Here is a 56162-nt window from a genome sequence, read left to right as displayed (position 1 = left end):
GGAGTCGGCCTCGGCGGAGTAGCCGAGCCAGTCGGTGGTGGAGATCTGGAACGCCTGCAGGTACGGCGAGACGACGAAGACGACGTAGAGCAGCACCGGCGGCACCAGGAAGGTGACGATCAGCGGGTACTTGCCATGTCTCACGGTGGATCCACCTCCCGGCGGCGGCCGGTGGGGACGGTCGGCCCGCCCCCACCGGCCGGTGCTCACGCGGTCCGCTTGTACTTCTTGACCGAACTGTCCTGGGCGATCGAGTCGGCGCCCTTCTGGCACTGGTCGAGGAACTCGGCGGGGCCGATCCGGCCGCTGAAGAACTCGCCGCAGGCCGCGTCGACGAGGTTGCGCTCCAGCTTGCGGTAGTAGTTGTTGTAGACCCAGTTGAAGCCGTTGGACCCGGACGCCTCCAGGGCCTTGACCACGGTGTTCAGCCCGTACGGCAGCTCGACGCCCTCGGTGGAGCCGGCGACCACGGTGAGGCTGGAGACCTTGCGGGTGAAGTCCTGCGCGCCCTTCTTCGACAGCATGACCCGGAAGTACTCCAGGCCACCGGCGAGGTTCTTCGCCTTGGCCGGCACCATGAACGGCTCGCCTGCGGTGCCCCGGATCGCCTCGAACGGCAGCTTGTCGCCGCTGCCGAGACTCGGGGTGGGCTGGACGGTCATGTCGAAGCCGGCCGGGGTCACGTCCTTCTGCTCGCTCTCCAGCCAGGAGCCGCAGGAGATGAAGGCGGCCTTGCCCTGGCACCAGGCGGTCTGCGACTGCTTGTGGTCCAGGCCGGGCGAGCCCTCCAGGATGTACTTGTCCTTGACGATCTGGTGCCAGGCGTCGGCGGCGGCCTTCATCGCGTCGGACTTCCAGGCGTTCGGCTCCAGGTTGTCGATCGCGGTGGCGACGGACGGCCCGCCGAACTTGATCGCGGTGGCGATCAGCGGCCAGCTCATGTAGCGCGGGTGCAGGCCCGCGTACGTCCAGGGGGCGATGCCGGCGGCCTTGATCTGCCTGCAGAGCGCGATGTGCTCGTCCCAGGTCTTCGCGTACTGCCAGCCGCGTTCGGCGAAGAGCTTGGTGGAGTGCCAGATGCCGTAGACGGTGTAGGTGTAGTTGAGCACCAGGAACCGACCGTCGTACGAGCCGACCTCGACCGCGCCGGGCAGCAGGGTGTCCTTGACGGTCTTGCCGGGGACGTCGAGGCTGGGGGCGGCGAGCAGGTCGGCGAGGTCGGCGACGGCGTTCTGGGAGACCAGGCCGTTGAAGTCGATCTGGCCGGCGCCGGAGTTGTTGACCACGTCCGGTGGGGTGCCGTCGACGAAGCGTGGCTGGAGGGTCTTGCTGATCTCCTGGGTGGCGGAGTGCTTGACCTCGGCCTTGGGGTACTTCTCCCGGTACATCGCCTCGTGGGCCTTGGCGTACTCCTCGCCGAAGCCGCCGTTGAAGATCACCACGTCGAGCGGGGCGTCCTCCTTGACGCCCAGCGGGTTCTGGTCGCTCTTGGTGCCCTGGTAGGTGCCGCCGGTGTTCTTGTCGCCGCCACCGCCGGTGGCGCAGCCGGCGAGCAGGCCGGCGGCGGGGGTGGCCAGCAGGCCCGCGGCGGCGGTACGACGCAGGATGTCACGCCTGTTCATCAGCTCTCCTCGGTAGGGGGAAGGGCGGAGCACCGGTGCAGGGGGTGGTGTCCGCCGCGCGAGGCACGGTGATTCTCTTCAGTTCATCTGATGTTGCTGAAGAATTTCTACGGCAGGAGCGCGTGGACTTCAAGACCTCGTGGCCGATCCGTTGTCACCACCGGCCACCCCGCTCTGGCATAGCCTGGGCCCATGCGCCGCCTGGGCCAGCTCGCCGAGCGCACCCCGGCCGGGCGGGAACGCTACGTCGACCTGCTCCGGGCGGTCGCCATCGCCATGGTCGTTCTCGGACACTGGATGGTCACCGTCATCGGCGAGGACGCCACCGGCCGGCCCACCGGGCGCTCCGCCCTGCCCGACCTGCCCTGGGCGTACCCGCTGACCTGGCCGGCCCAGGTCATGCCGGTCTTCTTCCTGGTGGGCGGGTTCGCCAACGCCGCCTCGCTGGCCGCCCGCCGGGCCCGTGGCGGGGACGCGGCCGGCTGGCTGCTGGACCGGGCCGCCCGACTGCTGCGCCCCACCACCGCGCTGCTGCTGGTGCTCGCCGGCGCCGCCGCGGTGGCCTCGCTGGCCGGGGTCGAGGCCACCCTGGTGCGTACCGTCGTCTGGTTCGCCACCATCCCGCTCTGGTTCCTCGCCGCCTACCTGCTGGTGGTGCCCCTGACCCCGGCCATGTACGCGCTGCACCGGCGCTTCGGCCTGCTGGTGCCCGTCGCGCTGGCGGTCCTCGTCGCGGCCGGGGACGTCGGGCGGGCGAACGGCGCGGCGGAGCTGGCCCTGCCGAACTACCTCTTCGGCTGGCTCGCCGTCCACCAGCTCGGCTTCGCCTGGCACGACGCCCGCACCCCGCGCCCGGACCCCACGCACGACCACTCCCCGGGACCGCGACCCGAGAGACCGCGACCCGACGGACCCGGACCCGACGGACCCGGACACGACGGACCCGGGCACGACGGGCGGCGCGGCCTGCGGTCGCGGCGGCTGCCGCTGTCCCGGCGGGCCGGCGGGGTGGCGCTGCTCGGCGGGCTGGCCGCGACGGTGCTGCTGACCACCGCCGGCCCGTACCCGGTGGCCATGCTCAACGTGCCCGGTGAGCGGCTGGACAACGCCGCCCCGCCCAGCCTGGCCCTGCTCACCCTGACCGTCGCCCAGCTCGGGCTGATCCTGCTGCTGCGCGGCGCGGCCGAGCGGTGGCTGCATCGGTCGCGCCCGTGGCAGGCGGTGATCGCGGTGAACGCGGTCGTGCTCACCGTCTTCCTCTGGCACCTGACCGCCGCGATCCTGCTGGTCGGCGCGCTCGACGCGGCGGGACTGCTGCCCACCCCGGCAGCCGGGTCGGCGGCCTGGCTGGCATGGCGGCTGCCCTGGGTGCTCCTGCTGACGGTGGTGCTGGCCGTCCTGGTCGCCGTCTTCGGACCCGTCGAGGCCCGTACCCGCCCCACCCGTCCCGGCCGTGACGGTGCGCGCGGCGCGCCGACCGACCGCCCCGGGGGCGCCGGGTGGTCGACCGCCGTGCGGGGCGCGCTGGCCGCCGTCGGTTTCGCCGCCGTGGTGTACGCCCTGGTACGCAACGCGCAGACGCCGAGGGCGGCCCCGGAACCCCTCGGGGTGCCGGTGGCCGCCCTGGTGGCGTACCTGGGTGGGGCGGGTCTGCTGCGGCTGCTCAGGTCTGGATGGGGAAGCCGAGGTTGACCCCGCCGTGGCGCGGGTCCAGCCAGCGGCTGGTGACCACCTTGCCCCGGGTGAAGAAGCGCACCCCGTCCTCGCCGTGCGCGTGCAGGTCACCGAAGAGGGAGGACTTCCACCCGCCGAACGAGTAGTACGCCATCGGCACGGGGATCGGCACGTTGATCCCGACCATGCCGACCTCCACCTCGTGCTGGTAGCGCCGGGCCGCGCCGCCGTCGTTGGTGAAGATCGCCGTGCCGTTGCCGTACGGGTTCGCGTTGACCAGCTCGACCGCCTCGTCGTACGAGCCGACCCGCACGACGCTGAGCACCGGACCGAAGATCTCGTCGGTGTAGATCGACATGTCGGGGGTGACGTGGTCGAAGAGGGTCGGGCCGAGCCAGTAGCCGCCCGGCTCGCCGTCCGGGGTGACGTCCCGGCCGTCGACCACGGCGACCGCGCCCGCGGCCACGCCCGACTCCACGTACCCGCGCACCCGCTCGGCGTGCGCGGCGGTGACCAGTGGACCCATGTCGCAGCCGCGCCGGCCGTCGCCGGTGCGCAGCCCGGCCATCCGCCGGGCGATCCTCGCGACCAGTGCGTCGGCGACCGGCTCGACCGCGACCAGCGCGGAGATCGCCATGCACCGCTCCCCCGCCGAGCCGAAGCCGGCGTTGACCGCCGCGTCGGCGGCCAGGTCCAGGTCGGCGTCCGGGAGCACCACCATGTGGTTCTTCGCCCCGCCGAGGGCCTGCACCCGCTTGCCGGCCAGCGCGGCGCGCTGGTGCACGTGCCGGGCGACCGGGGTGGAGCCGACGAACGACACCGCCTTGACGCCCGGGTGGTCGAGCAGCGCGTCGACGGCCTCGGCGTCACCGTTGACGACGTTGAGCACCCCGTCGGGCAGGCCCGCCTCGGCGAACCACTCGGCGAGCAGCAGCGCCGCGCTCGGGTCCTTCTCGCTGGGCTTGAGCACCACCGCGTTGCCGCAGGCCACCGCGACCGGCACGAACCACAGCGGCACCATCACCGGGAAGTTGAACGGCGAGATCACCGCGACCACGCCGAGCGGCTGCCGGATGCTGTACGAGTCGACCTCGGTCGAGACGTTCTCGCTGAACCCGCCGCGCAGCGCCGACGCGATGCCACAGGCGTACTCGACGACCTCCAGGCCGCGCTGCACCTCGCCGGCGGCGTCGGCGAGCACCTTGCCGTGCTCGGCGGTGATCACCTCGGCGAGCCGGTCGCGCCGGGCGGCGACCAGTTCGCGGAAGGCGAAGAGCACACCCGTCCGCCGGGCCAGGGAGGCGTCCCGCCAGCCGCGCGCCGCCCGCTCGGCGGCCTGCACCGCCGCCGCGACGTCCGCGGGGCAGGCCAGCTCCACCTGAGCGGTACGCCGCCCGGTGGCCGGGTCGAAGACGTCGCCGCGCCGCGGCGACGATCCGGAGATCCGCTTGCCGTCGACGAAGTGCCCGATGAGGGTCATGCCGCCACCTCCTCGGCGGCGCAGGAGCGGATCGCGTCGACGAGGACGGCCAGCCCTTCGCGGGCCTCGTCGACGGTCAGGGTCAGCGGCGGGCCCATCCGCAGCACGTTGCCGTGCAGGCCGCCCTTGCCGACCAGCAGGCCACCGGCCCGGCACGCCTCCAGGACCCGGCTGGTCAGCGCCGGGTCGGGCTCCGCCGTGCCGGGGCGGACGAACTCGACGCCGAGCATGAGGCCCTTGCCGCGTACCTCGGCGACGCGGTCGAGGTCGGCCGTGGCGGCGCGCAGTCCGTCGGCGAGGATCGCGCCGACCCGGGCCGCGTTGGCCTGGAGATCGTGGTCGCTCAGGTAGTCCAGCACGGCGTTGCCGGCGGCGGTGGAGACCGGGTTGCCGCCGAAGGTGCAGAAGCTGATCGCCGGCACCGACTCCAGCACGTCGGCCCGGCCGACGACCCCGGCCAGGGCGAACCCGTTGCCGATGCCCTTGGCGAAGGTGAGCAGGTCGGGCGTGACCCCGTGCGCCTGGTAGCCCCAGAAGTGCTCGCCGGTGCGGCCCCAGCCGGTCTGCACCTCGTCGGAGATCAGCAGGATGCCGTGGGCGTCGAGGACCTTCTTCCAGGCCGCGAAGAGCCCGTCCGGCGGGGCGACGAACCCGCCGACGCCCTGGATCGGCTCGGCGATCAGGCAGGCCACGTCGCCGGCGGTCTGGGTGGCGAGCACCTCGCGCAGGTCCTCCACCGCGGCGTCGATCCGGTCGGTCTCGGGGAGCCGGGCGAGCAGTCCGCGCAGCCGGTCCCCGGAGTGCAGCCAGGCGACCTGGAGCGGGTTGAGCGCGCTGGCCGACCAGCTCCGGTTGCCGGTGACGCCCATCGTCGCGTACGACCGGCCGTGGTAGCTGTTGCGCACCGCGAGGATCTGCGACGAGCGGCGGTGGTTGGTGGCGAACAACAGCGCCGCCTCGTTCGCCTCGGTGCCCGAGTTCGTGAAGAACACCCGGGCGTCCGGGATGCCGGAGAGCCCGGCGATCCGCTCGGCCAGTTCGACCTGCTGGCGGATCAGGTACAGCGTGGAACTGTGCACGATGCCGGTGCGGATCTGCCGCTCGACCGCGTCGCGGATCTCCGCGATGTCGTACCCGATCATCGAGGTCAGCACGCCGCCGAAGAAGTCCAGGTAGGTGCGGCCCTGCACGTCGGTCACCCGGCGACCCGAACCGGAGACCAGTTCGATCGGCTCGGCGTAGTAGAGCGGCATCCAGGACGGGAGCACGGCCCGGTGCCGGGCAAGCAGGTCGTCGGAGGTCATCGTCGCACCCTTCAGCGGTTTCGCGTTCCCCGCACGCTTCCACCGCCGGGTGGCAGGGACAACTGTCACTGTGTAGCCGACCGGAGGTGCCGGCCTGACAGCGCGTCAACCCCGTCGCCACGATTTCCATGCCGTCGGGCGTGGCCGATCGATCTTCTCGGCACCGATCCGGCGTCAACGCCACGTGATCCGTACTGGCCCGGCACCGCGCGCCGACCCGTCGGGGCGTCCCCGCTCGTCGGCGCCGAACCCGTCCCGGCGGCGCAGCGGCAGGTGCAGGGCGAGCGACAGCAGCGCGAAGACGACCCAACCGGCGACCAGCGCGGCGGCCGGTGAGACGTCCTGGAAATAGTGGTACCCGGTGAGGAAACCCACCAGCGCCAGGCTGTTGCGGGCGAAGTGCCGGCTGAAGGCGACCAGGTGGCCACGGGCCTCGACGGCCACCAGCACGCCGGCGTACGGGAAGGTCACCACCATCCCCCGCAACAGCTCACCGAGCAGCCCGGTGAGCACCGCCCCGGCGAAGATCACCACCAGCTTGACCGGGGCGGGCAGGCTGTCGCGGCGGGCCGCCTCCGGCTCCCCCACGGCGGGGGCGGCGGCGCGGGCCCGGCGGCGCAGCACCAGCATCGCCGCCGTCCAGAGCGCCACCACGGTCGCCAGGGCCGGCGCGAAGGGGATCGGGACGGCAACCAGGCCGACACTCAGCGCCACGTACACGCCGATCCCGGCCAGGTCGGCGAGGACGATCGGCCAGCGCAGCCGCCGGTGGGTCAGCGCCACGGTGACGAAGAAGAGGTTCAGGCCGAGCACCCCCAGCACCTGGGCGCCGTCCACCCGGTGGCCCGTGGTGACCAGGGCGAGGGTCATCGGCAGCGGCAGGCTGTAGACGAAGGCCCGCAGCCGCACCGAGCGGATCACGCTGACCGCCCAGACCACGGCGGTCACCAGGATCACCGCACTCCACGTCATGGCCGGTCCGTCTCCGCCGCGCCGCGCCCCGGCGCGGTCAGTCCTGGAAGGTCGCGGCGGCCGCACACTGGTCGAAGACGCGGGTGAGGCGGTCCACGTCGGCCCGGTCGACCGAGAACCGGTTCTCGGTGATCTCCCCGTGCGCGCTCATCTCGGCCTCCCAGCAGCTCGCGCCGTCCCAGAGGGTCAGGTTGACGTGCAGGTGCGGGCCGACCACACCCAGCGGCAGCAACCCGACCCGTACCCCGGCGCGGCGCTGGGTGGCCACCAGCTCGGACAGCTCCTCGGAGAGCGTGGCGTGGACGAAGACCCGGGTGATCCGGACACCCCGCCGCAGCGCGGCGAGGTTGGCGGCCCAGTAGCGCCGCCCGATGTCGCTGTGCCACCAGCTCAACTCCCCGCTGGCCCGGGGCGTCACGTTGGTCAGCCCGGACATCCGTCGGACGCAGTCCCGGGTGGCGCTGATCAGGTCCTCGTCGTCGTCCCCGGGCCGGATGATCCGCCCTGCGGCGAGCTGCTCGACCTCGATGCGGAACTGTTCGTAGCGGCGCTGCGCCTGCGCGGCGACCCGGGTGTCCGCGTGCCGCTCGACCGCCTCCCGGACGGCTGCGACGATCTGCGGCGTGCCCTGGACCAGCCAGGGCGGACCGTCCAGCAGGGTACGCAGGTGGAAGCGGCGCTCCGCCCGGGCCAGCGAGTCCACCAGCAACGAGATGGTGATCCCCATCAGCCCGGCCAGCAGCGACTCCACCCCGGTGGCCGCGTTGGTGAGGTCGAGCGTGACCGACAGCGCGATCGACAGCGAGATGCCGATCAGCGCCACCGGATCGGTGTGCGCCATCAGCCTGACCAGCCCGCCGGCGGACCGGACCCGCCGCTCGGCCCCGCGACGCAGCACCTCACCCGCCATCGTCACCCTCCGATCCGACGTGTGTCCACAGCGTAGTGGCGAGCCACAATGGCCGGCCCGTCGCTGCCGGTCGCCGGGCTCGGCTGCCGGTACGATCCGGCGGGTGCGGATCGCGGGGGTGGCGCTGCCGACCGGGCGGGCGCGGGCGACCGGTGACGAGATCGCGATCGGCGTACGGGCCTGGGTGGACTCCCCGCCGCTGCGTGCCCTGGTCGACCGGTTCGGGGGCGACCGGCCGGCCGGTGACCTGGCGGCGGTGCTGGCCGCGCTGGACGACTTCTCCGCCCGGCACTGGGACTTCCGGGGCGGGCGGGAGCGCCCCGAGGCCCGGGAGCCGTTCCTCGACCCGACGACCGCCGCCCTGGTCATGGCCGCGGCCGACGCGCTCGGCCTGGTCCGCCCCGCCCCGCCCGCCGCCCCCCGGTACGCCCACCTGGTGGTGCTCGGCGGGCTGGCCCATGCCTGCCTGCGGCGCGTCCGGTACGCCGCGCACCTGCTGCGGCACGGCCCGACGGTGACCGGTGAGGTCGCCGTGCTGGGCAGCTTCCGGCCGCTGTCCGAGGTGGAGCGGGGCGTGCTGGCCGCGGCGGGGCTGACCGGCGGCACCGAGGTGGACGTGCTCGACGCGGCGGTGCGTCGGGCGTTCGGGGTGGCCGTGCCGGTCGAGGAGGACGGGCACGACGGGGGGCATCCGCACCACTGGTGGTCCTCGCGGACCTACCGGCCGCCGGGGCTGCCGCCGGTGCGGGTGCTCGCCGCGCCGTCGAGCGAGCCCGCGCTGCGCCGGGCGCACACCGCGGACACCCAACGGTTCTGGGCCGGGCACGTCGTCCTGCGTCCCGGCGACCCGGTGCTGATGGTGACCGCGCCGATCTACGTGCCGTTCCAGCACTGCGACGCGCTGCGCACCCTCGCGGTGCCGTACGGCTGCGGCATCGACACGGTCGGCGTCGACCCGGCCCTGCCCGACCTGGCGGCGCTGCCCGAGCCGACCCTGACCCCGGGGCGGTACCTGCAGGAAATCCGCTCGGCGATCCGGTCGATGCGGGCCCTGCACGCCGTGCTGGGCTGAGCCGCGCTCGGGCCGGCGCCGGTGCTGCGCCCGGCACCGGCCCTCGCGGGGAGGGTTCAGTTGACGTAGACGACCGGGCCGCCCGCCTGGCTCACGTCCCGCACCGGCGCGTACGTGGCCGAGAAGTACGCCGAGCCGAAGCAGGTGGACGGTCCGGCGACCTTGGTGAACGGCTGGTTGGTGAAGCTGATCGAGGTGGTGGCGTTGGCGGCGACGCCGCTGATGGTGTTGGTGGTGGTGCGGTAGACGCAGGTGACCGTGCCGAGCAGGGTGGCGAGCACCACGGTGCTCTGGATCGGGGCGGCGACGGTGCCGCTGATGGTCACCGTGCCGGCGCTGTCGACGGAGGTGGCGTACGGCAGGTTGTCCACGCTGACCCGGTTGACCCGCAGGGTGCCGAAGACGTTGGTGGTGCAGCTGCCGAAGCTCTGCGAGGTGAGGCTCTCGGTGGCGGTGCCGGGGGCGGCCGGGTTGGTCAGCACCGTGGCGTCGAAGGTGGAGGCGGCGCACCGCACGCCGGTGGTGCCGGTGGCGGTGGAGTAGAAGTTGGCGGTCGTACCGGTGGCGAGGCCGGCCTGCGCGACGTCCCCGACGGCGACGGCGGCGCCGCCGGCGCTGCCGTGGGTGAGCACGGTGTCGTCGAGGGACGCGGCGGCGGGGGACGCGCCGACGAGGCTGACCAGCAGGACCGTGGCGACGAGGGCCACGCTGCGGCGGTACCTGGACATGGTGGATCCTTCCCGGTGCGGTGGTGGGGACGGATCGCCCGGGCCGGCACGGTGCACGCCGGCGGTGGTTCCGGGCGGGGCACGGCGGGTGGACCGGCCGTGCGGAGGGCGGACGGAGCCGCCGGGTGGCCGACCGGCCGACGGGTCGACCGGCGCGGACGGGTCAGCGACCGGGTGTGACTCTGCGGCGAGGCCGCGTCACCTGCGACTTTCCGGCCCGGGAAGCGCGACGACGGTCGGCCATAATGACAACCATCGAGCCCCCTTTCGACGACGCCCGACCAGGCCGTCCGAGACGGGACGGCACCTGGCGGTGGAAAAGTTATAAACCCCGGAGAGTCTTGAAGTCAACGCATTCAGAAAGGCCAATATATTGACACTGCCGCACACACCCCTGCCGGCGTCGACCCCACTGCCCGGCGCACGCCTCGGCCGCGACCCGGAACGCGCCATCAAACGCGGTCCGCGCCGGGTCCCCGCCGAGGCGGTGGCCGCCACCCAGCGCGACCGCCTCTTCGACGGCCTGGTCCACGAGGTGGCGGCCAAGGGGTACGACAACGCCCGGGTCACCGACATCTGCCGGGCGGCCGGGGTCACCCGACCGGCCTTCTACGACCTCTTCGCCGGCAAGGAGGACGCCTTCCTCGCCACCTACCGGCACGGCATCGCCGTCGTGCTGCGCCTGATGGAGCAGGCCTACACCGACGGCGGTCCCCACTGGCCCGACGCCGCCCGGGCGGCGCTGCGTACGCTGCTGGACGTACTGGCCGGCGTACCCGCGTTCGCCCGGATGGCGCTCGTGGAGATCGACGCCGCCGGCCCGGCCGCCCGCCGCGAGCGCGACCGACTGCCGGAGAGCTTCCGCCGGTTCTTCTCCGCCGCCGGCCCCGGACCGGCGCTGACCGAGGCGGAGCACGACCTGCTGGTGACCACCGTGGTCGGTGGCGTGCAGGCCACGATCCGCGGCGCGGTCGCGCAGGAGCGGACCGCCCGGCTGCCGGAGCTGCTGCCGGTGCTGACCTACGCGGTCACCGCGCCGTTCATCGGGCCGGAGGCCGCGACCCGCGCGGCCCGGGCCACCGACGCCGGCACGAGCGTGACCGCGCCGTGCGCTCCCCCGCCGGCATCCTGAGCACCGGTGGAAAACCGCTGCGGTTTCTAACCTTTGCGGAATTTCGCAGATCGCGCTCAACAACGGGGCGCAACAGAACGTTGACCGTCGATGTACCCAGCGGTAACTTCGGCGTGCGTCGACGGCTCCCGAGGCGGTGAGCCACCGTTTCCGATCAATTCACCGACGCCGGTGCACATCGTCGCTGCGGAATCGATCCCGAGAAGGAGCAGCCATGTCGGAGGACACCGTGACCACCCGAGTAGTCCCGCCCCGCAGCGGGGTGCGCTGGCGGCGCTTCGCCGCCACCCTCGGCATCACCGGGATCGGCGCCGCCGGCATGGTGCTGCTGACCGCCCAGGGGGTGCTCGGCGCCCAGTTCGCGATCTCCGGGATGCCGTTCACGGTGACCGCCGACAAGCTCACCGGCACCGGGTTCGAGCAGTTCGCCACGATCGACCAGATGATCCCGGACAGCCCCAACCAGGGCGACACCGGCGGGCAGATCGTGGTCATGGTGTCGGCCGTCGACCGGGCCGAGCTGACCAACCTCTGCCAGAGCATCAGCCTCGGCGGCACGTACCTGAAGATCACCGCGGGCGGTGAGGGCAGGCCGGTGACCGCCCGGACCCTCGTCGTGGACGGCGACGAGGTCGCCGGCAACGCCTCGTTCGGCAACATCAACGTCGGCCAGGACGCCAGCACCCTGGACAAGGTGCCGGGGGTGACCGGCAACCCGGGCGTCTTCTCCCAGCAGGCCGACACGGTGACCATCACCAACCTGCGGCAGAACAACTACGCCACCACCGCCGCCGTCTTCACGCTGCCGAACCTCCGGATGCGCTTCTCCGCCGACGGCTGCTGACATGGCGTACGACGGAACCGCCCCGGCGGTGGCGCGGACCCACCGCCGGCGCGGACGCTGGCGCGACTGGCGGCGCGGCCGTCCCTTCGCCGCCGGCCTGCTGATCGTCCTCGGCGGGGCGGAGATGCTGCTGACCCTGCGGGCCCCGCTCGGCGTCGTGCTGCACGTCGGCCCGCAGGGGCTGGCCGCCTACCTGGTGCCGACCATCCTGGTGCTCTGCGGGGTGCTGCTGCTCACCCACCCGCAGCAGCGGGTCTTCTACGCCCTGGTCACCCTGGTGCTCGCCCTGGCCTCCTGGTTGACCTCCAACCTCGGCGGCTTCGTCGTCGGGATGCTGCTGGCGCTGGTCGGCGGGAGCCTCGCCTTCGCCTGGACCCCGGCGAAGGGGCCGCGCGCCGCCGCACCGCCGCCCCCGGCGCCGAGGCCCGCCGCCGACGACGGGCTCGCCGTCGTCGGGCGCGACGACGACCGGACGGTGGAGCAGGAGCGGACGCCGGGCGGACCGGCGTGACGGCCGGTCAGCCGGCGGCGGTGTCCCGGACGGCCTGGGCGAAGACCTCCGAGCGGTGCTCGAAGTTGCGGAACCGGCCGTAGCTGGGCGCGGCCGGCGAGAGCAGCACCACCCCGCCGGCCGGGGTCACCTGCCGGGCGAGCCGGACGGCGTCGGCCAGGTCGTCCACCGTCTCGGTACGGACCTTCGGCAGCCCGGCGAGCGCCTCGACGATGCGGGGACCGCTGTCCGGGATGCCGATCACGGTGATCTCCCGCTCGGCCAGGTGCTCGGCCAGGGGCGTGTAGTCCAGCCCCCGGTCGGTGCCGCCGACGATCACCGTCAACGGCCGCCCCTCGTACGCGTCGATCGCGTGCATGGCCGCGTACGGGCTGGTGGCGAGGGTGTCGTCGACGAAGGTCAGGCCGGACGGGTCGACGATCTCGGTGAGCCGGTGGGCCAGCCCCTGGAACCCGGCGACCGCCAACGCCAGGGCGTCCCTGCGGGCGACCACGTCGACGCCGACCGCGTCGAGCACGGCGAGCGCCACGCACAGGTTGCCCTCGTTGTGCCGGCCGACCAGCGGCAGCACCGCGCGCGGGAAGAGCGGCCGGTCGCCGAGGTGGAACCAGTCGGCGCCGTCGGGGCCGGCCGCCACGTGCGCGGTGTCCGGCCGGCCGGCGCGGACCGCCGCCCGGTCGCCCAGTTCCAGGGCGAGCCGCGGGTCGGCGCCGTTGACCACCACGGTGCGCGGGCCGTACGCGAGCAGGTTCAGCTTGTCCCGGTAGTACTCGGCCTCGCCGCCGTGCGCGTCCAGGTGCTCGGGGAAGAGCGCGGTGACCACCGCGACCCGGGGCGAGTCGGTCAGGTCGCTGCACTGGTAGCTGGAGAGCTCCAGCACGTACAGCTCCGCCTCGGGCAGGTCGAGCGTGGGCACGCCGATGTTGCCGCCGAGGACGTTGGGCCGGTCGACCGCGGCCAGCAGGTGGCTGATCAGGCTGGACGTGGTGCTCTTGCCCTTGCTGCCGGTGACCCCGATGGTCCGGTCGGCGTGGTCGGCCATCCAGAGCGCGGTGCCCTGGGTGACGGGCACCCCGCGCCGGCGCAGCTCGACCATCCAGGGGTGGGTGCTCGGCACGCCCGGGGAGCGGATCACGACGTCGGCGGCGGCCAGCCGGGCGAAGGCGTCCTCCCCGGTGACCAGCGGCGCGGCCTCGGCGAGCGACCCCTCCCAGGGCAGGGTGAGGAAGTTGGCGCTGTCGTCGACGGCGACCAGGTCGGCCGGGCCGTGCGCGGCGACGGCGGTCACGGCGGCACGGCCCTCGCGGCCGGCCCCCCAGACGGCGACTCGGCGTCCGCGCAGGTCAGACAGGCGCACAGGCTCTCCTCAGGGTGTCGACGGCGGTCGGCCAGGTGGCGGTCCGGCGCAGCCGGACACGGCCGGACAGACCAGGGCCTAGTATGGCGTGTGCCCAACGAGCAGCTCCGGCGGATGGACGCCTTCACCTTCCCGTCCTACTCGATCGATCTCGCCACCGGCGAGGCGTTGTTCGACTACGCCCTGACCGGTCCCGACGGCGAGCAGCGGTTCACCGAGGTGATCACGCTGCCGTTGCCGGCCGAGCCGCCCTCGGACGAGACGGTGGCCACCCTGGGCCGGGTCCTCGAGCTGCTGCACGTCATCGCCGGGGTCAGCTACTACAAGGCCGCCGCGCCGCGCCGGCTGGTGCTCCCGGCACCGCTGGGCGCGGCCGCCGCCGAGCTGGTCACCGCCGTCTACACCAAGGGCCTCGGCGAGTACGCCTACCGCAACCAGCTGCCCCACGTGCTCCAGCTGCGTCCCGAGGTGCCGGCCGGCGAGGTGTCGCCACCCCGGGTGTACGACGACTCGGACCGGCGCCCGCTGTCGGCCGTCGGCGGCGGCAAGGACTCGATCGTCACGCTGGAGGCGCTGCGCCGGGCCGGCTTCGACCCGGTGCCCTTCTCGGTCAACCCGAACCACGTGATCGTGTCGGTGAACGAGGCGTCCGGGCTGCCCGCGCTGGCCGCCCGGCGGCGGATCGACCCGGTGCTGTTCGACCTGAACGCGGCCGGCGCGCTCAACGGCCACATCCCGGTCACCGCGATCAACTCGCTGATCGCGGTCGCCACCGCCGTGCTGCACGGGCTCGGCCCGGTGGTGATGTCCAACGAGCGGTCCGCCTCCGACCCCAACCTGGTCTGGAACGGCCACGAGATCAACCACCAGTGGTCCAAGGGCGTCGAGGCCGAGGGGCTGCTGCGGGCGGCGCTGTCCGAGCACGCCGGGCTCACCGAGCCGTACTTCTCGTTGCTGCGGTCGCTGTCGGAGCTGCACATCGCCCGGCTCTTCGCCGAGATCGACCGGTACGACGCGGTGGTCACCAGCTGCAACGCCGCGTTCAAGCTGCGCGACGCCAGCGAGCGGTGGTGCCGGAACTGCCCGAAGTGCCGGTTCGTCTTCCTGGCCATGGCGCCGTTCATGCCGCGCGAGCGCATCGTGCGGATCTTCGGCGGCGACCTGCTGGCCGACCCCGCGCAGATCCCCGGCTACCGGGAGTTGCTCGGCGTGGACGGGCACAAGCCGTTCGAGTGCGTCGGCGAAGTGGAGGAGTCGGTGGTCGCGCTGAGCCTGCTCGCCGAGCAGGACCAGTGGCGCGACGCTCCGGTCGTCCGCGCCCTGGTCGACGCGGTCCCCGAGACCGCCTGGTCGGCAGCGGCCACCTCGGACGTCTTCACCCCCGGCGGCCCCAACTTCGTCCCCGCCCCCTACCTCAAGGCGCTGGAGGCACTCGGCTGAGCAGTCGGGATCAGGTCGGCTCGGACTCGTCCTCCCGCTGGTCACGCAGCCACTGCTGGTACTGCTCGTAGCGCTCGGTGTCCCGGGCGGTCCTGCGCACCCACGCCCAGCGGGCCAGGGCGAACAGTGCCAGGTCGGCCAGGACCCAGACCGCCCCGCCGACCCGCTCGATCGTGGTCCGCGCCGTGACAAGGGTGCCGACCGCCGGTAGCAGGCTCGCCATCCCGAGCAGCAGGCAGACGTACCACAGCGTCCACTGCGGCTCGTCCAGGCCGTGGCGCTGCTTCCAGCTGAGAAAGCGCTCGGGGACGACGTTGTCGTCGTCGTCCCGGACCGTCATGTCGGGCAGGGTAGCCCGACGGTGCCCGCACTGCTCAGCCGTGACGGATGGCGTCCAGGGCGAGCAGGGCGACGTGGAGGGAGAGGCAGGCCTCGACGGAGTCGAGGTCGACGTCGAGGATGCGGCCGATGCGGGCCAGCCGCTCGTAGAAGGCCGGCCGGGACAGGTGCGCCGCGGCGGCCGCCGCCGACTTGTTGCGCCCCTGGTCCAGGTACGCCCGCAGCGTGCCGAGCAGCTGCTCCCGGGGATGCCGGGCGTCGTGGGACAGCAGCGCGCCGAGTTCCCGCTCGACGAAGGTCTGCACCCTCGGCTCGTCGCGCAGCAGGTGCAGCAGCCCGGCCAGGCCGACGTGCGGCAGCCGGAAGATCGGCAGGTCGCGCCGGTCCCGGCGGGCGGCGTCGGCGATCTGCCGCGCCTCGATCAGTGACCGGCGCGCCTCCCGCAGGCTGCCCACCCCGGAACCGGCGGCCACGACGACGGCGTCCGGGCGACCCGTACCCGGATCGGGGGTGACACCGGCGGACCGGGGCCCGTCGGCCCGCCCGGCCGGTCCCCGACCCTCGCCGGCCTCGCCGCGCACCCCCGCCACCCGGGCCGTGGCAGCGTCGGGCCGGACGGTGACCGGGCGGGACGGTGCGGCGGGCGCGTCGGCCCGAACGGCGACCGGACGGGACGGTGCGGTGTCGAGCCGGATGCGGCGCAGCGCGGTGGCGAAGGCGGTCAGCGCACGCTCCTCGGCCGCGACGTCCGGCAGGGCGAGCAGAGCGCCGACCGCCTGGTCGTCGACGGCGCTGGTCAGCGCGGTCAGCTTCGCTTCCCGCAACGCCTGGCCGACCGCCTCGGCGAGGTCACGCAGCCGGGCCGGGGCGGCGTCGGCCCACAGGCCGCTCTCCCCCGCCGGGGCGCCGTCGGCCACCGGCTCGTCGAGGCGGTGCCGGACCACCACCCCGACCAGATGCCGCCGGTCGAGGGTGACGCCGAGCGCCTTGGCCCGCAGCGCGACCTCGTCCACCGGCCGGGAGTGGTCCAGCAGGGCGGTGAGCAGCGTACGGTGCAGCTGCCGCTCCAGCCCTTCGGCGTCGCGCCGGATGAGCCGGCCCAGCGCCAGGGTCGAGGCCGCCCGCTCCACCAGGATGGTGAGCCGGGTGGGCGGGGTGCCCGCCGGGCGGGAGCCACCGTCGCCCAGGTCACCGCCGCCCGGCCAGCGCAGCAGCAGCCGCCCCCAGTCCTGGCCCCGGGCGCCGACGGTGGTGACCAGCCATCCGCTGTCCGCGTCGTACGCGGTGCGGCCGGCCGGCCGGATCCGCCGGGAGTGCTCCTCCCAGCCGTCCAACAGCAGCTCGGCGCTCTCCCCCGCCGGGTCGTACGCGAGCACCTGCCGGGACAGGTTCTCCAGCACCACCGGGCAGCCGGCCAGCTCGGCGGCCTGGCGCACCACCTCGGCCGGGCCGGCGCCCTCCACGGACAGCTCGGTGAACCGCTGGTGGATCTCCTCGGTGGCGCGCAGCTCGTGCAGCTGGGCGTCGACGATCAGCGCGTGCACCGCCTCGGTGATCCGGACGAACGGGGTGGCCCGCCGCAGCTCGACCAGGGGCAGTCCGCGCCGTTGGGCGGCCGCCACCATCACCCGGGGCACCCCGCTGACGTACCGGCGGCCCAACTCGACCACCAGTCCGGAGACGCCGACGTCGGCCAGGTCGTCGATGAAGGCGCGCAGCCCCGCGTCGTCGGCGGGCAGCCCGATGCCGGTGGTGAGGACGAGTTCGCCGCCGCCGAGCAGGGTGGCGATGTCCGGCACCTCGGCCACGTGCACCCAGCGGACCGGCCGGTCCAGGCCGGCGTCTCCGGCGACCAGGCGCGGCGCGCCGTGGCGGACCGGGTCCAGCGCGAGCACCTCACGGACGGTAGGGAACACGGCCGACACGCTACCCTCCGTGACCCTTCTCCTGAACGCGCGGCCCCGGACGGTGATCCGGCGGTTCGGCGTACCCACGTCGTCGCGACAGAGCCACCACGCCGAGGAGCACCCGAACCGCCGACGGCCCCGACAGCCACCGGCTGCGGGGCCGTCTGCTCGTTCGGAGACGTCGTTCAGTCGACGCCGAACTCCATCGCGGCGCGGTCGAGTGCCTCGTCCTCGGCGGAGGGGACGCCCCGGGAGGCGATGGCCTCCGCGCCGCCCTGCGGCATCGCACCGATCAGGCCGGTCGAGGCTGCCTGCGCGGCGCCGACCATCCGCTGGGGGGTCGCGCCGCCCACCATGCCGAGGGTGGCGTACTGCTCCAACTTCGCCCGTGAGTCGGCGATGTCCAGGTTACGCATGGTGAGCTGGCCGATCCGGTCCGACGGGCCGAACGCCGAGTCCTCGGTACGCTCCATCGACAGCTTGTCGGGGTGGTAGCTGAACGCCGGGCCGCTGGTGTCCAGGATCGAGTAGTCCTCGCCCCGGCGCAGCCGCAACGTCACCTCGCCGGTGACCGCCGTGCCGACCCAGCGCTGCAACGACTCGCGCAGCATCAGCGCCTGCGGGTCCAGCCAGCGCCCCTCGTACATCAGCCGACCGAGGCGGCGGCCCTCGTTGTGGTAGTTCGCCAGGGTGTCCTCGTTGTGGATGGCGTTGACCAGCCGTTCGTACGCGGCGTGCAGCAGCGCCATGCCGGGCGCCTCGTAGATGCCCCGGCTCTTGGCCTCGATGATCCGGTTCTCGATCTGGTCCGACATACCCAGACCGTGTCGGCCGCCGATGGCGTTGGCCTCCAGCACCAGGTCGACGGGGCTGCCGAACTCCTTACCGTTGATCGTCACCGGGCGACCCTGGTCGAAGCCGATCGTGACGTCCTCGGTCGGGATCTCCACGGACGGGTCCCAGAACCGGACTCCCATGATCGGGTCGACCGTCTCGATGCCGGTGTCGAGGTGCTCGAGGGTCTTCGCCTCGTGCGTGGCGCCCCAGATGTTGGCGTCGGTGGAGTACGCCTTCTCGGTGCTGTCCCGGTACGGCAGGCCGCGTTCGAGCAGCCACTCCGACATCTCCTTGCGCCCACCCAGTTCGGTGACGAAGTCCGCGTCGAGCCACGGCTTGTAGATGCGCAGCTGCGGGTTGGCCAGCAGGCCGTACCGGTAGAACCGCTCGATGTCGTTGCCCTTGAAGGTCGAGCCGTCGCCCCAGATCTGGACGTCGTCGGAGATCATCGCCCGCACCAGGAGGGTCCCGGTCACGGCCCGACCCAGCGGGGTGGTGTTGAAGTACGCCCGCCCGCCCGAGCGGATGTGGAAGGCCCCGCAGGTCAGCGCTGCCAGGCCCTCCTCGACCAGGGCGGCGCGGCAGTCGACCAGTCGGGCGACCTCGGCGCCGTAGCTGAGCGCACGACCGGGCACCGAGCCGATGTCGGGCTCGTCGTACTGGCCGATGTCGGCGGTGTAGGCGCAGGGAACGGCGCCCTTGTCGCGCATCCACGCGACCGCGACCGAGGTGTCGAGGCCGCCGGAGAAGGCGATGCCGACACGTTCGCCGATGGGCAGGGAGGTGAGAACCTTGGACACAAGGCAAGATTATTCATCAGATCGCATGGTCATGCAAGCCGGCGTGTGATTCGGCAGCGGCTACCCGCCGCCGAGCGGCGGATCGTCGCGACCCAGCTCCCAGAAGGCCACTGCCGCAGCGGCGGCGACGTTCAGCGAGTCCACCCCGCGCCGCATGGGGATGACCACCCGTACGTCGCTGGCGGACTGGGCCGCCGCGGTGAGGCCGGGGCCCTCGGCCCCCAGCAGCAGCGCGGCCCGCGCACGCTGCGCCGGAGTCAACCGCTGCATCGGCACGGCGTCCGGGGCCGGCGTCATGGCGAGCACGGTGAAGCCCGCGTCCCGCACCTGGTCCAAGCCTGCGGGCCAGCGCTCGAACTTGGCGTACGGCACGGCGAAGACCTCGCCCATGCTGACCCGCACGCTGCGCCGGTACAGCGGATCGGCGCAGGACGGCGACAGCAGCACCGCGTCGATCCCGAGCGCGGCGGCCCCCCGGAACACCGCGCCCAGGTTGGTGTGGTTGTTGACGTCCTCCAGGATCACCACCCGACGGGCGGCGGCCAGCACCTCGGTCGCGCTGGGCAGCGGCTTGCGCCGGAACGAGGCGAGCACCCCCCGGTGCACGTGGAACCCGGTCGCCTTCTCCAGCACGTCGGGGGTCGCCGCGTAGACGGGCGCGTCGCCGGTGTCGAGGTCGGCGAGCTGGTCGGCGCGCTTGGCGTCGACCAGGTACGACCGGGCCGGGTAGCCGGCCCGCAACGCCCGCCGCAGCACCAGCTCCCCCTCGGCGATGAAGAGGCCGTGCGGGGGCTCCCAGCGGGTACGCAGCTCGACGTCGGTCAACGCACGGTAGTCGGCGATCCGCTCGTCGTCCGGGTCGGTGATCTCAAGGACGGGCACCCGACGATTCTGCCGGGTGCCCGTCACCGGCCGGTCGGGGCGGTCCGGATCGGCGATCCGGGCCACCGTCTCACCCGGCCGCCCGCTCGTAGCGCAGCAGCACGGACGCGCCGTCGAAGACCTGGGACCCGACCAGGCGCAGGTCGGCGCGGTCCTTGCCGGGGAAGGTCGGCGTGCCACCGCCGAGCACCACCGGGTGGACCACCACCTGCCACTCGTCGACCAGGCCGAGGTCGGTCAGCGCCGCGCCTGCCCCCGCGCCGCCGGTGAGCAGCAGGTCGCCGCCGGGCTCGGCCTTCAACGCGGTGACCTCGGCGGCCAGGTCGCGGCCGACGACCCGGGCACCGTGGTCGGCGACGTCGAGGGTACGGGAGACGACGACCTTCGGCGTACGCCGCCAGATCGGCGCGAAGGCCAGGTCGTGGGGGTGCTGGGAGATCGACTCCACCCGGGGCCAGTACCCGGACATCAGCTCCCAGACCCGCCGCCCGTAGAGGAACGCGCCGGCCCGGTCGGTCAGCCCGAGCGAGTACGCGGAGAGCTCCGGCCCCATCGCCGGCCAGTCGAACTCCCCGTCCGGACCCTCGATGAAGCCGTCGACGGACTGGTGCACCCAGTGGACGAGCCTGCGCATGTCGGTCTCCCCTTCCGGCGGGCGCCCCGGTCGGGCGCTCTCACCGGTAGGTCGGAGCGGACCGGCGTGACCCGACAACCGCCGGAAGATCTTCTTGCCCGATGCGGCTACCGTGCCGGGACGTGGCCCGTTCCGTGATCGTCGCGCTGCTCGGGGTGGACGGCTCCGGCAAGTCGACCCGGGCGAAGGCGCTGGCGGGGCGGTTGACCGCGGCCGGCGTCCCCGCCAAATACCTGGAGAACGCCGGCGGTCGCCCGGTGTGGAACGCGCTGGCCCGACGGCTGGGCCGCCGCGCGGCGAGGGGGACCGGGCGGCGGTGGCCGCCGCCCTGGACGAGGCGGTCGACACGGTGATCGGCGGCGCGGCGGGGCACCAGCGGCTACCGTCCTGATCATGGAGTACCGCCTGGTCGACCGCCTGCCTACCGTCGAGGAGTTCGTCGAGGTCACCCGCGCGGTCGGCTGGACCGACGCGTACGACCCGGCGGCGATCCCCGCCTCGCTGGCCGCGTCCCTGCACGCCGTGGTGGCCGTCGAGGGCGACCGGGTGATCGGGCTCGGCCGGCTGATCGGCGACGGGGCGATCTACTACTACCTCCAGGACCTGGCGGTGCGGCCCGAACGGCAGCGTCGGGGCGTCGGCGCGGCCATCCTGCGCCGGCTGGAGGAGTGGGTCGCGGGCCGCGCCTCGTCGCGTACCTTCGTCGGGCTGTTCGCCGCCGGCGGGTCGGCCGGCCTGTACCGCCGCTTCGGCTACGCGGTGCACGACGACATGACCGGCATGTTCCGCGTCGGCCCGTACCGGGGATGAGGGCCCCGCCGTCACGGGACGGCGGGGACCCGGTCCGCGGCGATGGTCAGCCGCGGCGGTTCTGCAGCCAGCGCAGCAGGTCCGGCGGGATGCTCGGCTCCGGCGAGGGCTCGGTGGGCGCGGGCGACGGCCGGGGCGGCTCGGGTCGGCGCATGTCCCCGACCAGGGCCCGGCTCGGTGCGGTGAAGTCGCGCACCGGCTCGCCGTCGACCGCCGTCCGGATGATCCGGGCGACCGCCGCGATCACCTGCGACTGCACCGGCCCACCGACCGCGTCGCTGGGGTCGTCCGGGTTGGCGGCGATGCCGGCGACGGCGACCTGCGGGGTGAACCCGACGAACGTCTCGGTGGCGTTCTTCTCCGAGCTACCGGTCTTGCCGGCCACCGGACGGCCGACGATGCGGTCGACGCCGCCGGCCGTACCGCCGTTGCACTGCCCGAACGCGGACTGCTGGCCGACCGGGCAACGCGCCGCGTCGGTGGCGGCCCGGGCCACGTCCTGGCTCAGCACGCGCTCGCAGTCCGGGTCGCCGACCGGCACCCGCGTCCCGTCCGGCGCGGTCACCGACTCCACCGGCGTCGGGGTGCAGTACGTCCCCTCGGCGGCCACGGTGGCGTACGCGTTGGCCAGGTCAAGCGGGGTGGTGGCGGCCACGCCGAGGGTGAACGCGCCCCAGTCGGCCGCGTCGTTCGCGGCGAAGCTGGCGTCGGACTCGGCGCGGAAGGTGATGCCGAGGCGCTGCGCCATCTCGACCACCTTGTCCTGGCCGACCTGCTCGGCCAGCCAGACGAAGTAGGTGTTCACCGAGCGACCGAAGGCGTCCCACATCATCCGGTAGCCGTCCATCCGCTCCGGGTTGGCGTTGGCCGGGCACCACTTGCCGTCGCAGCTGCCCTCGCCCTCGGCGGCGTACCGGGTCGGCAGCCGGCTGGGCGCGTCGAAACCGGTCGAGAGGGTACGCCCCGACTCCAGCGCGGCGAGCATGGTGAACAGCTTGAACGTGGATCCGGCCTGGTAGCCCTCGATGCTGCCGCCGCCGGAGACCAGCGGGTTGACGGTCTGGCCGTCGGCCACGCCGTACTGCCGGTTGACCGCCATGGCGAGGATCCGGCCGGTGCCCGGCTCGACCGCCGCGATGGGCAGGGCGCGGGCCTCGTCGTCGGCGTAGACCCTGCGGGCCTCGGAGACGGCGGTGGCCTGCACGTCCGGGTCGAGGGAGGTGACCACGGTGTAGCCGCCCCGGCGCAGGGCCTGCTCCCGCTCCTGCGGGGTCGCGCCGAACGCGGGCTGTTCCAGCCACCAGCGGCGCAGGTAGTCGCAGAAGAAGCCGGTGTCGGCGGTACGGGTGGCCACGCAACCGTTGGGCTGGGCGGTGGGGCGCAGGGTCAGCTTCTCGGCCCGGGCCCGGTCGGCCTGCTCCTGCGTGATCACGCCGGTGTCGCGCATCGCGTCGAGCACGTACCCGCGCCGGACCAGGGCCGCCTCGGCGTCGCCGTCGATCGGGCTGTACTCGTCGGGCGACTGGACCAGACCGGCGAGCAGGGCGGCCTCGCCGAGGGTCAGGTCGGCCGGCGCCTTGCCGAAGTAGCGCTGACCGGCGGCCGCCACGCCGTACGCGCCGGAACCGAAGTACGCGATGTTGAGGTACCGGTTGAGGATCTCGTCCTTGCTGAGCACGTCCTCCAGCTCGGTGGCGTACCGGATCTCCTGGAGCTTGCGCCCGACGGTCTGCTCGGTGGCCGCCTGCCGCTCCTCGGCGGTGCGGTTGGGGTCGCTCTTGAGCACGTTGCGCACGTACTGCATGGTCAGCGTCGAGCCGCCCTGCGTGTCGCCGCCGGTGACGTTGGATACCAGCGCGCGGGCGATGCCGCGCAGGTCCGCCCCGCCGTGCGAGTAGAACCGCCGGTCCTCCGCGGCGACGATCGCCTGCCGCATCACCGGGGCGATCTCGGCCAGCGGCACGTCGCTGCGGTTGACGTCGTAGAACGTGGTGAGCAGCGTCCTGCCGTCGTTGGCGTAGAGGTAGGAGCGCTGCGGGGTGGCCGGGGTGCGCAGCGCCGCCGGCAGGTCGTCGTACGCCCCGAGCGCCGCCTTGGTGGCGAACCCGGCGAGCAGGTTGCCCGGCAGCGCGGCGACCGCGAGGACGAGGCCGGCCAGCAGGCCGGCGATCAGCACGGTGAAGAGCCGCGACAGCGGCGTCCGGGGTCGGGGCATGCGCTCCAGGATTGCCACGCCGACCAGCAGCAGGCCACCGGCGAACCGCGATTGTCAGCTAACTCACGGTGACCTGCCAGCGACTTCTCCACCCCACCCCCTCCCCGTCCCACCCCTCCCCCACCGTCCCCCGCGTCTCCCCTCACCCCTTTCGGCGGTGATCAAGAGGTTTGCGCACGTTTTCGGGCCGGATCGATGCGCAAACTTCTTGATCACGCCGGTGGGGTGGGGTGGGTCAGGCGGCGGGGAGGGGGCCCTGGGGGCCGCCGGGGGTGGAGGGGGTGGCGACGCTGGCGGTGGCGGCGTCGCGGGCGATCGTGGCGGGGACCAGGCGGCCGGAGCGGTAGCCGATGCCGATGCCCGCGATCAGCACGAAGATCGCCCCGAAGGTCTGCAACGAGCCGATCAGCGCCCCACCGAGGCCCAGCAGCGGGGCGGCGATCATCAGCATCGTCCCGTCGCCGATGGCGAACATGCCGGAGCGGGCGACCGACCAGCCGGTGAGCAGCCAGCCGGCGCTGTAGCAGGTCGCGCCCACCAGCACCAGCATCCGGGCCGTGGTGCCGAAGACGGGAGTCTGCTCGGCCAGCCCTGCGAAGGGCAGCATCAGCACGGTGCCGGCGATACCGACCAGCAGGCCGGCCACGGCGACCCGGCGGACCCGGGTCGCGGCCAGCAGTCCGGTCAGCGCGAGCAGGGCGAGCAGGCCCAGCCAGACCGCCGCCACCCAGCCGACCAGGTAGATCGGCTGTCCGTCGGCCGGGTACGGGTCGTTGCCCACCCCGCCGTCACTGGCCATCGCCACCACCCCGTAGAGGACCGCGTACGCGGGCAGCAGCCAGACCGCGGCGCGGGCGAAACGGCGCAGCGACCAGGCCCAACTGGCGTCGGTGGCCGGCGCCGCCGGGGCCGGGTCGCCGACGAAGGGCAGCACCCCGAACCCCCCGCCGGTCCGCCGGGTGCCCAGCGGGCCGGTCGGGTCGTGCGCACCGGTCACCGGGGTACGGGTGAACAACCGCTTCGCCGGATCCATGCCTCACCTCGCGCGATCCCGGACGGGCGGCGCGGGACGCACCGGCGCCCCGACTCCTGGCCACCACCCGTCCTCTCGGACCGATCGTGGCAGGCGCCGGGGCGCAGGATGAGCGATTCTCGCATTTGCCGTCCCGGGTCGGGGACGACGCCGGGGTCAGCCCCTTTCGCGCTGGTCGGCCGGGTCGGTCAGCAGGCTCGCCGGGGAGACCGGCTCCGGGGCCGGCAGCCCCTGCGGGGTCTTCCCGCCGGTGGCCTGCGCCTCGGCGACGCGTACCTCGTCGTGGATCTGCTGGGCGGCGGTGGCCGCCGCCCGCGCCGCCTCCGCGGCCTCGCGCTCGACCTCGCTCGCGGTGTCGGACGCCTCCGGCGTCGGCTCGTCGCCGACCATCCGGCTCAGCCCGCCCAGCGCGCCACCCATCCCCTCCAGGGCCTTGGTCAGCTCGGCCGGGACGATCCAGACCTTGTTGGCCGAGCCGTTGGCGATCTGCGGCAACGCCTGGAGGTACTGGTAGGCGAGCACCTTCTGGCTCGGGTTGGCCTGGTGGATGGCGTCGAACACGGTACGGATGGCCTTGGCCTGACCCTCGGCCTGCAGGATCCGGGCCTGCCGGTCACCGTCGGCGCGCAGCACCGCCGCCTGCTTCTCACCCTCGGCGCTGAGGATCTGCGACTGCTTGTGCCCCTCGGCGGTCAGGATGGCGGCGCGACGGTCCCGCTCGGCGCGCATCTGCTTCTCCATCGAGTCGCGGATGCTCGGCGGCGGCTCGATCGCCTTGATCTCCACCCGGGTGACCTTGATGCCCCACCGGCCCGTGGTCTCGTCCAGGACCCCGGACAGGTGCCGGTTGATCTCCTCGCGGCTGGTCAGCGCCCGCTCCAGGTCCAGCGAGCCGATCACGTTGCGCAGGGTGGTGACGGTGAGCTGCTCGATCGCCTGGATGAAGTTGGCGATCTCGTAGGTCGCCCGCACCGCGTCGACCACCTTGTAGTAGAGGACCGTGTCGATGGAGACGACCAGGTTGTCCGAGGTGATCACCGGCTGCGGCGGGAAGCTGACCACCTGCTCGCGCATGTCGACCTTCGTCCGCACCGCGTCGATGAACGGGACCAGCAGGTTCAGGCCCGGGTTCAACGTCCGCTTGTACTTGCCGAGGCGCTCGACCACATCCTGCCGCTGCTGCGGCACGATCCGCACCGCCTTGATCAGGGTCACCACGACGATCACCGCCACGGCGATCAACAGGACCGCTGCAAATTCCATACCGCTCACCTTTTCGCTTCCGGCAGCTCACCGGGGGAGGAAATGTCGTCCTGCCACACCAGGGCGGTGGCACCCCGAACCTTGATCACCTGCACCCGCTCACCGGGCTCGAAGGACTGCGTCGCGTCGTACGCCCGCGCGGTCCACAACTCACCGTCGATCTTCACCATGCCGTGGTCGGTGTCCACCCGCTCCAGCACCAGGGCGGTGGCACCCTCCAGCGCCTCCACCCCGAACGGCTGCTCGCCGGTCTCCAGGGTGCTGCGCGCGTGTCGCTTGATCACCGGCCGGGCCAGCGCCACCGACAGCGCCGACACCACGGCGAAGACCACCGCCTGCACCGGGACCGGAGCACCCAGTGCGGCGGCGCCGGCCGCCGCGAACGCGCCGGCCGCGAACATGATCAGGAAGAGCGTCGTCGTGAAGATCTCGGCGACACCCAGCAGCACTCCCAGCACGATCCACACCACGGCGTCCACCCCCCGATCGTGACACGCCCGCGCACCCTCTGCCGACCCGCCATGATCAGTAGGCTCGACGGCAGCCGCGCCGACCCGGGAGACCGCCGTGACCCTGCTGCCCGAGACCGTCCGCCAGCTCGACATGCTCGTCGCCCGCGCCCAGTCGACCGGCCGGGTCCCGTCGCTGGCGCTCGGGGTGGTGCGCGACGGGACATTCGCCCACCTCGCGGCCGCCGGCGAGCACCCCCGCCCTCACGCCGACCTGCAGTACCGCCTCGGGTCGATCAGCAAGACCATGACCGCGACACTGGTCATGCAGCAGCGCGACGCCGGCCGGCTGCGCCTCGACGACCCGGTGGAGCAGCACCTGCCCGGCACGCCCGTCGGCGCGCTCACCCTGCGCCACCTGCTCGGGCACGTCGGCGGCCTGCAACGGGAGCCGGACGGGCAGTGGTGGGAGCGGACCGAGGGCGTCGACCTGGCGACCCTGCTCGGCGGGCTGACCCCGGACAAGATCGCCTACCCGCCGCTGCGCGGATACCACTACTCCAACCTGGCGTACGGGCTGCTCGGCGGAGTGCTGGAGCGGCTCACCGGCACGCCCTGGGCGGAGTTGCTGCGCGAGCGGATCCTGACGCCGCTGGCCATGGACCGCACCGGCTACGACGCCACCGAGCCGTACGCCCGGGGCTACGTGGTGCACCCGTGGCACGACACGCTGCGGGAGGAACCGCGTACCGACACCGGGGCGATGGCGCCGGCCGGGCAGCTCTGGTCCACCGTCACCGACCTCGGGCGCTGGGCGGCGTTCCTGGCCGACCCCGACCCGCGGGTGCTCGCGCCGCAGACGCTGACCGAGATGTGCGCGCCGGTGGTGATCAACGACCTCGACTCGTGGACCGGCGGGCACGGCCTCGGAATCGAGCTCTACCGGGAGGGCGAGCGGGTGTACGTCGGCCACGGCGGCTCGATGCCCGGCTACGTCGCCGCCCTGGCGGTGCACCGCCCCACCAGGACCGCGGTGGTGGGCTTCGCCAACGCGTACGGGATGCGCTCCGGGCACATCGGCGGGCTCGCCCGGCAACTGCTCACCCTGGTGCTGGACGCCGAGCCGGCCCCGGTGACGCCGTGGCGGCCGGCGCTCGCCCCGCCCCCCGCCGAGCTGGCCGAACTGACCGGCCGCTGGTGGTGGATGGGCATCGAGTTCGAGGTCCGCGTCGACACCGCCGGCGAGCTGTGGGCCGGCCCGCCCGGCGAGCCGACACTGCGCTTCACCCCGGAGGGCCCGGACCGCTGGCGGGGCCGCTCCGGCGGCCAGGACGGCGAGCTCCTCACCGTCCTGCGCGACCGGGCGGGGCGGGCGGTCGCGCTCGACGTCGCCACCTTCGTCCTCACCCGTACGCCGGAGCAACAGCCCTGACCGGGCCGGCCGACGGTGACCAGGTCGACCCGGGCCCGGCGCGGGACGGCACGCCCGACCGCCCCGGGTCGGTCCCGCTCAGGCGGGTTCGGTGACGAAGTCGATGAGGCGTTCCATCGCGTTGATCAGCGGGGTCTCCACGTCGGCGAAACTGTCCACCCGGGACAGGATGTGCCGCCACATGTCCGCCGGCTCGGCCACCCCGAGCGCCGCGCAGACGCCCTCCTTCCACGGCCGTCCCGGCGGCACCACCGGCCACGCCGCGATGCCGAGCGCCTTCGGCTTCACCGCCTGCCAGACGTCCACGTACGGGTGGCCGGTGACCAGCACGTGCGGGGAGGTGACCTGCGCGACGATCCGACTCTCCTTGGAGCCGGGCACGAGGTGGTCGACGAGCACGCCGAGGCGCCGCCCCGGGCCGGGAGCGAAGGCGCTCACCTCGGCGTCGAGCGCGTCGATGCCGTCCAACGGCTCCACCACCACGCCTTCGATGCGCAGGTCGTCGCCCCAGATCCGCTCGACCAGGGCGGCGTCGTGCACGCCCTCCACCCAGATCCGGCTGGCCTTGGCCACCTGCGCCCGGACGTCGGCGACGGCGATCGAGCCGGACGCGGTGCGCCTGCGGGCCGCCGGCACCGGGGCACGCGCCGGCCGCCGCAGCGTCACCGGCCGACCGTCGAGCAGGAACGCGGCGGGCAGCAGCGGGAAGTTGCGCCGCCGGCCGTGCCGGTCCTCCAGCACCACCGCGCCGGACTCGAACCCGACCACCGCGCCGCAGAAACCGGAGTCGGCGTCCTCGACCACGAGGTCGGGTTCGGCGTCCACCTCGGGGGTGACCTTCCGCCGCCGCCAGTCCCCCGCCAGCACGTCCCCGTCGTATCGCCCCGCCATGTGGATCACGCTAACCGGATTGCCGGCACGCCGCCCGGCGACGCGCCGCCGTACCCGCGCACCGGGTCGGCGTGGCGGGTCGGCGGAGCCCGGCGATCCATGCCGAGCCGGCCGGCAGGGGGCGAAGCGGGCAGTTCGGGTCAGGCCACGCCACCGGAGCGGCAGTCGAGACAGGGCGCGCGGAGACCACGTACCCTTTCGGCATGTCCCTCCCCGCAACGGGCGCGGCCACGCTGGCCCCGCGCCGGTCGAGCCGGTTCGTTGCCTGGGTGCGCGCCTGGCGCGCCGGCCTGGTGCCCTTCGACGAGGTCGCCGAGGAGATCGCCGGCGACGAGGAGCACCTGGTCGCCGACGCGCCCGGCACCTGGACCGACGTGCCGCTGGGGCAGGCCCTGCCCACCCTCGCCAAGCTCTCCCCCGACGAGATCCGCCTGGTGCTGCCCGCACCCGGCGACCCGCGCGGGCTGCCCGGCCCCGGTGACTTCACCGGCGCGGCGCTGCTGGCCGGGGAGGCGGTCGTCGCCGGGCCGCTGGGGCTGATCCCGCAGGTGCGCACGCACACCTCCGGCTCCGGGATGACCTGGGAGACGGTGCTGTGGCGGGTCTACCCGCTGCCGGCGGACGCGCCGAAGGCGTCGCCGTTCTCCCCCGGGGCCGCCGAGGCGGAGGCCGAACTGGCCGCCGCGCTCGCGGAGTCCACCGCCGCGCTGACCCGGCTCGACGTGGCCCAGTGGCGGCCCGAGCTGGCCGGGGCGCTGGCCGCGCTGCGCCGCCCCGACGGGACCACCGACCTGCCACCCGGCTTCGACCCGCGCGCCCGCCGCCTCTTCGCCCGGGCCGCCGTACTGGACCGGGTCCTGGCTTTGGCCGGGGAGAGCGCGCCGGGCGGGGCGATCAACAACTACGAGGCCCAACAGCGCGACGCGGCGCTGCGCCCGCTCACCACCGCCTGCCGGCAGGCCCTGGTCGCCGCCTGCAACGCCCCGCTGCGTCCGTAGTTCGCCCCCACCTGCACGCCCCGGGCCGGCCGCCGGAGCGCCCGGCGGACAGCTCTACGCGCCGTACGCGGCGAGGAAGACCCGGACCGCCTCGTCGGCCCAGCGGTCCAGTTCCGCCGCCGGGAACGTGTCGCGGACGGCGAACATCGCCTCGTTGAGCGGTACCGACAGGATCAGGTAGTTGAGGTGCTGTGCGGCGAGCAGCGGGTCGGGCGCGTGCAGCAGCCCCCGCTCCGCCAGTCGCGTGATGACGGCCGCGAGGGTGGCGTGGCCGCGCTCCGGGGCGGCGCGGTGCCAGCCGCGGGCCAGGTCGGGGAAGCGGCCGGCCTCGCCGATGAGCATCCGACGCAACTGGACGAGGTGCGGCCGGGTCACCGTGACGATGTGCTCCCGGGCGAAGGCGCGCAGGTCGCGGGGCAGGTCGTCGGACTCGGCCAGCGCGTCGACGAACGGCGATCCGGCCCGCTCGGCGTCGGCGACGGCAGACGTGAAGACCGCCTCGAACAGGGCACGTTTGTCGGCGAAGTGCGCGTACACGGTCACCTTGGACGCGCCCGCTCGCCCGGCGACGCGGTCCATCGCGGCGCCGAGGTAGCCGTGCTCCAGGAACTCCGCGAGCGCGGCGTCGAGGATCGCCCGCCGCTTGAGGTCCTTCCGCATGCTCGAACTGTACTGTACCGTTCAGTTCATGGGAACGGCGACCTCACGGGACGGCACCCGGATCGCGTACGAGAGCGCCGGCTCCGGGCCGCCGCTGATCCTCATCGACGCTGCCGGCCACTACCGGGCCAACAGCCCGCTCGGCGAACTGGCGGACCTGCTCGCCGCCGACTTCACCGTCCACCGCTACGACCGCCGGGGGCGCGGCGACAGCACGGACACCCTGCCGTACGCGCCGGAGCGCGAGGTGGAGGACCTCGCCGCGCTGATCGCCACGGTCGGTGGCCCCGCGTCGCTGTACGGGTACTCGTCCGGTTGCCTGCTCGCGCTGCACGCGGCGGCTGCCGGTCTCGACGTCCACCGGCTGGCCCTGCTGGAACCCCCGCTCGACCCGGCGGAGGGCTCGGCCGAGCAGCGGGCGTTCACCACGAAGCTGCGCGAGCTGTCCGGCGCGGACGCGGTCACCTTCTTCCTGACGTCCATCGGGGTGCCGGAGGAGATGCTGGCCGGCATGCGCGGTTCGCCGCACTGGACGGCGATGGTGTCGGTGGCGCACACCCTGGCGTACGACAGCAGCCTCAGCGAAGCGACCACCGCCGGCCTGCTCGCCCGGGCCGCGACACCGGCGCTGATCCTCGGCAGCGCCGGCAGCAGCGACGACCTCGCCGGCATGGCCGCCACCGCGGCGGCGCTGCTGCCGAACGCGGTGCACCGCACCCTGCCCGGGGAATGGCACCAGGTGCCGGCCACCACCCTCGCGCCGGTGGTCGCCGACTTCCTCCGGTGACCACCGGACGGTCGGCGTACCCACGCGGTGGAACGGGACCGGCGGGGAGCCGCCGGCCGCGCGCGATGCCCGGCGTCAGATCTCGTCGATCAGGTCGGCCACGGAGTCGACGATGCGCGAGGGGCGGTACGGGTAGCGCTCCGCCTCCACCCGGGTGCTGATCCCGGTGAGCACCAGGATCGTCTCCAGCCCCGCCTCCAGCCCACAGAGGATGTCGGTGTCCATCCGGTCACCGATCATCGCGGTGCTCTCCGAGTGCGCCTCGATGGTGTTGAGCGCCGAACGCATCATCATCGGGTTGGGCTTGCCGACGAAGTACGGCTCCACCCCGGTCGCCTTGGAGATCATCGCGGCCACCGAGCCGGCAGCCGGCAGCGCGCCCTCCACCGACGGGCCGGTGACGTCGGGGTTCGTGCAGATGAACCGGGCCCCGTCGTTGATCAGCCGGACCGCCTTGGTGATCGCCTCGAAGCTGTAGGTGCGGGTCTCCCCCAGCACCACGTAGTCCGGGGCGAAGTCGGTGAGCACGTAGCCGACAGCGTGCAGCGCCGTGGTCAGCCCGGCCTCGCCGATCACGTACGCCGTGCCGCCGGGCCGCTGGTCGGCCAGGAACTGCGCGGTGGCCAGCGCGGACGACCAGATCGCCTCCTCCGGCACGTCCAGCCCCATCCGCACCAGCCGGGCCTGCAGGTCGCGCGGGGTGTAGATGGAGTTGTTGGTCAGCACCAGGAACGGCTTGCCCGAGGCGCGCAGCCGCTTGACGAACTCCGGCGCGCCGGGGACGGGCTGGCCCTCGTGCACCAGCACGCCGTCCATGTCGGTGAGCCAGCTCTGCACCGGCTTGCGATCCTGCATCGTGTCGTCCCAGGGGGTGTCGGGGTCGGTGGATCTCAGGGACGGCGGGCGGCCGGCACGCAGCACGGCGTGGGGCAGGTGTCCCACATCGGCAGCTCGCCGAGGCGGCGGCGCAACCGCTCCCCGCCGGGGGTGGTGCGCTCCGCGACCAGTTCCCGGACCATCGCCACGAAGCGCGGATCGGTGCCGGGGGTGCCGGCCCGGGCGAAGTCCAGGCCGAGCTGCTCGGCCGTCTCCAGCGCCTCGGTGTCCAGGTCCCAGACCACCTCCAGGTGGTCGGAGACGAACCCGATCGGGGACACCACCACGCCGGTCACGCCCTGCCCGGCGAGCGCGGTCAGGTGGTCGTTGACGTCGGGCTCCAGCCACGGCACCTGCGGCGGCCCGGAGCGGCTCTGCCACACCAGGTCGTACGGCAGCTCGGGCGCGGCGGCGGCGTGCACCAGCCGGGCCACCTCCGCCAACTGCGCGGTGTAGCGCCCGCCGGTGGGGCCGGCGGTGGCCGCCGCCGAGGTCGGCACGGAGTGGGCGGTGAAGACGATCCGGGTGGTGTCCCGCTGCGCCGGGTCGAGCTGGGCGAGGGCGGCCCGCACCGCGTCGGCGTGCGGCTCGATGAAGCCGGGGTGGTCCCAGAACTGGCGCAGCTTCTCGATCACCGGGGCGTCCGGGCCGACCGCCGCCCGGGCGGCGGCGATGTCCTCCTGGTACTGCCGGCAGGACGAGTAGCCGCCGTAGGCGCTGGTGACGAAGGCGAGGGCCCGCTTCACCCCGTCGTCGCGCATCTGCGTGACGGTGTCGGCGAGCATCGGGTCCCAGTTCCGGTTGCCCCAGTAGACCGGCAGGTCGACGCCGTGGGCGGCGAAGTCCGCCCGGATCGCGGCGAGCAGGTCCCGGCACTGCTGGTTGATCGGGGAGACGCCGCCGAAGTGCAGGTAGTGCTCGGCGACCTCGGCGAGCCGCTCGGGCGGGACGCCCCGGCCCCGGGTCACGTTCTGCAGGAAGGGCATCACGTCCTCGGGCCGCTCCGGGCCGCCGAAGGAGACCAGCACCAACGCGTCGTACGCCATGGCGCCATTCTCCCCCGACGGCCGGGGCGGCCCGGCGGCCACCCCTGCCGTCGGGTCAGGCGCCGATCGCGTGGTAGCCGCCGTCGACGTGGACGATCTCGCCGGTGGTGGCCGGGAACCAGTCCGACAGCAGCGCCAGGCAGGCCCGGGCGGCCGGCTCCTGGTCGGTGAGGCTCCAGCCGAGCGGGGCCCGCTCGGTCCAGGCGTCCTCGAACTGCTCGAAGCCGGGGATGGACTTGGCGGCGATGGTGCGCAGCGGGCCGGCCGCCACCAGGTTGCTGCGGATGCCCTGCTTGCCCAGGTGCAGCGCCAGGTAGCGGGAGGCGGACTCCAGTCCGGCCTTGGCCACGCCCATCCAGTCGTACACCGGCCACGCCTTGGTGGCGTCGAAGGTGAGCCCGACCACGGCGCCGCCGGCGGACATCAGCGGCAGCGCCGCCATGGCCAGCGACTTGTACGAGTACGTGGAGACCTGCAACGCGGTGGCCACGTCCTCCCAGGGGGCGTCGAGGAAGCCCCCGCCGAGGCAGCTCTGCGGGGCGAAGCCGATCGAGTGCACCACCCCGTCGAGGCCGTCGACGTGCTCGCGCACCTTGTCGGCGAGACCGGCGAGGTGCTCCGGATTCGTCACGTCCAGCTCGATCACCGGGGCCGGCTCGGGCAGCCGCTTGGCGATCCGCTCGACGAGCGAGAGCCGGCCGTAGCCGGTGAGCACGACCTGCGCGCCGTTCTCCTGGGCGAGCTTCGCCACCGAGAAGGCGATCGAGGCGTCGGTGATGACACCGGTGACCAGCAGCCGCTTACCGGCGAGCAGTCCTGACATGTGCGTGTTCCTCCGTGCTTGCTCCGTGGCCGTGCCGAGGCCGCTTGATCGGTTCGCCGTGCCGGTGCCGGTCAGTGACCCATGCCGAGGCCGCCGTCGACCGGGATGACGGCGCCGGAGATGTAGCCGGCCGCGTCCGAGGCCAGCCAGGTGACCACACCGGCGACCTCGTCCGGCGCGGCGAACCGGCCGGCCGGGATGGCCTTGCGGTACTCGGCGCGGCGCTCCTCCGGCAGCTTCGCGGTCATGTCGGTGTCGATGAAGCCCGGCGCGACCACGTTCGCGGTGATGTTGCGGGTGCCCAGCTCACGGGTGATCGAGCGGGCCACGCCGACCAGGCCGGCCTTGCTCGCCGCGTAGTTGACCTGACCGACGCCGCCGTAGAGGCCGACCACCGAGGAAATGAAGATCATCCGGCCCCACTTCGCCCGGAGCATCTTCGTCGAGGCCCGCTTGGCGCAGCGGAACGCGCCGGTGAGGTTGGTGTCCAGCACCCCGGTGAACTGCTCCTCGGACATCCGCATCAGCAGCGTGTCGTCGGTGATGCCGGCGTTGGCCACCAACACCTCGACCGGGCCCAGCTCCGCCTCGACCGCGGTGAAGGCCGCGTCGACGGAGGCGGCGTCGGTGACGTCGCACCGCACGCCGAAGAAGCTGCCCTGATGGCCGGCTCCGCCTGCGCCAGACCCCGGCTCGGCTGCGCCGGCACCGGGCACTCCCCCACCCCGGTGGGTCACCGCCACCCGGTCGCCCTGCTTGGCGAAGGCCTGCGCGATGGCCAGGCCGATCCCCCGGTTGCCGCCGGTCACCAGCACGGTACGGGCCACGGGTCCTCCCTCTGGTCAGCTGATCTCCACGTCGGTCGGAGCCTAGGCGTTACCGGCAGGTAATCGCTAACCCCGACCCTCCGGGCGGGCCGACGGGGGCCGCTCGGCCGAGTGCGCGTCCCCACCGTCCCCGTTGTACGATGATCGGCGTTTGCGGGTCGACGTGCGGCCCGCGTTCCGGGCCCCGCCGACCGCAGGAGGTGATCGCTGTGCGAGATAGCGATCCTCCCAGTCGTGGCCGGGCCGCTCGTCAGCCCCGCTGAGCCGCGACTCAGTCGGCCGAGCTGACCCAGCTCCCGCTCCACCACCCCGTCCCGCCCCCCGACCCGCCGTCGGGGCCGCCGGCCCGTGCCGTCGGTGCGCCGGGACGCCCGCGGTGGAGCCGCCCGGTCACGACTTCGTGTGCGCGTCCTGATCAGCCCTCGCGGTCCGCCCCGACCCGGACCGCCAGTCGCCACCCGGAGCCGTTCCATGAGCCGTTACGTCGCCCCGCTGGGATTCACCCTCGCCGCCGTCTGGGTGGCCGTCGTCTTCGTGCTGGCCGGCGGCGGTCACTGACCCGCCCACCCGCACCGCCGGCCCGCCACACCCCGGCGTCACCGGACCGTTAGGCACGCTGCCGGCGCAGCCGGCGGACGGTGGGGCGGGGACGCAGGCCGGCACAGGCGGAGGCCGGCACGGGTGGGGTGGGTCAGAGCATCCGGGACGTCCAGAGCAGGCTCAGCCCACCCGCGCAGAGCGCGAACAGCAGCGCCACGCCGACGTACCACTGGGTGATCTCGCGCGGCTCGGTACGGAAACCGATCGAGCTGCCCATGTCCTGGTAGACCTGCTTCAGCTCGGCGACCGAGGCGGCCTCGTAGAAGTAGCCCTCGGTGGTCTCGGCGAGCTGTGCCAGCGCCAGCCGGTCCACCGGCACCCGCTGCGGCTGGCCGTTGATCTCCACCTGTCCGGAGTCGGTGCCGAAGGCGATGGTGGAGACCGGCACGTTCGCCGCCTGCGCCGCCGCCGCGGCCTCCTCCACCGACCGACCCGAGGTGCGGTACCCGTCGGAGAGCAGCACGATCCGGGCCGGCGGGATGCCGGCCGTGCCGTCGGCCGGCACCGAGCGGATCGCCTCCAGGCAGGTGAAGACCGCCTCACCGGTGGCGGTGGCCTCGGCCAGGGCCAGCCCGTCGATCGCCGCGGTCACCGCCGCCCGGTCCTTGGTGGGCGCGACCAGCACGTTCGCCGACTTGGCGAAGGAGACCAGCCCGAGGTTGTAGCTCGCCGGCAGCTCACCGACGAACTGCTTGGCCGCCTCCTGGGCGGCCTCCAGCCGGTTCGGCGACACGTCGTCGGCCTGCATGGACAGCGACACGTCGATGGCGAGCATGACGGTGGCCCGCTCCAGCGGCTCCCGGGTGTCCACCGCCGGACGGGCCATCCCGGTGGCGAGCGCCAGCAGGGCGAGCAGGAACGCGGTGGCCGCCGCGTGTCGCCGCCAGCCCAGCCCCTTCGGCGCGACGGTACGCAGCAGGTCCACGTTGGTGAAGCGGATCGCGTACGCCCGACGGTGCCGTTGCCGCCAGACGTAGAGGGCGGCGAGGGCGAGCACCGGCAGCACGGCCAGCAGCCACCACGGTTGCAGAAAACGGATCATCGAGTCGTCCCCCGGGTGCGGGCGTGCCGCTGCGCGGCCACGAATCGCACCATGTCCAGCAGCCAGTCTCGGTCGGTACGCAGACGCAGGTGTCCGGCGCCGGCGGCGCGCAGTTCCGCGGCGATCGCGTCACGCTGGGCGGCCGCCGCGTCGGCGTACCGTCGGCGCAGCCCGGAGTCGGCGGTCTGCACCTCGTGCAGCTCACCGGTCTCCGGGTCGACCACCGGCAGCACCCCCACGTCCGGAAGCTCCAGCTCACGCGGGTCGACCACCTCGATCGCCAGCACGTCGTGCCGGACCCGCAGCTTACGCAGCGGCCGGCCCCACTGCTGTGGCGGCGCCAGGAAGTCCGAGATCACCACGGCCAGCCCCCGGCGGCGCGGCGGCCGGTTGAGCAGGTCCACCAGCGCGCCCAGGTCACTGCGGCCGGGCCGTACCGGGGTGTGCACGACGGCCCGCAGCAGGGCCTGCGCCTCCCGGCGACCGGCGCGGGCCGGCACCCGGGTCAGCACGCCCGGCCCGGCGGGCGGGGGCGGGGCGGCACGCCACCGGCCGGTCCGGGCGGGCGGTTCGGCGCCGGTGCCGATGACCGCGCCGATCCGGTTGCCGCCCCGCACGGTCAAGTGGGTGAGCGCGGCCGCCGCCGCGACCACCACGTCCCGTTTGAGCCACCGCCCGGTGCCGAAGTCGAGGCTCGCCGACAGGTCGACCGCCAACCAGGTCTCCAGTTCCCGGTCGGCCACCGTACGCCGCACGTGCGGCGCGGTGGTCCGGGCCGTGACCGGCCAGTCCATCCGGCGTACGTCGTCGCCGGGCCGGTACTCGCGGGACTCCCCCGCCTCGCTGCCCGGTCCGGGCAGCAGCCCGGCGTAGTCACCCTGGAGCAGGCCGTCGAGCTTACGGGTGACCAGCAGTTGCAGCCGGGCCAGCACCGCCTCGTCGCGCTCGCCGCCGGCCGCCGGTCGCACGGGTGAGGTCACGGCCGCTGCCCGGGCCAGCCGGCCCCGGGCGGGGCGCTGACCGGTGGAGGTGTCGGGCCGGCCTGCTGCCGGGGCGCGACCGACGGCAGCGGGATGGTCGACATGACCCGGTGCACCACGTGGTCGGCGGGCACGTCGTCGGCGAGCGCGTCGTAGCTGAGCACGAGCCGGTGGCGCAGGATGTCCGGGGCGATGTCCTGCACGTCCTGCGGGAGCGCGTAGTCCCGGCCGCGCAGCAGGGCCAGCGCCCGGGTGGCCCGCACCAGCCCGAGGGAGGCGCGCGGGCTCGCGCCGTACTGGATGAGCCGGGCGACGTCCGGCATGCCGTGCTCGGCCGGGGTACGGGTGGCCAGCACCAGCCGCACCGCGTAGTCGACCAGCGCGTTGTGCACGAAGACCTGGTCGGCCCTGCGTTGGAGGGCGAGCAGGTCGTCGGTGGTGAACACCTGGGCGGGCTCCGGCGCGGCCACGCCCATCCGGTAGACGATCTCCCGCTCCTCGGCGTCGGTCGGGTAGCCCACCACGATCTTCATGAGGAACCGGTCCCGCTGCGCCTCCGGCAGCGGGTAGACGCCCTCCTGCTCGATCGGGTTCTGGGTGGCCATCACCAGGAACGGGTCGGGCACCCGGTGCGTCTCGCCGCCGATGGAGACCTGCCGCTCGCTCATCACCTCCAGCAGCGCCGACTGCACCTTCGCCGGCGCCCGGTTGATCTCGTCGGCGAGCAGGAAGTTGACGAAGACCGGGCCGAGTTCGACGTCGAACTTCTCGCTGGACTGCCGGTAGATCCGGGTGCCCATGATGTCGGCGGGCACCAGGTCGGGGGTGAACTGCACCCGGGCGAAGTCGCCGCCGACCACCTTGGCCAGCGTCTCCACCGCGAGGGTCTTCGCCACCCCGGGTACGCCCTCCAGCAGGCAGTGCCCCCGGGCCAGCAGCGCGACGAACATCCGCTCGACCATCCGGTCCTGCCCGACGATGACCCGTTTGATCTCGAAGAGCGCCTTCTCCAGCAGGGTGGCGTCCTGGGCGGGGGTGCTCACCGGCGCGGGTTGCTCCGGGGCCGCCCCGTTCGGGTTGGGGGCGTCGGGCGTGGTCGGCTGGGCCACCGGTCCTCCACAGCATGGTCGGTCGTCGCGTCGTGGTGCGTATCAAGACTCGCATGCCCGGCTGAGAGCCGACGGAGGGAGAACCCGATTTCCGCCACGCCGTCGCCGGTGACCGAATCGCTGAACGAGGGTGGACACAGAGGGGTCCGGCGCGTGTACGATTCACCCCGTCGCCGGGCGGCTCCCCCCGTGGCCGCCCGGCGCTAAAGCTTCCGGTGCCCCGGCCTAGACTGGCCCGGGTGACCGTACCCGCCCCCGCCGACGAGGCTCCGATCTGTTCGGCCCGTGGGTGTCGCGCCTCCGCCGTCTGGGCGTTGCGCTGGAACAATCCCCGCCTGCACACCCCGGAGCGCCGCAAGACGTGGCTGGCCTGTCCGGAGCACCGGACGTCCCTGGGTGACTTCCTCGACGCGCGCGGCTTCCTGCGCGAGGTCTCGCCGCTGCCCGGATCGCATACGCTCGAAGCGTGAGCGCGCAGAGCGGACGTTTCCGGTGAGCGGGCCCGAGCCGGCACCGCCCCCGGTCAGCGCCCTGGAACCCTGGCCGGACACGGTCCGCTGGCAGCCGATCTCCCGCGACCTGATCTGGGTGGAGCTGCTCCGACTGGCGATGGGCCTGGCGGTGCTGCTGGTGGGGCTCGGCGTCGGCTGGGCGCTCAGCGGTCACCGGCTGGTCGGCGTCGCGTTCGGCGTGGTGCTGCTGCTGGGGCTGTGGCGGGCGGTGGCGATCGTCCGGGCGGTGCACGCCTGGGGGTACGCCGAGCGGGAGAACGACCTGCTGGTCCGGCACGGGCTGCTGGTCCGTCGGCTCTCGATCGTGCCGTACTCGCGGATGCAGTTCGTCGACGTCAGCGCCGGCCCGCTCGAGCGGGCGTTCGGCCTGGCCACGGTGCAGTTGCACACCGCCGCGGCGGCCAGCGACGCCCGGGTTCCCGGGCTGCGGCCGGCGGAGGCGTCCCGGCTGCGCGACCGGCTCACCGCGCTCGGCGAAGACCGCGCGGAGGGGCTGTGACCGAGGGCCCGGGTGGGCCGGAGGTCGCGCCGGACCGGGCCCGGGAGCCCACCGACGCGACGTCGCCCGACCCGTGGTCCCGGCCCGCCGGCCCGCGCGCGGCGTCCCCGGCGGGCCATCCCGGCGGTACGCCGCCGCTCGTGCCCGGTGCGGTCGCGCCCTGGGCCCCGTCCGCGGCCGACGCCGGCCCGCCGCCGCCCGGCCCACCGGGGGCGGAGCCGCGGCAGCGGCTGCACCCGCTCAGCCCGGTGCTGCACGGCGCGAAGTCGCTGGTCGTGGTGATCGCCGGGCTCTCCTGGTCGACGCTGTCCCGGGTGGGCTTCGGCTGGTTCGCGGCGATGGTGGTGGTGCTCGCGCTCGGCGCCACCGTGCTGGCGGTGGTGAGCTGGTGGAACACCGGCTACCACATCGTCGGGCGGGAGCTGCGGATCCACGAGGGGCTGCTGTGGCGACGCACCCGGGCGATCCCGCTGGAGCGGTTGCAGGCGGTGGAGGTGGTCCGGCCGCTGCTCGCCCAGCTCACCGGACTGGCGGAGTTGCGCCTGGAGGTGGTCGGCGGCGGCAAGACCGAGGCGCCGCTGGCGTACCTCGGCGTGGGTGACGCGGCGGCGCTACGGCAGCGCCTGCTCGGCATGGCGGGCCGGGCGCCGGCACACCCGCCGGGCGCGGCGGTCGTGCCCGGGGGGCCGGCACCGCAACCCGAGGCCGCCGGGCGTCCGCTGCACGCGGTACGCAACGCCGACCTGCTGGTCAGCCAACTGCTCACCCCGCAGGCGTTCCTGCTCCCGTTCGGCGTGGCGTTCGTGGTGGCGCAGTTCCTCTCCGAGGGCTCCTGGTCGTTCATCACGGTGGCCAGCACGCTGACCGCGATGGCCGGTGTCCTGCTGCAACCGGTCCGTCGGGTGCTCGACGACTGGAACTTCCGGTTGGCCCGGGAGGACGACAGCCTGCGGGTGCGCAACGGCCTGCTGGAGACCCGGGTGCAGACCGTCCCGCTGGACCGGGTGCAGACGGTGGGGGTGACCTGGCCGCTGTTCTGGCGGGTCAAGGGCTGGCTGCGGCTGCGGCTGGAGGTGGCCGGCTACTCCGCCGGCGAGCCGGACGACCGCAACCGCCCGGACCGGCTGCTGCCCGTCGGGGACCTGTCCACCGGTGCGCGGATCGTGGCGGAGGTGCTGCCCGGGGTACGGCTGACCGGGCTGCCGTTGGCCCCGCCGCCGGCCCGGGCCCGCTGGCTGCGCCCGCTGAGCGTCCGGGTGCTCGGCGCGGGCCTGGACGAGCGGGTCTTCGCCGTCCGGTCGGGGCTGCTGACCCGCCGGCTGGTGATCGTGCCGTACGCCCGGATCCAGAGCGTGCGGGTGGTGCAGGGGCCGGTGCAGCGGCGGCTGCGGCTGGCCACGGTGCACGCGGACACCGCGTCCGGCAGCGGCGCCGTGGCGCACGACCGTGACCTGGCCGAGGCGTGGGTCCTCGCCGCGGAGCTGACCGCCCGGTCGCACGCCGCACGGCAGGCCCGCTGACCGCTCGGCGGCGGGCCCGCTGACCGCTCGGCGGCGGGCCCGCTGACGGCTCAGCGGCGGGCCGGCTCCGGCGCCGCGGGTTCGCCCGCCTGTTCGGCAACGGAGGCGGCGGCCTCCTCGGTCCCGACCGGCCGGCGGCGGGCCCGACGGGCGGCCCACCAGCGCTCGAGCAGGCCGACCACCAGGAACGTCAGCCCGACGTACGCCCAGCCGACCAGCACGTCGATCACGTAGTGCTCGCCGGAGTAGACCAGCGTGAAGGTCATCGCCAGCGGATACGCCAGCAGCAGCGGCCACCAGCGCTTACGGGTGGCGCGGAGGAAGAACAGCACCACGAACAGCGCCCACGCGGTGTGCAGCGACGGCATCGCGGCCACCGGGTTGGAGGCGATCTGGCCGGCGTTGAGCAGGTTGCCCGCGCCGTGCATGCCGAACGCCTTCCAGCCCCGGGTGGAGATCCGGGCGACCTCGGTGAGCAGGCCGTTCTGCGCCGCCCACCACGGCGGGGCGGCCGGGTAGAGGAAGTAGGTGACCAGACCGGCGGCGCACAGGAACCCGAACCGCCGCATGTAGGCGGCCCACCGGCTCCGGTTGCGCAGCCAGAGCACCGCGGCGGCGGCCAGCGCCACCACGAAGTGGGAGAAGTAGACCCAGCTGACCGCCACGTCCCACCAGTGCACCTCGGGCCGGTACAGGTGCTCCTGGAGCCAGACCGTGGGTACCTGGCCGCCGGTGGCCCAGCCGAACATCACCCGGTCGGCGACGATCAGCTCGTAGGCGTGCGGGGTGGCCCCGTTGTCGGCGAACCCCCGGGAGAGGTTGTACACGGCCAGCAGCAGCACCACCGGCACCCAGTCCCGGGCGAAGTGCAGGTGGCTGCGCCACGGCCGGGAGGAGTTCCACGCGATGGTGGCCGCCCAGATCCAGACGAAGGCGTACGCCGGGTCGGTGGGCAGGCCGATCGCCAGCCAGGCGACGACGAAGGCGACGCCCCAGACCGCCATGGCGATCATGCGGCGACGCCCGCCGTCGGGGGACGCGGGGGGTCCGGTCGGGGCGGGGGGCTGGGGGTCAGTCACGACGGCCATCGCGGTCAAGGTTAACGGCGGCTGACGCATCGACCGACGCCGACCGTCCGGGGCGGGTCAGGTCGGGGGTGCGCTCCGGCGGTGGTGGGCGGCCCGGGCCTTGGCCCGGTTGCCGCAGATCTCCATCGAACACCAGGTGCGCCGACGGTTGCGGGAGTGGTCGTAGTAGGCCCAGCGGCAGCTCGGCTCCCGGCACGCCTTGAGCCGGTGCCAGGCACCGGTGGCGACGGCCTCCGCGACGACCGCGAGCAGCGTCGCCAGCGCGGCGTCGACGGGGTCACCGGTGCCGGGGACGAGCCGGGGCGCGGGACCGGTGACGTCGAGCACCAGCGGCAGGTGACGGGTGAGCGCGGCGAGCGCGGCCCCGGCCGCCGGGTCCAGCCCGTCGGGGCGGGGAGAGGCCACCGGCGCGACGTTGTTGGCGGCGATCAGGGCCCGCAGACCCTCGCGTACGGCCTCGGCCCGGTCCCGGCCGGCGGCGTCGACGGTGGCGTCGGCGGGCAGCAGGCCCCGGTCGCGCAACCAGTGGGCGAGCTGCTCGGGCGCGCGGATGTCGTCGCCGTCCTCGCGGCGGGTGTTGACGAAGTCCTCGATCCACCGCAGCCGCCCGGGAGCGGCCGTGTCGTCGGCGGTCGGTTCGGTGGTCATGCGGCGGAGTCTAACCGGCCATTGACGATGGCCGGTCGTCTAACTACCGTACGGCTAACATTGGTTAGACGAAGGGACATCGCCATGGGCATCCGTATCGGCGGCGTCGGCATCGACACGAACGACCTGGCCGGCAGCACCGCCTTCTGGCAGGCGGTCACCGGCTACCGGGTCACCTCCTCCGACGCCGCCTCGACGTACCTGACCGCGCCGGAGGGCGCCGGACCGCACCTGTTCCTCCAGGTCGTCCCCGAGCGGCCGGCCGGCAAGAACCGGCTGCACCTCGACCTGGTCACCGGGGACGTGCCCGGCGAGGTCGACCGCCTCCAGGGGCTCGGGGCCACGCAGGTGGGGCGGCACGACGGCTGGGTGGTGCTCGCCGACCCCGACGGCAACCAGTTCTGCGTGGTCGCCGCGTAGGGCCGGCCGGGACACCGGACGGCTCCGGCTCTCCTGCACTACGCTCGGTCCATGCAGGAGCAGCCGGAGCCGCCCCTTCCGCCCGGGCTGACCGCCCGGGTCGAGCTGACCGTCACCGACGCCGACACCGCGCAGGCGGTGGGCTCGGGTGACGTGCCGGTGCTCGGCACCCCCCGGGTGCTCGCCCTGGCCGAGGCGGCCACCGTCGCGGCCACCGCCACCCGGATGCCGTCCGGGCGGACCACGGTGGGGAGCCGGATCGAGCTGGAGCACCTGGCCGCCACGCCGGTCGGCCGGACGGTGGTGGCGCAGGCCCGGCTCGACGAGGTCGACGGCCGACGGCTGGTCTTCGCGGTGACGGTCACCGACGGCGGCGAGACGGTGGCGCGGGGCCGGGTGGAGCGGGTGCTGGTCGACCGGCAGCGCTTCGTGGAACGCGCCGTGCGGGTCTCATGAGCCTCCGGTTCACCGAGGTCGCCGACCGGGTCCACGTCCTGCGCGAGCCGCTGCTCGACGTCAACGTCACGCTGGTCGTCGGCGCCGGCGAGGCGCTGCTGGTGGACACCCTCTCCACCGCCGGGCAGGCGGCCGGGCTGGCCGAGGCGGCACGCGCCGTCACCGGCCACCCGTGGACGCTGGTCAACACCCACCACCACTTCGACCACTGCTTCGGCAACGCCACCCTCGCCACCGACCCGCCCCGGCCGGTGTACGCGCACGAGCTGGCCGCCGCCGCGCTGCGCGACGCGCCGGACCGGCTGCGCCGGGAGGCGTACGAGGAGTTGCGGGGCGAGCGGCCCGGGCTCGCCGCCGAGGTCGCCGGCACCACGCTGCTGGCCCCGACCCATCCGGTGCACACCGAGGCGGTGCTCGACGTGGGTGGCCGCCGGGTGGTGCTGCGCCATCCGGGCCGCGGGCACACCGACGCCGACCTGGTGGTGCACGTGCCCGACGCCGACGTGCTGGTCGCCGGCGACCTGGTCGAGCAGAGCGGGCCGCCCGCCTTCGAGGACTCGTATCCCCTGCAGTGGCCGGACGCGGTCGCCGAGCTGCTGCGGCTCACCACGCCCGCGACGGTGGTCGTGCCCGGGCACGGCGAGCCGGTCGACGTGGACTTCGTCCGGGCGCAGCACAAGCAGCTGGTCGACCTGGCCTGGCTGATCCGGGCCGCGCACACCGCCGGCGCCCCGCCCGAGCGGGTCGCCGCCGAGGCGCCGTTCGGCGCCCGTCCCGCCCTGATCGCCGCCCGCCGCGGCTACGCCGAACTCGACGGCACCGCCTGACCATCACCCACCCCCGGCCGCTCGCCCGCTCGGGGGTCGCGGCCGGTCCGGCGAGGACGGCGGGATCGCTCCTGGCGCGGGGCCAGGGTCGGCACGCGGGGCGCGCGGACGTCAGGGGGCGGCGCGCAGGGTGTCGAGGAGCCGGGAGAGGGCCGGCAAGGCGGCGTGCACCGCTTCCCGGTCGGCGGGGTCGAGTTCGGCCAGGGCGGCGGTGAGCAGCGCCGCGCGGTGCCGTTCGTAGTCGGCCATCCGGGTCCGGGCGGCGTCGGTGAGGCGCAGCCGGACCACCCGGCGGTCGGCCGGGTCCCGGTCCCGGCCGAGCAGCCCCGCGTCGACCAGCTCGCGGACCAGGGTGCTCACCGTGTTCGGCGCGGTGCCCAGCCGACGGGCGGTCTCCTTGCCGCTGATCCCGGGCTGCGCGCGGACCAGCAGCATCAGCTCCACCTGCGCCTCGGGCAGCGGGGCGCGGTTGGCGCGCCGGGTGGTCGTCCGACGCAACAGCCGGTGGAGCTCTCCCACCAGCGCGCCGAGCCGTGCCGCGCCCTCGTCGGTCGTCACCGGGGTCACCTGCTTCACATCGCAATAGTTCTGGCTACAGAGCTAAGGTTACCGGGCGACCGCGCCACCCGGGGGGACCATGACACGCACCGCGCCGCCGACCACGCCGGCCCGACAGCAGCGCGGCGCGTCCACCGTCCGGGGCGGTGTGCCGCTGCTCGTGCTGCTCGGCAGCCTCACCGCCGTCGGCCCGCTGTCGCTGGACATGTACCTGCCGGCGTTCCCGGCGATGACCGGCGACCTCGACGCCACCCAGGCGCAGGTGCAGCTCTCACTGACCACCTGCCTGATCGGCCTCGCGCTCGGGCAGCTGGTCACCGGTCCGCTCAGCGACCGCTGGGGGCGGCGCCGCCCGGTGCTCGCCGGCATGATCGCGTACGCCCTGCTGGCGCTGGTCTGCGCCGCCGCCCCGAGCGCTCCCGCGCTGGCCGCGGCCCGGTTCGCCCAGGGCTTCGCCGGCGGCATGGGCGTGGTGGTGGCCCGGGCGGTCGTCCGGGACCTCTTCGCCGGCCGGGCCGCCGCCAAGTACTTCTCCCGGCTCACCCTGGTCTTCGGGGTGGCGCCGATCGCCGCACCCGGCGTCGGCAGCCTGGTGCTGCGGTTCGGCTCCTGGCGTGCCGTCTTCGTCACCCTCGCCGTCATCGGGCTGCTGCTCGCCGCCGCCGTGGCCTGGCGACTGCCGGAGACCCTCCCCGCCGAGCGGCGCAGCACCGGCGGCCTGGCCGAGACCGGACGCACCATGCGGACGCTCGTCGCCGACCGCGTCTACCTCGGGTACACGCTGACGCAGGGCTTCGCCTTCGCCGGGCTGTTCGCGTACATCTCCGGGTCGTCCTTCGTCCTGCAGGACGTCTTCGGTGTCTCGGCGACGACGTTCAGCCTGCTCTTCGGGCTCAACGCGCTCGCCCTGGTGGTCACCGGGCAGGCCAACGCCCGGCTGCTCGACCGGTTCGACCCCCGCCGCCTGCTGGTCGGCACGCTGCTGGTCGGCGCAGTGGCGGCAGTCGGCGTGCTGAGCGGGGCGCTCGCCGGCAGCCTGCTGCCGGTGACGCTCACCCTCGTCGTCTTCGTCGGCTCGCTGGGCATGGTGATGCCGAACAGCACCGCCCTGGCGCTGGACAGGCACGGGCGGCACGCCGGTACGGCGGCGGCGCTGATGGGCGGCGTCCAGTCGGTCGTCGGCGCGCTCGCCGCGCCGGTGGTCGGGCTCGGCGGCGAGGGCAGCGCGCTGCCGATGGCCGCCGTCATGGTGGGTGCCGCCGCGCTGTCGCTGCTCGCGGTGCTCACCCTCGCCCGCCCACCCCGCTGACCCCTGCCGGTCGCTCCGTGGCACCGGCCACCGCCGTGCACGGCGGTGGCCGGTGCTCAGTCGGCGAAGCGGCGCAGCACCTCGGCCCGGGTGGGCATCGACACCGCCCCGCCGGGCGACTCGCAGACCAGGCCGGCCACCCGCAGCGCGAACGCCACCCGCTGGTGCCAGTCCTGCGGCCCGGCCGGCTCGCCGTCGACGAGCAGGTCGGCGATGAGCGCCGCCATCACCGAGTCGCCGGCCCCGGTGGCGTCCACCGCGCGCACCTTCGGCGCGGGGACGCGTACCGGATCGCCACCGGCGGGGGCGACCACCGCCCCGTCCGCGCCCAGGGTGACCACGACGGTGCCGGCCCCCAGCTCCCGCAGGTACGCGGCGACCCCCTCGACCGGCTCGCGCGGGTAGAGCAGCTCGGCGTCGGCGGCGCTCAGCTTGACCAGGTGCGCCCCGGCGGCGAACTCCGCGACCACCTCGCGCAGCCGGTCCAGCGCCGCCGGCCCGTCCAGCAGGCGGGGCCGTACGTTCGGGTCGAAGACCCGCAGGCCGGTGCCGAGCGACCAGGCGCGACGGGCGGCGGCGAGCACCGGCGGGCAGAGCAGCACGATCGAGCCGCAGTAGAGCACGTCGGCGCCCTCCACCAGCGCCACGTCCAGGTCGTCGGCGGCGAGCAGGCCGTAGGAGGGCGGCTCGCCGTAGAAGCGGAAGTCCGGCTCCGCCCCGGCGTGGGTGGTCACCGCCAGCGTGGTGGGCGCGGCGACGGTGACCGCCCCGGCCGACCCCACCCCGGTCTCGTCGAGGAAGGCCCGGATCCGGCCGGCGAGCACGTCGTCGCCGAGGGAGCCGACGAACTGGGCGCTCCCACCGAGCCGGGACACGCCGACGGCGACGTTGAGCGGGCCACCGCCGATCTCCTGCCGGAAGACGGGCTGCCCCTCGCACTCGGCGTCGAGCAGGTCCACCAACGCCTCACCGAGCACCACCGCGTATCCCACATCGCCTCCCAGCGTCCGTCGCTCCGTACCAAGGCTGGCACAGCGCCCGGCGCGGCGGGCGGTGAAGCCGGCGTCCGCACATATCGAGGAACGACTATTGCAAGGTTCCCCCGGGCGTGATGGGATTGTGTCAGCCGGATCGGCGCGGGGGGCTGCCGTGCCGACGGCGACGAGCTGGAGCCGACGCGAGGGCACCGGTCCGCGGGACGCGGACCGTCGGCGGCGCGCGACCATCGACCCTCTCCCGTTCCCGGGCCGGGCGGCGTGGCGCCGCGATCGACGCATCCCCCGCCACAGCGGGGCCGGCCGTCGCGCCTGCCCCGCGGATCAGGAGAAGCTCGTGCTCCGTTCCCGTACCGCCGCGCTGCTCACCGCGGCCGCCACCTTCGCCCTGGGCGCCGTCGCCCTGGTGACCCACCCCGAGCCGGCCGCCGCGCACGGCGCGGCGATGACCCCGGGCAGCCGGACCTACCTGTGCTGGGAGGACGGCCTCACCCCCACCGGCGAGATCCGGCCGAACAACCCGGCCTGCTCCGCCGCCGTCGGCCAGAGCGGCGCCAACTCCCTCTACAACTGGTTCAGCGTGCTGCGCTCGGACGCCGGCGGGCGGACCGTCGGCTTCATCCCCGACGGCAAGCTGTGCAGCGGGGGCAACCCCGGCTTCGCCGGGTACGACCTGGCCCGCACCGACTGGCCGCTGACCCACCTGACCGCCGGCGCCCGACTGGACTTCCGGTACAGCAACTGGGCCCACCACCCGGGCACCTTCTACTTCTACGTCACCAAGGACAGTTGGAGCCCGACCCGGGCACTGGCCTGGAGCGACCTGGAGGAGCAGCCGTTCCTGACGGTCACCAACCCGCCGCAGCGCGGCGCGGTGGGCAGCAACGAGGGGCACTACTACTTCAGCGGGAACCTGCCGTCGAACAAGTCCGGTCGGCACATCATCTACTCCCGCTGGGTCCGCTCCGACAGCCAGGAGAACTTCTTCGGCTGCTCTGACGTCACCTTCGACGGGGGCAACGGCGAGGTGACCGGGATCGGCTCCGGTGGGACGACCCCGCCGCCGAACCCCACCACCCCGCCGCCGAGCCCGACGACTCCCCCGCCCAGCCCGACCACGCCGCCGCCGAGCCCCACCACTCCGCCGCCGGGCGGTGACTGCATGGCGGTCTACAAGGTGGTCAGCTCCTGGAGCGGCGGCTTCCAGGGCGAAGTCATGATCATGAACCACAGCACCCGGACCTACGGTGGCTGGACGGCGTCCTGGACGCTGCCCGCCGGCCAGTCGATCAGCCAGGTGTGGAACGGCACGGCGAGCACCAGCGGATCGTCGGTGAGCGTCAGCAACGCCGCCTACAACGGCACCATCGCGCCGGAGGGCACGACGACGTTCGGCTTCATCGCCAGCTCCACCGGCGCCGGCAGCCTGCCGACCGTCACCTGCGTCGGCCGCTGACCCCGCCCCGCCGGGGTGACGGGGCATCGGCCCTGCACCGTCGGCGGCTACGGAAATGATCAGAAGGTCCGTGCCCCCCGGCCGGGGGCGCGGACCTTCTGGTCGACGGGCGCAGGCCCCTGCCGGGGCGGCCGGTCAGCGGACCATGCTGCCGACCACCGGCTTGGTGAGCAGGGCGGACTGGTTGCGCTGGATGCCCGGGTCGAGGGTCTTCGCCACGAAGATGGCGTGCCAGATGCAGAAGATCAGCACGGTCCACACCTTGCGGGAGTGGTCCGCCTCCTCCCGCTTGTGCTCGTCGAGCAGCCGCAGCGCGTACGACAGGTCGATGAGGTCGCCGGCGCCGGAGGTGGCCAGCACGTGCCGGGCCCACTCGTACATCTCGCCGCGCAGCCAGACCCGGGTGGGGGTCGGGAAGCCGAGCTTCTTGCGGTTGACGATGGCCGGGGGCACCACGCCCTGCAACGCCTGACGCATGGCGTACTTGGTGGCGTCGGAGCGGGGCGGGAGCTTCAGGTCCACCGGGATGCCGGCCGCGACGTTGAAGACCTCCCGGTCGAGGAAGGGCACCCGCACCTCCAGCGAATGGGCCATCGAGATCCGGTCGGCCTTGACCAGGATGTCGCCGCGCAGCCAGGTGTAGAGGTCGACGTACTGCATCTTGGTGACGTCGTCGAGTTCGGTGCACTCGGCGTAGATCGGCGCGGTGACGTCGGTGTAGCGCACCGAGGGGTCGTAGCGGCGCAGCAGGTGCTGCTTCTCCTCCTCGGTGAACATCCGGGCGTTGCCGTAGTAGCGCTGCTCGATCGGGGTGGTGCCGCGCTCCAGGAAGCTCTTGCCCTTGACGCCCTGCGGGATCGCCTTGGAGACCGCGCGCAGCCCCTTCTGCACACCGCCGGGCAGGCCGTTGACCGCGCCGAGCGAGAGCGGCTCCCGGTAGATCGTGTAACCGCCGAAGAACTCGTCCGCGCCCTCGCCGGAGAGGACCACGGTGACGTGCTCGGCGGCCTTCTTCGCCACGAAGTAGAGCGGCACCAGCGCCGGGTCGGCCACCGGGTCGTCCAGGTGCCAGACGATCTTCGGCAGCGCGTCGATCATGTCCTGCGGCCCGATCTTGGTCGGGATGGTGGTCACGTCGAGGTGCCGGGCCGAGTCCTGGGCGACGTCGATCTCGGAGTAGCCGGGCACGTCGTACCCGACGGTGAAGGTGAGGATGTTCGGGTTGAACTCCCGGGCCAGCGCCACCACCGCGGTGGAGTCGATGCCGCTGGAGAGGAAGGAGCCGACCGGCACGTCCGAGCGCATGTGCATCCGGACGCTCTCCCGCAGCGTCTCCCGGATGTCGTGGTAGAGCCGCTGCTCGTCGGAGACCGGGGCGGGGCGGAACACCGGCCGGTACCACCGGCGCACGTCGATCCGGCCGCCCGGGGTCCAGGTCAGGTACTCCCCCGAGCCGATCCGGCTGATCCCCTTGTGCAGGGTGCCGGGCTCCGGGACGTACTGCAGGGTCAGGTAGTGGCTCAGGCTGGCCGTGTCGATGCCGGCGTCGCCCTGGTACGCGGAGTGCGCGAAGGGCAGCAGCGCCTTCTTCTCCGAGGCGAGGTAGAGGCCGTCCTGGGTCTCCAGGTAGTGCAGCGGCTTGATGCCGAAGTAGTCGCGGGCGCCGAAGGCCCGGCGCTCCTGCCGGTCCCAGATGACGAAGGCGAACATGCCGCGCAGCCGGGTGAGCACCTGCTCGCCCCAGTAGTGGTAGCCGGCGACGATCACCTCGCCGTCGCCGGCGGTGGCGAACTGGGCGCCGAAGGTCCGCACCAGCTCGTCGCGGAGCTCGATGTAGTTGTAGATCTCTCCGTTGAAGGTGAGCAGGTAGCGGCCGTTGGCGTACGGCAGCGGCTCGTGGCTGGAGGCCACGTCGATGATCGCCAGCCGCTTGTGCGCGAACACCCCGTCCGCGTACCGGCCGGAGGCGTCCCCGACCACCTCGACACCGGTCTCGTCCGGGCCGCGGTGGTGCAGGCATTCCAACGCCCCGGCGATGTTGTCGCGGTGAGCGGCGGCGTCGCCGCGCGCACTGAAGAAGGCCAGGAGTCCGCACATGGTGGTCATCTTTTCACGCGGGCGGAGCAGCCGTCGCGGCACCGCTGCCTCTCTCCCTCCCGGCGGACGGCGGGTCGCGCCGACCAGCGTCGACACCGCGCCCGGAGCCGGCGGCGGCACCACGGGTCCCGGCGCCGCCCGGCGAGGCGGTACGGTCGGAGCAGCGACGACGCGGGAGGAGCGGACCATGGCCGAGGACCGGACCAGCGGCAAGCCGGCGGACGGCACCGAATCGCACGACCCGGACTTCCCGGAGGCATTCCTGGCGTTCATGCGCCAGGGCTGGACGGACACCGCGCTGCCGGTGGGCCCCCGTCCGGAGGTGCCCAACTACGCCAAGCGCCGCGCCGCGCTCTCCGCGGCCTTCCCGGGCGAGACCCTGGTGATCCCGACCGGCACCGAGAAGGTCCGCGCCAACGACACCGACCACCCGTTCCGGCCCGGCAGCGACTTCGCGTACCTGACCGGCGACCTGGACCCGGACAGCGTGCTCGTGTTGCGACCCAACGGCTCCGGGCACGACGCCACGCTGTTCATGCGGCCGCGCTCGTCCCGGAAGACCGACGAGTTCTTCCGCAGCCGGCACGGCGAGCTGTGGGTGGGCCGGCGGCACACCCTGGCGGAGAAGTCGACCGAGCTGGGCCTGCCCACCGAGGACCTGACCGGGCTGGACTCGGCGCTGGCGGGGATGGCGCCGGGGCGTACCCGGGTGCTGCGGGGTTTCGACGCCCGGGTGGACGCGGCCGTACGCCCCTGGGACGGCCCGCTCGCCGACGGGCAGCCGGCCCGCGACCGCGAGCTGGCCATCGTGATCTCCGAGCTGAAGCTGGTCAAGGACGAGTGGGAGATCGCCCAGCTCCAGGATGCCTGCGACGCGACCGTGCGCGGCTTCGAGGACGTGGCCCGGGCGCTGCCGGCCGACCGGGGCGTCTCGGAGCGGCTGCTGGAGGGGATCTTCGCGCTGCGCGCCCGGCACGACGGCAACGACGTCGGGTACGGCTCGATCGTCGGCGCGGGCGAGCACGCCACGATCCTGCACTGGGTGCACAACCACGGCGCCACCCGCCCGGGTGAGCTGCTGCTGATGGACATGGGCGTGGAGAACCGCAACCTCTACACCGCCGACGTGACCCGGGTGCTGCCGGTCGACGGCCGCTTCACCCCGCTGCAGCGCCAGGTCTACGACGCCGTCCACCAGGCGCAGCAGGCCGGCATCGACGTGATCAAGCCGGGTGTGGCGTTCAAGGACGTGCACCAGACCTCGATGCGGGTGCTCGCCGAGGCGCTGAAGGACCTGGGGCTGCTGCCGGTGAGCGTGGACGAGGCGATGGACCCGGCCTCGACGGTCTACCGGCGGTGGACCCTGCACGGCACCAGCCACATGCTCGGCATCGACGTGCACGACTGCGCCAACGCCCGCAAGGAGAAGTACCGCGACGGCACGTTGGGCGAGGGCTACGTGCTCACCGTCGAGCCCGGGCTCTACTTCCAGCCGGAGGACGAGCTGGTTCCCGAGGAGCTGCGCGGCATCGGCGTGCGGATCGAGGACGACATCCTGGTCACCGCGACCGGCTCGGTGAACCTGTCCGCCGGGCTGCCCCGCCGCTCCGACGAGGTGGAGACCTGGCTGGCCGAGCAGCGGGAGGCGGGTCCGCGCCTGCCCGGCTGATCGGGGTACGACCTACCTGCGGCGGGCCTCGCCTGCGGCACGCAGACGTCTCGGACGTTCTGCTGCCGCAGCCGGGGCCCGTCGTGTTTGCGCTGCTCACCCGCTTCCTGCCCGGAGCCGTCGAGTTGACCCGCAGGTGCCCGATGTGAGGGGAATGCGGGCTTTTCTCGGATAAGTCCTCGTCGCGAGGATCCTTCTCATACGGTGGGGATCAGAGGCTGCAAACCATTTGTAGCTGGTCGCGCCGCTCTGGGTGGTGCGACCCCGTCTGCAGCAGGAAAGGTCGGAAAGCTCTGATGTCCAACGACGTAACGACTCCCGACGGCGGGGCACCCATGGCCGCACCGGCGAAGAAGCGGCGCGCCCTGTGGGTGGCCGGAGTGGCCGGACTGTCCGGCGTCGTCGGCCTGGCGGCCCTGGGCGGCATCGCCGCCCGCGACGACAAGGCCGACGGCACGCAGCGCGTCTCCGAGGTGCAGTCCGCCACGGCGCAGCAGAAGGCCAGCGGCACCGGCACAGCCGATGTCGGCTCCGGCGAAGAGGAAGACAAGAAGGCCGGCCAGGACCCCGGCGAGGGGTACGACCGGCAGGACGCCACGGCCGCCCCGGGCGGCAAGCAGTGGCGCGGCAAGGAGGACAAGGGCAAGGACAAGGACAAGGAGAAGGACGAGTACGGTCCGGCCAAGCAGTTGCCGTGTGACAGCGAGGTGCTGGTCGAGGCGGTGAACCGGGCCAACGAGGACAACGGTGGGGTGTTCCAGCTGGCCAAGGACTGCGAGTACAAGCTCATCGAGCAGACCGACAACAACGCCTTCCCCGCCATCGACGAGCGCATCGTCCTGCTCGGGCACAACTCCAAGCTGGTCCACGACGGCAGCGAGCTGTTCCGCTTCTTCGAGGTCCTCTCCGGCGGTGAGCTGATCCTCAAGGACCTCACCCTCAGGGGAGGCCAGGTCACCTCACCGCCGCCACTGCAGCCCAACGGCGCCAACGGCGGCGCCCTGTTCGTGCAGGAGGGCGGCCGGGCCGTGCTCAAGCACACCAAGCTCGTCGACAACCGGGCCACCGGCGTCGGCGCCACCGGCGGCAACGGCGGCGCGATCTACAACCTCGGCGACGTCGAGATCCACAAGAGCGTCCTGGCCGACAACCACGCCCGCGGCACCGGCACCCCCGGTGGCAACGGCGGCGCCATCTACAACGAGGGCACCCTGGCCGTGCACGACTCGGAACTGGCCAACAACACCGCCACCAGCACCGGCCAAGGCGGCAACGGCGGCGCCATCGCCAACCGCGACAACGGCAGGACCACCATCACCCACAGCCAGATCCTGAACAACAAGGCCACCAACGACGGCGGCGGCATCGACAGCGACGAGAACTCCCACCTCACCGTCATCCGCACCAAGCTCGCCGGCAACGTCGCCGGCGACGACGGCGGCGCCATCTCCACCAACGGCAACTCCGTCATGTCCCTGGAATACGTCGTCATCGCCGGCAACAAGGCCACCGACAACGGCGGCGGCATCGAACACGACAGCACCAGCATCGCCACCGTCAAGCACACCAAGTTCCTCGACAACACCGCCGGCGACAACGGCGGCGGCCTCTACAACGACGAAACCCTGAACCTCTTCAACACCGAGTTCAAGGGCAACCACGCCGAAGAGGGCGGCGCCATCTACAACGACAACAACAACGGCGTCCTCACCGTCCGCAAGAGCACCATCATCTACAACTTCGCCGCCGAAGCCGGCAGCCCCACCACCGGCGCCGGCGGCATCTTCAACGACAACAACACCAACGACGTCACCATCGACGACAAAACCATCATCCGCAACAACGAACCACGCAACTGCGTCAACGTCACCGGCTGCGCCAACTGAACCACCACATAGCCGAAGGGGTCCCTTCCGTCGCGTACGGAAGGGACCCCTTCCGTTGGGCATCCCGGACGTCCCCGGCGGGTCCGTCGGGCACGGGCGGAGGGCGCCGAGGACGACCGAGTGGGGGCGGTCGCCGGAAATCGCCCGTCCGGGGCGGTGCGCCCGGACTGATCCGTCGCCGTCCCGAGCATGCCGGACTGCGCCCGTATTACCCCTAACGTGGGTATCTCTCGGGTCTGCCCGTGAAGAGAAAAACATTCTCATACGGTGGGCATCAGCAGCTACAACCGATTTGTAGCCAGGGGAGCTACCCCAGGGTCGAGCGCCCCTGTCTGGTACGAGGAGAGAGCAGAGAGCTCCGATGTCCAACTACCTTCGCAAGAACTCCGAGAACACCGCGCCGGGCAGTCGGCGCAAGCTGTGGCTCGCCACCGGCGTCGCCGGGCTGACCGGCGTGGTCAGCCTCGCCGGCGTCGCCGCCGGGACCAGCGCGGGTGCCGCCGGGGCCGACCGTCTCGCCGACCTGAAGTGGGCCACGGCCGAGCAGGTCACCAAGGACGCCGCCGGCCAGGGCAGTGAGGGCGAAGCCGACAAGGGCGGGAAGGCTCCGGACGCCCGCGGTGGCCAGGGCAAGGACTGGCAGGGCAAGGGTCAGGGACAGGACTGGCAGGGCAAGGGGAAGGACGGCCGGGACCAGAAGGGCAAGGAGAAGGACGAGTACGGTCCGGCCAAGCAGTTGCCGTGTGACAGCGAGGTGCTGGTCGAGGCGGTGAACCGGGCCAACGAGGACAACGGTGGGGTGTTCCAGCTGGCCAAGGACTGCGAGTACAAGCTCATCGAGCAGACCGACAACAACGCCTTCCCCGCCATCGACGAGCGCATCGTCCTGCTCGGGCACAACTCCAAGCTGGTCCACGACGGCAGCGAGCTGTTCCGCTTCTTCGAGGTCCTCTCCGGCGGTGAGCTGATCCTCAAGGACCTCACCCTCAGGGGAGGCCAGGTCACCTCACCGCCGCCACTGCAGCCCAACGGCGCCAACGGCGGCGCCCTGTTCGTGCAGGAGGGCGGCCGGGCCGTGCTCAAGCACACCAAGCTCGTCGACAACCGGGCCACCGGCGTCGGCGCCACCGGCGGCAACGGCGGCGCGATCTACAACCTCGGCGACGTCGAGATCCACAAGAGCGTCCTGGCCGACAACCACGCCCGCGGCACCGGCACCCCCGGTGGCAACGGCGGCGCCATCTACAACGAGGGCACCCTGGCCGTGCACGACTCGGAACTGGCCAACAACACCGCCACCAGCACCGGCCAAGGCGGCAACGGCGGCGCCATCGCCAACCGCGACAACGGCAGGACCACCATCACCCACAGCCAGATCCTGAACAACAAGGCCACCAACGACGGCGGCGGCATCGACAGCGACGAGAACTCCCACCTCACCGTCATCCGCACCAAGCTCGCCGGCAACGTCGCCGGCGACGACGGCGGCGCCATCTCCACCAACGGCAACTCCGTCATGTCCCTGGAATACGTCGTCATCGCCGGCAACAAGGCCACCGACAACGGCGGCGGCATCGAACACGACAGCACCAGCATCGCCACCGTCAAGCACACCAAGTTCCTCGACAACACCGCCGGCGACAACGGCGGCGGCCTCTACAACGACGAAACCCTGAACCTCTTCAACACCGAGTTCAAGGGCAACCACGCCGAAGAGGGCGGCGCCATCTACAACGACAACAACAACGGCGTCCTCACCGTCCGCAAGAGCACCATCATCTACAACTTCGCCGCCGAAGCCGGCAGCCCCACCACCGGCGCCGGCGGCATCTTCAACGACAACAACACCAACGACGTCACCATCGACGACAAAACCATCATCCGCAACAACGAACCACGCAACTGCGTCAACGTCACCGGCTGCGCCAACTGAACC

General features: G+C 73.4%; 53 protein-coding genes (1 of these 53 running past the window's edge). 22 read left to right on the top strand and 31 right to left on the bottom strand.

What is annotated here, in order from left to right; translation table 11 throughout:
* Positions 1-144, bottom strand: partial view of a carbohydrate ABC transporter permease gene (locus ACPFP2_RS00265; protein WP_363879386.1) — the 5' end (the start) only. Its footprint begins 765 nt before the window's first position; only the first 144 of its 909 coding nucleotides appear in the window; it begins with the start codon at positions 142-144; its stop codon lies off the left edge, out of view.
* Positions 145-206: 62 nt separating this feature from the next.
* Positions 207-1622: an N-acetylglucosamine/diacetylchitobiose ABC transporter substrate-binding protein gene (ngcE, locus tag ACPFP2_RS00260; RefSeq protein WP_424084875.1), complete on the bottom strand. Its 1416-nt coding sequence runs from the start codon at positions 1620-1622 to the stop codon at positions 207-209.
* Positions 1623-1814: 192 nt separating this feature from the next.
* Between ngcE and ACPFP2_RS00255 the strand changes: the two genes are divergently transcribed.
* A complete protein-coding gene (locus ACPFP2_RS00255; RefSeq protein WP_424084874.1) occupies positions 1815-3314 on the top strand; it encodes an acyltransferase family protein in 1500 nt (499 codons plus the stop codon).
* Here ACPFP2_RS00255 and ACPFP2_RS00250 read toward each other — a convergent pair.
* From ACPFP2_RS00250 to ACPFP2_RS00235, 4 genes are all read right to left on the bottom strand, one after another.
* Positions 3286-4776 (bottom strand): CoA-acylating methylmalonate-semialdehyde dehydrogenase, encoded by a 1491-nt coding sequence (locus ACPFP2_RS00250; RefSeq protein WP_424084873.1) that lies wholly within the window; start codon positions 4774-4776, stop codon positions 3286-3288. The two genes, ACPFP2_RS00255 and ACPFP2_RS00250, sit on opposite strands and share 29 nt — an antisense overlap.
* On the bottom strand, positions 4773-6080 hold the full coding sequence (locus ACPFP2_RS00245) for an aspartate aminotransferase family protein (RefSeq protein ID WP_424084872.1): 1308 nt from the start codon (positions 6078-6080) through the stop codon (positions 4773-4775). Before ACPFP2_RS00245 ends, ACPFP2_RS00250 begins: the two co-directional genes overlap by 4 nt.
* A 174-nt stretch (positions 6081-6254) precedes the next feature.
* On the bottom strand, positions 6255-7052 hold the full coding sequence (locus ACPFP2_RS00240) for a hypothetical protein (protein WP_424084871.1): 798 nt from the start codon (positions 7050-7052) through the stop codon (positions 6255-6257).
* Between the two features lie 37 nt (positions 7053-7089).
* Positions 7090-7968, bottom strand: coding sequence for a hypothetical protein (locus tag ACPFP2_RS00235; protein ID WP_424084870.1), 879 nt, complete (start codon positions 7966-7968; stop codon positions 7090-7092).
* Positions 7969-8065: 97 nt separating this feature from the next.
* Between ACPFP2_RS00235 and ACPFP2_RS00230 the strand changes: the two genes are divergently transcribed.
* A complete protein-coding gene (locus ACPFP2_RS00230) occupies positions 8066-9034 on the top strand; it encodes a hypothetical protein (RefSeq protein WP_424084869.1) in 969 nt (322 codons plus the stop codon).
* Between the two features lie 56 nt (positions 9035-9090).
* Here the strand turns inward: ACPFP2_RS00230 and ACPFP2_RS00225 are convergent, their stop codons facing one another.
* Complete coding sequence (locus ACPFP2_RS00225) at positions 9091-9762, bottom strand: Tat pathway signal sequence domain protein (RefSeq protein ID WP_424084868.1); 672 nt, start codon at positions 9760-9762, stop codon at positions 9091-9093.
* Between the two features lie 373 nt (positions 9763-10135).
* Here ACPFP2_RS00225 and ACPFP2_RS00220 point away from each other — a divergent pair, with 373 nt between their 5' ends.
* From ACPFP2_RS00220 to ACPFP2_RS00210, 3 genes are all read left to right on the top strand, one after another.
* Entirely contained in the window at positions 10136-10894 is a 759-nt protein-coding gene (locus ACPFP2_RS00220) for a TetR/AcrR family transcriptional regulator (RefSeq protein WP_424084867.1), read from the top strand.
* A 214-nt stretch (positions 10895-11108) separates the two neighbouring features.
* On the top strand, positions 11109-11738 hold the full coding sequence (locus ACPFP2_RS00215; RefSeq protein WP_424084866.1) for a DUF6230 family protein: 630 nt from the start codon (positions 11109-11111) through the stop codon (positions 11736-11738).
* A gap of 1 nt (position 11739) precedes the next feature.
* Positions 11740-12249, top strand: coding sequence for a DUF6114 domain-containing protein (locus ACPFP2_RS00210; RefSeq protein WP_424084865.1), 510 nt, complete (start codon positions 11740-11742; stop codon positions 12247-12249).
* A gap of 7 nt (positions 12250-12256) precedes the next feature.
* Here the strand turns inward: ACPFP2_RS00210 and murD are convergent, their stop codons facing one another.
* Positions 12257-13606, bottom strand: a complete 1350-nt coding sequence (gene murD / locus ACPFP2_RS00205; protein ID WP_424084864.1) for a UDP-N-acetylmuramoyl-L-alanine--D-glutamate ligase — start codon at positions 13604-13606, stop codon at positions 12257-12259.
* Positions 13607-13696: 90 nt separating this feature from the next.
* Here murD and ACPFP2_RS00200 point away from each other — a divergent pair, with 90 nt between their 5' ends.
* On the top strand, positions 13697-15046 hold the full coding sequence (locus ACPFP2_RS00200) for a hypothetical protein (protein WP_424084863.1): 1350 nt from the start codon (positions 13697-13699) through the stop codon (positions 15044-15046).
* A 10-nt stretch (positions 15047-15056) separates the two neighbouring features.
* Here ACPFP2_RS00200 and ACPFP2_RS00195 read toward each other — a convergent pair whose 3' ends face one another.
* From ACPFP2_RS00195 to ACPFP2_RS00175, 5 genes are all read right to left on the bottom strand, one after another.
* Positions 15057-15386, bottom strand: a complete 330-nt coding sequence (locus ACPFP2_RS00195) for a hypothetical protein (RefSeq protein WP_424084862.1) — start codon at positions 15384-15386, stop codon at positions 15057-15059.
* Positions 15387-15420: 34 nt separating this feature from the next.
* A complete protein-coding gene (locus ACPFP2_RS00190; RefSeq protein ID WP_424084861.1) occupies positions 15421-17310 on the bottom strand; it encodes a PucR family transcriptional regulator in 1890 nt (629 codons plus the stop codon).
* 167 nt (positions 17311-17477) lie between these two features.
* The gene (gene argG, locus ACPFP2_RS00185) at positions 17478-18929 is read right to left on the bottom strand and encodes an argininosuccinate synthase (protein WP_424084860.1); all 1452 of its coding nucleotides are present in this window, start codon (positions 18927-18929) and stop codon (positions 17478-17480) included.
* A gap of 60 nt (positions 18930-18989) precedes the next feature.
* The gene (locus ACPFP2_RS00180) at positions 18990-19868 is read right to left on the bottom strand and encodes a TrmH family RNA methyltransferase (protein WP_424085649.1); all 879 of its coding nucleotides are present in this window, start codon (positions 19866-19868) and stop codon (positions 18990-18992) included.
* A gap of 13 nt (positions 19869-19881) precedes the next feature.
* Complete coding sequence (locus ACPFP2_RS00175; RefSeq protein WP_424084859.1) at positions 19882-20445, bottom strand: dihydrofolate reductase family protein; 564 nt, start codon at positions 20443-20445, stop codon at positions 19882-19884.
* A gap of 122 nt (positions 20446-20567) precedes the next feature.
* Here ACPFP2_RS00175 and ACPFP2_RS00170 point away from each other — a divergent pair, with 122 nt between their 5' ends.
* Entirely contained in the window at positions 20568-20798 is a 231-nt protein-coding gene (locus ACPFP2_RS00170) for a hypothetical protein (protein WP_424084858.1), read from the top strand.
* Between the two features lie 40 nt (positions 20799-20838).
* Positions 20839-21255 (top strand): GNAT family N-acetyltransferase, encoded by a 417-nt coding sequence (locus ACPFP2_RS00165; RefSeq protein WP_424084857.1) that lies wholly within the window; start codon positions 20839-20841, stop codon positions 21253-21255.
* Positions 21256-21301: 46 nt separating this feature from the next.
* Here ACPFP2_RS00165 and ACPFP2_RS00160 read toward each other — a convergent pair whose 3' ends face one another.
* The 4 genes from ACPFP2_RS00160 to ACPFP2_RS00145 form a co-directional block, all read right to left on the bottom strand.
* Positions 21302-23470, bottom strand: a complete 2169-nt coding sequence (locus tag ACPFP2_RS00160) for a transglycosylase domain-containing protein (protein WP_424084856.1) — start codon at positions 23468-23470, stop codon at positions 21302-21304.
* A gap of 235 nt (positions 23471-23705) precedes the next feature.
* Positions 23706-24503 (bottom strand): hypothetical protein, encoded by a 798-nt coding sequence (locus ACPFP2_RS00155; protein ID WP_424084855.1) that lies wholly within the window; start codon positions 24501-24503, stop codon positions 23706-23708.
* A gap of 156 nt (positions 24504-24659) precedes the next feature.
* Positions 24660-25766, bottom strand: coding sequence for an SPFH domain-containing protein (locus ACPFP2_RS00150; protein WP_424084854.1), 1107 nt, complete (start codon positions 25764-25766; stop codon positions 24660-24662).
* A gap of 5 nt (positions 25767-25771) precedes the next feature.
* Positions 25772-26245: an NfeD family protein gene (locus tag ACPFP2_RS00145; protein ID WP_424084853.1), complete on the bottom strand. Its 474-nt coding sequence runs from the start codon at positions 26243-26245 to the stop codon at positions 25772-25774.
* An 88-nt stretch (positions 26246-26333) separates the two neighbouring features.
* Here ACPFP2_RS00145 and ACPFP2_RS00140 point away from each other — a divergent pair, with 88 nt between their 5' ends.
* Positions 26334-27647, top strand: coding sequence for a serine hydrolase domain-containing protein (locus tag ACPFP2_RS00140; protein ID WP_424084852.1), 1314 nt, complete (start codon positions 26334-26336; stop codon positions 27645-27647).
* 78 nt (positions 27648-27725) lie between these two features.
* Here ACPFP2_RS00140 and ACPFP2_RS00135 read toward each other — a convergent pair whose 3' ends face one another.
* A complete protein-coding gene (locus ACPFP2_RS00135; protein ID WP_424084851.1) occupies positions 27726-28538 on the bottom strand; it encodes a DUF3097 domain-containing protein in 813 nt (270 codons plus the stop codon).
* 203 nt (positions 28539-28741) lie between these two features.
* On the opposite strand from ACPFP2_RS00135, the gene ACPFP2_RS00130 reads away from it, so the two are divergent.
* Positions 28742-29536 (top strand): hypothetical protein, encoded by a 795-nt coding sequence (locus ACPFP2_RS00130; RefSeq protein WP_424084850.1) that lies wholly within the window; start codon positions 28742-28744, stop codon positions 29534-29536.
* A 54-nt stretch (positions 29537-29590) separates the two neighbouring features.
* On the opposite strand, the gene ACPFP2_RS00125 is transcribed toward ACPFP2_RS00130, so the two are convergent.
* Positions 29591-30196 (bottom strand): TetR/AcrR family transcriptional regulator, encoded by a 606-nt coding sequence (locus ACPFP2_RS00125; RefSeq protein WP_424084849.1) that lies wholly within the window; start codon positions 30194-30196, stop codon positions 29591-29593.
* 28 nt (positions 30197-30224) lie between these two features.
* On the opposite strand from ACPFP2_RS00125, the gene ACPFP2_RS00120 reads away from it, so the two are divergent.
* Positions 30225-30983 (top strand): alpha/beta fold hydrolase, encoded by a 759-nt coding sequence (locus ACPFP2_RS00120; protein WP_424084848.1) that lies wholly within the window; start codon positions 30225-30227, stop codon positions 30981-30983.
* Positions 30984-31058: 75 nt separating this feature from the next.
* On the opposite strand, the gene ACPFP2_RS00115 is transcribed toward ACPFP2_RS00120, so the two are convergent.
* The 7 genes from ACPFP2_RS00115 to ACPFP2_RS00085 all read right to left on the bottom strand — a co-directional run bounded on the left by ACPFP2_RS00115 (position 31059) and on the right by ACPFP2_RS00085 (position 38286).
* A complete protein-coding gene (locus ACPFP2_RS00115) occupies positions 31059-31925 on the bottom strand; it encodes an HAD-IIA family hydrolase (RefSeq protein ID WP_424084847.1) in 867 nt (288 codons plus the stop codon).
* Positions 31874-32905, bottom strand: coding sequence for a ferrochelatase (locus ACPFP2_RS00110; RefSeq protein ID WP_424084846.1), 1032 nt, complete (start codon positions 32903-32905; stop codon positions 31874-31876). The genes ACPFP2_RS00115 and ACPFP2_RS00110 overlap by 52 nt, the downstream gene beginning before the upstream one ends.
* Before the next feature lie 55 nt (positions 32906-32960).
* Positions 32961-33728 (bottom strand): enoyl-ACP reductase FabI, encoded by a 768-nt coding sequence (gene fabI / locus ACPFP2_RS00105; RefSeq protein ID WP_088975067.1) that lies wholly within the window; start codon positions 33726-33728, stop codon positions 32961-32963.
* 71 nt (positions 33729-33799) lie between these two features.
* Positions 33800-34555, bottom strand: coding sequence for a 3-oxoacyl-ACP reductase FabG (fabG, locus tag ACPFP2_RS00100; RefSeq protein WP_424084845.1), 756 nt, complete (start codon positions 34553-34555; stop codon positions 33800-33802).
* Between the two features lie 691 nt (positions 34556-35246).
* Positions 35247-36197, bottom strand: a complete 951-nt coding sequence (locus ACPFP2_RS00095) for a VWA domain-containing protein (RefSeq protein WP_424084844.1) — start codon at positions 36195-36197, stop codon at positions 35247-35249.
* Positions 36194-37195: a DUF58 domain-containing protein gene (locus ACPFP2_RS00090; RefSeq protein ID WP_424085647.1), complete on the bottom strand. Its 1002-nt coding sequence runs from the start codon at positions 37193-37195 to the stop codon at positions 36194-36196. Before ACPFP2_RS00090 ends, ACPFP2_RS00095 begins: the two co-directional genes overlap by 4 nt.
* Complete coding sequence (locus ACPFP2_RS00085) at positions 37174-38286, bottom strand: AAA family ATPase (protein WP_424084843.1); 1113 nt, start codon at positions 38284-38286, stop codon at positions 37174-37176. The genes ACPFP2_RS00090 and ACPFP2_RS00085 overlap by 22 nt, the downstream gene beginning before the upstream one ends.
* A gap of 239 nt (positions 38287-38525) precedes the next feature.
* Here ACPFP2_RS00085 and ACPFP2_RS00080 point away from each other — a divergent pair, with 239 nt between their 5' ends.
* The 3 genes from ACPFP2_RS00080 to ACPFP2_RS00070 all read left to right on the top strand — a co-directional run bounded on the left by ACPFP2_RS00080 (position 38526) and on the right by ACPFP2_RS00070 (position 40817).
* Positions 38526-38756, top strand: coding sequence for a hypothetical protein (locus ACPFP2_RS00080; protein ID WP_424084842.1), 231 nt, complete (start codon positions 38526-38528; stop codon positions 38754-38756).
* 22 nt (positions 38757-38778) lie between these two features.
* Entirely contained in the window at positions 38779-39297 is a 519-nt protein-coding gene (locus tag ACPFP2_RS00075) for a PH domain-containing protein (RefSeq protein ID WP_424084841.1), read from the top strand.
* Between the two features lie 140 nt (positions 39298-39437).
* On the top strand, positions 39438-40817 hold the full coding sequence (locus ACPFP2_RS00070) for a PH domain-containing protein (protein WP_424085645.1): 1380 nt from the start codon (positions 39438-39440) through the stop codon (positions 40815-40817).
* Between the two features lie 50 nt (positions 40818-40867).
* Here ACPFP2_RS00070 and ACPFP2_RS00065 read toward each other — a convergent pair whose 3' ends face one another.
* Both ACPFP2_RS00065 and ACPFP2_RS00060 read right to left on the bottom strand, forming a co-directional pair.
* On the bottom strand, positions 40868-41905 hold the full coding sequence (locus ACPFP2_RS00065) for a phosphatase PAP2 family protein (RefSeq protein ID WP_424084840.1): 1038 nt from the start codon (positions 41903-41905) through the stop codon (positions 40868-40870).
* Between the two features lie 57 nt (positions 41906-41962).
* Positions 41963-42553: a CGNR zinc finger domain-containing protein gene (locus ACPFP2_RS00060; RefSeq protein ID WP_424084839.1), complete on the bottom strand. Its 591-nt coding sequence runs from the start codon at positions 42551-42553 to the stop codon at positions 41963-41965.
* Between the two features lie 84 nt (positions 42554-42637).
* Between ACPFP2_RS00060 and ACPFP2_RS00055 the strand changes: the two genes are divergently transcribed.
* The 3 genes from ACPFP2_RS00055 to ACPFP2_RS00045 are packed head-to-tail and all read left to right on the top strand — an operon-like array spanning position 42638 to position 44256.
* Entirely contained in the window at positions 42638-42973 is a 336-nt protein-coding gene (locus ACPFP2_RS00055; RefSeq protein ID WP_424084838.1) for a VOC family protein, read from the top strand.
* 51 nt (positions 42974-43024) lie between these two features.
* Entirely contained in the window at positions 43025-43429 is a 405-nt protein-coding gene (locus tag ACPFP2_RS00050; protein WP_424084837.1) for a thioesterase family protein, read from the top strand.
* Positions 43426-44256, top strand: coding sequence for an MBL fold metallo-hydrolase (locus tag ACPFP2_RS00045; protein WP_424084836.1), 831 nt, complete (start codon positions 43426-43428; stop codon positions 44254-44256). Before ACPFP2_RS00050 ends, ACPFP2_RS00045 begins: the two co-directional genes overlap by 4 nt.
* 111 nt (positions 44257-44367) lie before the next feature.
* Here ACPFP2_RS00045 and ACPFP2_RS00040 read toward each other — a convergent pair whose 3' ends face one another.
* Positions 44368-44814, bottom strand: coding sequence for a MarR family winged helix-turn-helix transcriptional regulator (locus ACPFP2_RS00040; RefSeq protein ID WP_424084835.1), 447 nt, complete (start codon positions 44812-44814; stop codon positions 44368-44370).
* Positions 44815-44893: 79 nt separating this feature from the next.
* Between ACPFP2_RS00040 and ACPFP2_RS00035 the strand changes: the two genes are divergently transcribed.
* Entirely contained in the window at positions 44894-46123 is a 1230-nt protein-coding gene (locus ACPFP2_RS00035) for a multidrug effflux MFS transporter (RefSeq protein ID WP_424084834.1), read from the top strand.
* A 56-nt stretch (positions 46124-46179) separates the two neighbouring features.
* On the opposite strand, the gene ACPFP2_RS00030 is transcribed toward ACPFP2_RS00035, so the two are convergent.
* Entirely contained in the window at positions 46180-47115 is a 936-nt protein-coding gene (locus ACPFP2_RS00030) for a carbohydrate kinase family protein (RefSeq protein ID WP_424084833.1), read from the bottom strand.
* 340 nt (positions 47116-47455) lie between these two features.
* Between ACPFP2_RS00030 and ACPFP2_RS00025 the strand changes: the two genes are divergently transcribed.
* Complete coding sequence (locus tag ACPFP2_RS00025; RefSeq protein ID WP_424084832.1) at positions 47456-48574, top strand: lytic polysaccharide monooxygenase auxiliary activity family 9 protein; 1119 nt, start codon at positions 47456-47458, stop codon at positions 48572-48574.
* Between the two features lie 135 nt (positions 48575-48709).
* On the opposite strand, the gene asnB is transcribed toward ACPFP2_RS00025, so the two are convergent.
* Positions 48710-50671 (bottom strand): asparagine synthase (glutamine-hydrolyzing), encoded by a 1962-nt coding sequence (gene asnB, locus ACPFP2_RS00020; RefSeq protein WP_424084831.1) that lies wholly within the window; start codon positions 50669-50671, stop codon positions 48710-48712.
* A gap of 187 nt (positions 50672-50858) precedes the next feature.
* Here asnB and ACPFP2_RS00015 point away from each other — a divergent pair, with 187 nt between their 5' ends.
* The 3 genes from ACPFP2_RS00015 (at position 50859) to ACPFP2_RS00005 (ending at position 56159) form a co-directional block, all read left to right on the top strand.
* Entirely contained in the window at positions 50859-52340 is a 1482-nt protein-coding gene (locus ACPFP2_RS00015; RefSeq protein WP_424084830.1) for an aminopeptidase P family protein, read from the top strand.
* A 296-nt stretch (positions 52341-52636) separates the two neighbouring features.
* Entirely contained in the window at positions 52637-54226 is a 1590-nt protein-coding gene (locus tag ACPFP2_RS00010) for a hypothetical protein (RefSeq protein WP_424084829.1), read from the top strand.
* Positions 54227-54587: 361 nt separating this feature from the next.
* The gene (locus ACPFP2_RS00005) at positions 54588-56159 is read left to right on the top strand and encodes a hypothetical protein (protein WP_424084828.1); all 1572 of its coding nucleotides are present in this window, start codon (positions 54588-54590) and stop codon (positions 56157-56159) included.
* Positions 56160-56162 lie beyond the last annotated feature (3 nt).

This window comes from Micromonospora citrea (assembly GCF_049629545.1).
GTDB lineage: Bacteria > Actinomycetota > Actinomycetes > Mycobacteriales > Micromonosporaceae > Micromonospora > Micromonospora citrea_A.
Note: the sequence above shows the minus strand (reverse complement) of the source record. Positions and strands in the feature narration are given on the sequence as shown.

Bases quoted from the DNA above. Each gene is read 5' to 3' on its own strand.
- ngcE (WP_424084875.1), bottom strand. From the start codon at position 1,622: ATGAACAGGCGTGACATCCTGCGTCGTACCGCCGCCGCGGGCCTGCTG.
- ACPFP2_RS00255 (WP_424084874.1), top strand. From the start codon at position 1,815: ATGCGCCGCCTGGGCCAGCTCGCCGAGCGCACCCCGGCCGGGCGGGAA.
- ACPFP2_RS00250 (WP_424084873.1), bottom strand. From the start codon at position 4,776: ATGACCCTCATCGGGCACTTCGTCGACGGCAAGCGGATCTCCGGATCG.
- ACPFP2_RS00245 (WP_424084872.1), bottom strand. From the start codon at position 6,080: ATGACCTCCGACGACCTGCTTGCCCGGCACCGGGCCGTGCTCCCGTCC.
- ACPFP2_RS00240 (WP_424084871.1), bottom strand. From the start codon at position 7,052: ATGACGTGGAGTGCGGTGATCCTGGTGACCGCCGTGGTCTGGGCGGTC.
- ACPFP2_RS00225 (WP_424084868.1), bottom strand. From the start codon at position 9,762: ATGTCCAGGTACCGCCGCAGCGTGGCCCTCGTCGCCACGGTCCTGCTG.
- ACPFP2_RS00215 (WP_424084866.1), top strand. From the start codon at position 11,109: ATGTCGGAGGACACCGTGACCACCCGAGTAGTCCCGCCCCGCAGCGGG.
- ACPFP2_RS00210 (WP_424084865.1), top strand. From the start codon at position 11,740: ATGGCGTACGACGGAACCGCCCCGGCGGTGGCGCGGACCCACCGCCGG.
- ACPFP2_RS00195 (WP_424084862.1), bottom strand. From the start codon at position 15,386: ATGACGGTCCGGGACGACGACGACAACGTCGTCCCCGAGCGCTTTCTC.
- ACPFP2_RS00175 (WP_424084859.1), bottom strand. From the start codon at position 20,445: ATGCGCAGGCTCGTCCACTGGGTGCACCAGTCCGTCGACGGCTTCATC.
- ACPFP2_RS00165 (WP_424084857.1), top strand. From the start codon at position 20,839: ATGGAGTACCGCCTGGTCGACCGCCTGCCTACCGTCGAGGAGTTCGTC.
- ACPFP2_RS00160 (WP_424084856.1), bottom strand. From the start codon at position 23,470: ATGCCCCGACCCCGGACGCCGCTGTCGCGGCTCTTCACCGTGCTGATC.
- ACPFP2_RS00155 (WP_424084855.1), bottom strand. From the start codon at position 24,503: ATGGATCCGGCGAAGCGGTTGTTCACCCGTACCCCGGTGACCGGTGCG.
- ACPFP2_RS00150 (WP_424084854.1), bottom strand. From the start codon at position 25,766: ATGGAATTTGCAGCGGTCCTGTTGATCGCCGTGGCGGTGATCGTCGTG.
- ACPFP2_RS00135 (WP_424084851.1), bottom strand. From the start codon at position 28,538: ATGGCGGGGCGATACGACGGGGACGTGCTGGCGGGGGACTGGCGGCGG.
- ACPFP2_RS00130 (WP_424084850.1), top strand. From the start codon at position 28,742: ATGTCCCTCCCCGCAACGGGCGCGGCCACGCTGGCCCCGCGCCGGTCG.
- ACPFP2_RS00125 (WP_424084849.1), bottom strand. From the start codon at position 30,196: ATGCGGAAGGACCTCAAGCGGCGGGCGATCCTCGACGCCGCGCTCGCG.
- ACPFP2_RS00120 (WP_424084848.1), top strand. From the start codon at position 30,225: ATGGGAACGGCGACCTCACGGGACGGCACCCGGATCGCGTACGAGAGC.
- ACPFP2_RS00110 (WP_424084846.1), bottom strand. From the start codon at position 32,905: ATGGCGTACGACGCGTTGGTGCTGGTCTCCTTCGGCGGCCCGGAGCGG.
- fabI (WP_088975067.1), bottom strand. From the start codon at position 33,728: ATGTCAGGACTGCTCGCCGGTAAGCGGCTGCTGGTCACCGGTGTCATC.
- ACPFP2_RS00095 (WP_424084844.1), bottom strand. From the start codon at position 36,197: ATGATCCGTTTTCTGCAACCGTGGTGGCTGCTGGCCGTGCTGCCGGTG.
- ACPFP2_RS00065 (WP_424084840.1), bottom strand. From the start codon at position 41,905: ATGGCCGTCGTGACTGACCCCCAGCCCCCCGCCCCGACCGGACCCCCC.
- ACPFP2_RS00060 (WP_424084839.1), bottom strand. From the start codon at position 42,553: ATGACCACCGAACCGACCGCCGACGACACGGCCGCTCCCGGGCGGCTG.
- ACPFP2_RS00055 (WP_424084838.1), top strand. From the start codon at position 42,638: ATGGGCATCCGTATCGGCGGCGTCGGCATCGACACGAACGACCTGGCC.
- ACPFP2_RS00050 (WP_424084837.1), top strand. From the start codon at position 43,025: ATGCAGGAGCAGCCGGAGCCGCCCCTTCCGCCCGGGCTGACCGCCCGG.
- ACPFP2_RS00045 (WP_424084836.1), top strand. From the start codon at position 43,426: ATGAGCCTCCGGTTCACCGAGGTCGCCGACCGGGTCCACGTCCTGCGC.
- ACPFP2_RS00035 (WP_424084834.1), top strand. From the start codon at position 44,894: ATGACACGCACCGCGCCGCCGACCACGCCGGCCCGACAGCAGCGCGGC.
- asnB (WP_424084831.1), bottom strand. From the start codon at position 50,671: ATGTGCGGACTCCTGGCCTTCTTCAGTGCGCGCGGCGACGCCGCCGCT.
- ACPFP2_RS00015 (WP_424084830.1), top strand. From the start codon at position 50,859: ATGGCCGAGGACCGGACCAGCGGCAAGCCGGCGGACGGCACCGAATCG.
- ACPFP2_RS00010 (WP_424084829.1), top strand. From the start codon at position 52,637: ATGTCCAACGACGTAACGACTCCCGACGGCGGGGCACCCATGGCCGCA.
- ACPFP2_RS00005 (WP_424084828.1), top strand. From the start codon at position 54,588: ATGTCCAACTACCTTCGCAAGAACTCCGAGAACACCGCGCCGGGCAGT.